The 57671-nt window shown below is 67.7% G+C and carries 49 protein-coding genes (2 of these 49 running past the window's edge); 24 read left to right on the top strand and 25 right to left on the bottom strand.

What is annotated here, in order from left to right; genetic code table 11:
- The 11 genes from WFK98_RS02205 to WFK98_RS02155 form a co-directional block, all read right to left on the bottom strand.
- Positions 1-719, bottom strand: partial view of an ABC transporter substrate-binding protein gene (locus WFK98_RS02205; protein WP_336799132.1) — the 5' portion only. Its footprint begins 496 nt before the window's first position; only the first 719 of its 1215 coding nucleotides appear in the window; the start codon lies at positions 717-719; its stop codon lies off the left edge, out of view.
- 393 nt (positions 720-1112) lie between these two features.
- Positions 1113-2075 (bottom strand): dihydrodipicolinate synthase family protein, encoded by a 963-nt coding sequence (locus WFK98_RS02200; protein WP_266339195.1) that lies wholly within the window; start codon positions 2073-2075, stop codon positions 1113-1115.
- A 365-nt stretch (positions 2076-2440) separates the two neighbouring features.
- Positions 2441-4126: a hydantoinase B/oxoprolinase family protein gene (locus tag WFK98_RS02195; protein WP_266339194.1), complete on the bottom strand. Its 1686-nt coding sequence runs from the start codon at positions 4124-4126 to the stop codon at positions 2441-2443.
- A 2-nt stretch (positions 4127-4128) separates the two neighbouring features.
- Positions 4129-6198 carry a hydantoinase/oxoprolinase family protein gene (locus tag WFK98_RS02190; RefSeq protein WP_336799131.1) on the bottom strand — a complete coding sequence of 690 codons (2070 nt, stop codon included), beginning with the start codon at positions 6196-6198 and terminating at the stop codon, positions 4129-4131.
- Positions 6199-6292: 94 nt separating this feature from the next.
- On the bottom strand, positions 6293-7267 hold the full coding sequence (locus WFK98_RS02185) for an ABC transporter permease (RefSeq protein WP_336799130.1): 975 nt from the start codon (positions 7265-7267) through the stop codon (positions 6293-6295).
- Positions 7264-8799: a sugar ABC transporter ATP-binding protein gene (locus WFK98_RS02180; protein ID WP_336799129.1), complete on the bottom strand. Its 1536-nt coding sequence runs from the start codon at positions 8797-8799 to the stop codon at positions 7264-7266. Before WFK98_RS02180 ends, WFK98_RS02185 begins: the two co-directional genes overlap by 4 nt.
- Before the next feature lie 79 nt (positions 8800-8878).
- Entirely contained in the window at positions 8879-9883 is a 1005-nt protein-coding gene (locus WFK98_RS02175) for a sugar ABC transporter substrate-binding protein (RefSeq protein ID WP_266339190.1), read from the bottom strand.
- Positions 9884-9982: 99 nt separating this feature from the next.
- Positions 9983-10549, bottom strand: a complete 567-nt coding sequence (locus WFK98_RS02170; protein ID WP_336799128.1) for a hypothetical protein — start codon at positions 10547-10549, stop codon at positions 9983-9985.
- A complete protein-coding gene (locus tag WFK98_RS02165) occupies positions 10549-11784 on the bottom strand; it encodes a metal-dependent hydrolase family protein (protein WP_336799127.1) in 1236 nt (411 codons plus the stop codon). Before WFK98_RS02165 ends, WFK98_RS02170 begins: the two co-directional genes overlap by 1 nt.
- 52 nt (positions 11785-11836) lie before the next feature.
- The gene (locus WFK98_RS02160) at positions 11837-12838 is read right to left on the bottom strand and encodes a 4-hydroxyproline epimerase (protein ID WP_336799126.1); all 1002 of its coding nucleotides are present in this window, start codon (positions 12836-12838) and stop codon (positions 11837-11839) included.
- A complete protein-coding gene (locus WFK98_RS02155; protein ID WP_336799591.1) occupies positions 12835-14082 on the bottom strand; it encodes an NAD(P)/FAD-dependent oxidoreductase in 1248 nt (415 codons plus the stop codon). Before WFK98_RS02155 ends, WFK98_RS02160 begins: the two co-directional genes overlap by 4 nt.
- A gap of 151 nt (positions 14083-14233) precedes the next feature.
- Between WFK98_RS02155 and WFK98_RS02150 the strand changes: the two genes are divergently transcribed.
- Positions 14234-14956: a GntR family transcriptional regulator gene (locus tag WFK98_RS02150; protein WP_336799125.1), complete on the top strand. Its 723-nt coding sequence runs from the start codon at positions 14234-14236 to the stop codon at positions 14954-14956.
- 40 nt (positions 14957-14996) lie between these two features.
- Here the strand turns inward: WFK98_RS02150 and WFK98_RS02145 are convergent, their stop codons facing one another.
- Both WFK98_RS02145 and WFK98_RS02140 read right to left on the bottom strand, forming a co-directional pair.
- Complete coding sequence (locus tag WFK98_RS02145) at positions 14997-16298, bottom strand: ArgE/DapE family deacylase (protein WP_336799124.1); 1302 nt, start codon at positions 16296-16298, stop codon at positions 14997-14999.
- 606 nt (positions 16299-16904) lie between these two features.
- Positions 16905-17816, bottom strand: coding sequence for a LysR family transcriptional regulator (locus WFK98_RS02140; RefSeq protein WP_336799123.1), 912 nt, complete (start codon positions 17814-17816; stop codon positions 16905-16907).
- A 117-nt stretch (positions 17817-17933) separates the two neighbouring features.
- Between WFK98_RS02140 and atzF the strand changes: the two genes are divergently transcribed.
- From atzF to hpxZ, 8 genes are all read left to right on the top strand, one after another.
- Complete coding sequence (atzF, locus tag WFK98_RS02135; protein ID WP_336799122.1) at positions 17934-19748, top strand: allophanate hydrolase; 1815 nt, start codon at positions 17934-17936, stop codon at positions 19746-19748.
- Positions 19749-19980: 232 nt separating this feature from the next.
- The gene (locus tag WFK98_RS02130; protein ID WP_266339181.1) at positions 19981-21084 is read left to right on the top strand and encodes a BMP family ABC transporter substrate-binding protein; all 1104 of its coding nucleotides are present in this window, start codon (positions 19981-19983) and stop codon (positions 21082-21084) included.
- A 123-nt stretch (positions 21085-21207) separates the two neighbouring features.
- The gene (locus tag WFK98_RS02125) at positions 21208-22317 is read left to right on the top strand and encodes an ABC transporter permease (protein ID WP_336799590.1); all 1110 of its coding nucleotides are present in this window, start codon (positions 21208-21210) and stop codon (positions 22315-22317) included.
- Entirely contained in the window at positions 22314-23234 is a 921-nt protein-coding gene (locus WFK98_RS02120; RefSeq protein WP_266339180.1) for an ABC transporter permease, read from the top strand. Before WFK98_RS02125 ends, WFK98_RS02120 begins: the two co-directional genes overlap by 4 nt.
- Positions 23235-23270: 36 nt before the next feature.
- Positions 23271-23993, top strand: coding sequence for a biuret amidohydrolase (gene biuH / locus WFK98_RS02115; RefSeq protein WP_336799121.1), 723 nt, complete (start codon positions 23271-23273; stop codon positions 23991-23993).
- A 65-nt stretch (positions 23994-24058) separates the two neighbouring features.
- On the top strand, positions 24059-25537 hold the full coding sequence (locus WFK98_RS02110) for an ABC transporter ATP-binding protein (RefSeq protein ID WP_336799589.1): 1479 nt from the start codon (positions 24059-24061) through the stop codon (positions 25535-25537).
- 2 nt (positions 25538-25539) lie between these two features.
- Positions 25540-26223 carry a cysteine hydrolase family protein gene (locus tag WFK98_RS02105; protein ID WP_336799120.1) on the top strand — a complete coding sequence of 228 codons (684 nt, stop codon included), beginning with the start codon at positions 25540-25542 and terminating at the stop codon, positions 26221-26223.
- Positions 26216-26599 carry an oxalurate catabolism protein HpxZ gene (hpxZ, locus tag WFK98_RS02100; protein ID WP_266339177.1) on the top strand — a complete coding sequence of 128 codons (384 nt, stop codon included), beginning with the start codon at positions 26216-26218 and terminating at the stop codon, positions 26597-26599. Before WFK98_RS02105 ends, hpxZ begins: the two co-directional genes overlap by 8 nt.
- Before the next feature lie 19 nt (positions 26600-26618).
- On the opposite strand, the gene WFK98_RS02095 is transcribed toward hpxZ, so the two are convergent.
- The 9 genes from WFK98_RS02095 to WFK98_RS02055 form a co-directional block, all read right to left on the bottom strand.
- Positions 26619-29297, bottom strand: coding sequence for a LuxR C-terminal-related transcriptional regulator (locus WFK98_RS02095; protein WP_336799119.1), 2679 nt, complete (start codon positions 29295-29297; stop codon positions 26619-26621).
- Between the two features lie 94 nt (positions 29298-29391).
- Positions 29392-30483 carry a DUF917 domain-containing protein gene (locus WFK98_RS02090; protein WP_266339175.1) on the bottom strand — a complete coding sequence of 364 codons (1092 nt, stop codon included), beginning with the start codon at positions 30481-30483 and terminating at the stop codon, positions 29392-29394.
- Position 30484: 1 nt separating this feature from the next.
- Positions 30485-31573, bottom strand: a complete 1089-nt coding sequence (locus WFK98_RS02085) for a DUF917 domain-containing protein (protein WP_336799118.1) — start codon at positions 31571-31573, stop codon at positions 30485-30487.
- Positions 31574-31580: 7 nt separating this feature from the next.
- Positions 31581-33122, bottom strand: coding sequence for a hydantoinase/oxoprolinase family protein (locus WFK98_RS02080; RefSeq protein ID WP_336799117.1), 1542 nt, complete (start codon positions 33120-33122; stop codon positions 31581-31583).
- A 42-nt stretch (positions 33123-33164) separates the two neighbouring features.
- Positions 33165-34232 carry an ABC transporter ATP-binding protein gene (locus WFK98_RS02075; RefSeq protein ID WP_266339172.1) on the bottom strand — a complete coding sequence of 356 codons (1068 nt, stop codon included), beginning with the start codon at positions 34230-34232 and terminating at the stop codon, positions 33165-33167.
- A gap of 50 nt (positions 34233-34282) precedes the next feature.
- Positions 34283-35407 carry an ABC transporter substrate-binding protein gene (locus tag WFK98_RS02070; protein ID WP_266339171.1) on the bottom strand — a complete coding sequence of 375 codons (1125 nt, stop codon included), beginning with the start codon at positions 35405-35407 and terminating at the stop codon, positions 34283-34285.
- Positions 35408-35487: 80 nt separating this feature from the next.
- On the bottom strand, positions 35488-36294 hold the full coding sequence (locus tag WFK98_RS02065) for an ABC transporter permease (protein ID WP_336799116.1): 807 nt from the start codon (positions 36292-36294) through the stop codon (positions 35488-35490).
- Positions 36291-37208 (bottom strand): ABC transporter permease, encoded by a 918-nt coding sequence (locus WFK98_RS02060; protein WP_336799115.1) that lies wholly within the window; start codon positions 37206-37208, stop codon positions 36291-36293. Before WFK98_RS02060 ends, WFK98_RS02065 begins: the two co-directional genes overlap by 4 nt.
- A gap of 32 nt (positions 37209-37240) precedes the next feature.
- Positions 37241-38005 carry an aspartate/glutamate racemase family protein gene (locus tag WFK98_RS02055; protein WP_336799114.1) on the bottom strand — a complete coding sequence of 255 codons (765 nt, stop codon included), beginning with the start codon at positions 38003-38005 and terminating at the stop codon, positions 37241-37243.
- Between the two features lie 344 nt (positions 38006-38349).
- Here WFK98_RS02055 and WFK98_RS02050 point away from each other — a divergent pair, with 344 nt between their 5' ends.
- The 10 genes from WFK98_RS02050 (at position 38350) to WFK98_RS02005 (ending at position 49939) form a co-directional block, all read left to right on the top strand.
- Positions 38350-39360 carry a nitroreductase family protein gene (locus WFK98_RS02050; protein WP_336799113.1) on the top strand — a complete coding sequence of 337 codons (1011 nt, stop codon included), beginning with the start codon at positions 38350-38352 and terminating at the stop codon, positions 39358-39360.
- A 43-nt stretch (positions 39361-39403) separates the two neighbouring features.
- Positions 39404-40474, top strand: a complete 1071-nt coding sequence (locus WFK98_RS02045) for a dipeptidase (RefSeq protein WP_336799112.1) — start codon at positions 39404-39406, stop codon at positions 40472-40474.
- A 335-nt stretch (positions 40475-40809) separates the two neighbouring features.
- A complete protein-coding gene (locus tag WFK98_RS02040; RefSeq protein ID WP_336799588.1) occupies positions 40810-41499 on the top strand; it encodes a substrate-binding domain-containing protein in 690 nt (229 codons plus the stop codon).
- A complete protein-coding gene (locus WFK98_RS02035) occupies positions 41496-43070 on the top strand; it encodes a sugar ABC transporter ATP-binding protein (RefSeq protein ID WP_336799111.1) in 1575 nt (524 codons plus the stop codon). The genes WFK98_RS02040 and WFK98_RS02035 overlap by 4 nt, the downstream gene beginning before the upstream one ends.
- Positions 43071-43089: 19 nt before the next feature.
- Positions 43090-44124: an ABC transporter permease gene (locus WFK98_RS02030; RefSeq protein WP_336799110.1), complete on the top strand. Its 1035-nt coding sequence runs from the start codon at positions 43090-43092 to the stop codon at positions 44122-44124.
- A complete protein-coding gene (locus WFK98_RS02025; protein ID WP_336799109.1) occupies positions 44121-46094 on the top strand; it encodes a hypothetical protein in 1974 nt (657 codons plus the stop codon). The genes WFK98_RS02030 and WFK98_RS02025 overlap by 4 nt, the downstream gene beginning before the upstream one ends.
- Positions 46091-47137 carry a Gfo/Idh/MocA family protein gene (locus tag WFK98_RS02020; protein ID WP_336799108.1) on the top strand — a complete coding sequence of 349 codons (1047 nt, stop codon included), beginning with the start codon at positions 46091-46093 and terminating at the stop codon, positions 47135-47137. Before WFK98_RS02025 ends, WFK98_RS02020 begins: the two co-directional genes overlap by 4 nt.
- Positions 47134-48180: an aldo/keto reductase gene (locus WFK98_RS02015; protein WP_336799107.1), complete on the top strand. Its 1047-nt coding sequence runs from the start codon at positions 47134-47136 to the stop codon at positions 48178-48180. The genes WFK98_RS02020 and WFK98_RS02015 overlap by 4 nt, the downstream gene beginning before the upstream one ends.
- 29 nt (positions 48181-48209) lie before the next feature.
- Entirely contained in the window at positions 48210-49058 is an 849-nt protein-coding gene (locus tag WFK98_RS02010; RefSeq protein WP_336799106.1) for a sulfurtransferase, read from the top strand.
- Between the two features lie 86 nt (positions 49059-49144).
- Positions 49145-49939: an SDR family NAD(P)-dependent oxidoreductase gene (locus WFK98_RS02005; protein ID WP_336799105.1), complete on the top strand. Its 795-nt coding sequence runs from the start codon at positions 49145-49147 to the stop codon at positions 49937-49939.
- 100 nt (positions 49940-50039) lie between these two features.
- Here WFK98_RS02005 and WFK98_RS02000 read toward each other — a convergent pair whose 3' ends face one another.
- The 3 genes from WFK98_RS02000 to WFK98_RS01990 all read right to left on the bottom strand — a co-directional run bounded on the left by WFK98_RS02000 (position 50040) and on the right by WFK98_RS01990 (position 51836).
- Complete coding sequence (locus WFK98_RS02000; RefSeq protein ID WP_336799104.1) at positions 50040-50804, bottom strand: SDR family NAD(P)-dependent oxidoreductase; 765 nt, start codon at positions 50802-50804, stop codon at positions 50040-50042.
- A 137-nt stretch (positions 50805-50941) separates the two neighbouring features.
- Entirely contained in the window at positions 50942-51529 is a 588-nt protein-coding gene (locus WFK98_RS01995; protein WP_336799103.1) for a TetR/AcrR family transcriptional regulator, read from the bottom strand.
- Positions 51530-51656: 127 nt separating this feature from the next.
- Complete coding sequence (locus tag WFK98_RS01990) at positions 51657-51836, bottom strand: hypothetical protein (RefSeq protein WP_336799102.1); 180 nt, start codon at positions 51834-51836, stop codon at positions 51657-51659.
- Between the two features lie 175 nt (positions 51837-52011).
- On the opposite strand from WFK98_RS01990, the gene WFK98_RS01985 reads away from it, so the two are divergent.
- From WFK98_RS01985 to WFK98_RS01965, 5 genes are all read left to right on the top strand, one after another.
- Positions 52012-53607, top strand: a complete 1596-nt coding sequence (locus tag WFK98_RS01985) for a gamma-glutamyltransferase family protein (protein ID WP_336799101.1) — start codon at positions 52012-52014, stop codon at positions 53605-53607.
- Between the two features lie 273 nt (positions 53608-53880).
- On the top strand, positions 53881-54687 hold the full coding sequence (locus WFK98_RS01980; protein WP_336799100.1) for an ATP-binding cassette domain-containing protein: 807 nt from the start codon (positions 53881-53883) through the stop codon (positions 54685-54687).
- Positions 54688-54747: 60 nt separating this feature from the next.
- Positions 54748-55800, top strand: coding sequence for a sugar ABC transporter substrate-binding protein (locus tag WFK98_RS01975; protein WP_336799099.1), 1053 nt, complete (start codon positions 54748-54750; stop codon positions 55798-55800).
- 15 nt (positions 55801-55815) lie between these two features.
- Positions 55816-56805 (top strand): ABC transporter permease, encoded by a 990-nt coding sequence (locus WFK98_RS01970; RefSeq protein WP_336799098.1) that lies wholly within the window; start codon positions 55816-55818, stop codon positions 56803-56805.
- Positions 56802-57671, top strand: the 5' portion of a protein-coding gene (locus WFK98_RS01965; protein WP_336799097.1) for an ABC transporter permease. The gene runs 144 nt beyond the window's last position; only the first 870 of its 1014 coding nucleotides appear in the window; its start codon is at positions 56802-56804; the stop codon falls past the right edge of the window. Before WFK98_RS01970 ends, WFK98_RS01965 begins: the two co-directional genes overlap by 4 nt.

The following is a 57671-nucleotide window of genomic DNA, read 5'->3' as shown; positions in this document are numbered from 1 at the left end:
AGCATGTTGGCTTCCTGGTCGCTCATGCCGTTGAAGCCGATCGGGAAATAGCCCTTCTGGGCGAGATCGGCGACGCGGGCGAAGGCGTCACTGGCCTCGGGGAGCAGCGTCGCGTCGGCGTCCTTGTTGACGAAGGCGGCGACGGCGCCCGAGCCCTTCAGGCGCATCTCGAGATACTGGAACCAGAAGGTGGCCGGCCAGGAATCCTTGTTTCCGAGCGCGAACGGGATCAGGCCCTCGCCCTTGACCTTCTCGGCGAGTGCGACGAGCTCGTCATAGGTCTTGGGGACTTCCCAGCCATGCTCGGCGAACAGCGCCTTGTTGTACCAGAACACGGCGGCGTCGACGTCGACCGGCACGGCATAGGCCTTGCCGTTCTTGGTGGTCTGGGCGAGCGCGCTCTCGAGGAAGGTGGCGCCCCAGCCATCCTTGGCCAGGTCCTGGTCCAGAGCGTACATCTGGCCGCCATCGACGAAGGCGCCGAGGAAGCCGCCCGGGAGCGTGTAGAACACGTCGGGCGGATTGCCGGAGGCCATCGCCGTGTTGAGCTTGGTCTTGTAGGCGGACTGCTCGGCCGGAACGACATCGAGCTTGATGTCGGGATGCGCCTTGGCAAAGGCGTCGAGCGCGAAATTGATGAAGTCGGTCTTGTCCTGCTGGCCGGCATAAGCATGCCAGAAGCTGAGTTCGCCGGCGGACGCCGACGCGGTTCCCAGCATGACGGCCACTCCCATGGCCAGTAGCCCCTTCAGTCGCATTGCGCTTCTCCCGACGGTTTCAAAGGGTGATGTCTTAGTCGTGTCACACTACGCCGGGCGTTTCCAGATCGCCCAGGATCTGGGCACAGGGCGCGAAAACAGGCTGTCGCGACGGAATTGTGCGCGCAGGTTGTGCGACCACGCATGAAACTTAGGCAGACGCTACGGCATGGAGGGAAAAGCCGCCGTCAGCGGGTGATCCGGCTGCCGTTGCGGTCTCGGCGACCGGCCGCGCGGATTCCTGGGGATGTCGCGTTCCGGCAGGTGGAATCAGCACGTCCATCGCTTGCGGAGCGGAAAAGAAAAGGCCCTCCCGCCGGGAGGGCCTCGTCATCTTCCAGGCCGCGTTCTGGATCAGGCCGCGTTCTTCTTGGCGTTGCCGAACTGCTTGCTCCATTCGGCGTACCAGGTTTCGAACAGCGCCAGCTGCGAGCCGGCATAGTTGCGCTGGCTGTCGCTCAGCACGTCGCTCTCGTTGAAGTGCAGCGTGTATTCCGCGTCGCCCTTCAGCACCATCAAGTGCTTGTAGTAGAGGACCAGATCGACGCCCTCGTCGAAGGACGACAGCACCTTGAGCGCACTCTCCAGCTCCAGGGCGCGGGCGCGGGCCTCGACGTCGCCCTTCGCCGCTGCCTTGCAGAGCGTGAAGAGGTGCAGCACTTCCTTCGGCAGGGCATTGCCGATACCGGTGATCGCGCCGGTGGCGCCGCAATAGATGAAGCCATGGAACACGGCGGTGTCGACACCGACCATCAGCGTGACGGTGTCGTCGCGGCTGGTGATGTGTTCGGCCGCGTAGGTCATGTCGGCCGGACCGCCGAACTCCTTGAAGCCGATCAGGTTCGGATGCTCGGCGCGCAGCGCGAAGAACAGGTCCGCGCGGGTGGCGAAGCCGTAATGGGGGCTGTTGTAGATCACCGCCGGCAGGTCGGGCGCGGCGGCGAGGATCGCCTTGAAGTGATTGCGCTGCGCCGCCACCGACGAACCGCGCGACAGGACGCGCGGAATGACCATCAGGCCCTGGGCGCCGACCTTCTGCGCGTGTGCCGAGATCGCAACAGCGCTCGCGGTATTGACCGCGCCGGTGCCGACGATAACGGGAACGCCGGCCTTCACCAGGCGCTCCACGCCTTCCATGCGCTGCGCATCGCTCAGGAGCGGCCAGTCGCCCATCGAGCCGCAATAGACGACAGCCGACATGCCGTGGGCGATCAGTTCCTTGCCCTTGCGCACCAGCGCGTCGAAATCGGGCGTGCGATCAGCCTTGCACGGCGTCATCAGCGCCGGAATGCAGCCGGAAAAAATGGCGGACTTCATTTGGTTCTCCTTCAGAGCCTGTCTTCTCGGCTTCGCGGCGCAGGGCGCGAACCGCCTTGATCCTGACTCACCATATCATTTGTATTTTACTTGTCGACAAAAATTGCACGACCGAGAGCAACTTTAGGCTGCCCGCTCCGGCATCCGTTCGGCAAGCCCTTCCGCGTGGCCAGCCGCGCCCGAAAGCGCGGAAAACGGCAAACTCGGAAAGCGTTCGGCATGACGAAACGGACAGGCACCGACAATGCCTGGTGCCCTCGCCGGACGGCGGGCTCACGCCAGCCTGCCCGTCCTGATTGCAGGATGCCGGATCATCAGCTGCGATCCGGCATCCGCCCGTCTAGCCGCGCAACGAAGCGCGGATCTCAGCCTTCGTAGCCATAGATCTCGGTGGCGCGCGCCGGGGTCAGGTAGCCGTTCAGGATGTCGCGCTCGATCGCCTCGCGGCTGCGCCGGGCGGGATCGCCGAAGCCGCCGCCATTGCCGGTGACGACGCGGATGACGTCACCCGTGTTGACCTCGACATTGGTGGCGAAGGAGAGGCGCTCCTTGCTGCCGTCCGTGCGGCGCAGCTCGATATAGTTGGTCGAGCCGTCCAGGCCGCCGGCGACGCCCCATGGCGGAATGCGCGAACGGGTGTAGCCGAGCGACAGGAAGTTGTTGTCGGCGCGGACGCGGTAATGCACGTCGATGCCCTTGCCGCCGCGCCACTGGCCCTCGCCGCCCGGCTCGGCATTGAGCGCGACCTGGTCGACCGCGAGGCCGTAGCGGGCTTCGGCGACCTCGGCCGGGCAGTTGAAGGTTTCGCCGTGGAAGCCGGAGAACTGGCCGCTCGGGCCGTCCGACCCTTCCCATGCGCCCCAGCCGCCGATCTGCGGCTCGACGATGGTGTAGTGGCGGCCATGCTCGGGATGCGGGCCGCCGACGGTGGTGCCGCAGATCGAGGCGAAATTGCCGGCCGGCACGACGCCCGGGAAATGCGAGGCGAGCGCGCGCAGGATCATGTCGAACACGCGGATCTCGACTTCCGAATAGTAGCCGAGCGCGCCGGGCGCCTCGACGTGGAAGATCGTGCCGGGCTTGGTCACCACCTTCAACGGCCGGAAGAAGCCGCCATTGCCGGGCGCGTCCGGGTCGGTGAACGCCTTGAAAGCGAGCTGGACGGCGATCTCCGTGCCCTCGCGGCTCGAATTGGACGAGCCCTTCTGCTTCGGATTGTCGGTGAGATCGACGACGAACTCGTCGGCATTGATCGTCAGCGTGACGCGGTGGATGGCGCCGGTGTCCTGCTCTTCCTCGAAGGTGTAGGTCCCTTCGGGGATGTTGCGCAGCGCCGCGCGGGCCCGGCGCTCGCCGAGCTGCATGTAGTCGTCGACCGCCGCCTCGAAGGTGTCGGCGCCGTATTTCTCGACCAGTTCCAGCACGCGCCGCTCGCCGATCCGGAGACCGGCGATGCCGGCCCAGAGGTCGCCGCGCAGATAGTCCGGCAGGCGCGTGTTGACGTAGAGGATGTCGAACACGGCCTTGTTCTCGCGGCCTTCCTCGAACAGCTTCACCGCGGGGATGCGGACGCCTTCCTGGAAGATCTCGGTCGCGTCGGTCGACATCGAGCCCGGCACGTTGCCGCCGACATCGTTCCAGTGGGCGATGTTGGAGACCCAGGCGATCAGGCGCCCCTCATGAAAGACGGGGGCCGCCAGCACCATGTCGTTCAGGTGGGTGACGCCGCCGAAATAGGGATCGTTCGAGGCGAACACGTCGCCCGGCTTGATCTCGTCCAGCGAGTACTTCTTGAAGATGCCCTTGATCGCCTTGTCGAGCACGCCGATGAAGGCGGGAATGCCGGCGCCCGACGCCGCGATCTCGCCATGGCGGTCGAGCACCGAGGTGGAGAGGTCGAGCACCTCGTAGATGATCGCGCTCATCGAGGTCTTCACCTGCGCGACGAACATCTCGTCGGCGATGGCCTCCAGCGCGCTCTGGATGATGTCGAAGGTGACGGGATCGAAGTCCTTGGTCGTCGTGGCCTTCACGGTCGTCATGTCGTTCATGATCAGCCCCGGATCTCGATGTGGGTGTTGCCGAAGGTGTCGATCTCGACGCGGTTGCCGGGATGGACGACGATGGTGGTGCCGGGATCCTCGATGATCGCCGGGCCGTTGAAGCGCATGCCGGGCTCGAACTTCGTGGCGTCGTAGATCGTCGCCTCGTGCACGCCTTCGGTGGCGTAGTCGACCATGCGGCGGCCCTTGACGGCGTCCTCCAGCTTGGCGCCGGTGACCGGCATCGGCACCAGCTCGAGCTTGCCGACCTCGCTCGCCGCGATCAGGTGCAGGCCGATGATCTCGACCTCCGCCTGCAGGCGATAGGTGTATTCGCGCTCATAGACCTCGTGGAACGACGTCACCATCGCCTGGATCTCGGCCGGGCCGATGCGGCCGGCCTCGATCGGCACCTCGACGGCGAATTCCTGGTTCTGGTAGCGGCAGCGCACCTGCGGCCGCATGGTGATCTTCTCGCTCGCGACGCCCTCGCGGGCGAACTCTTCACGGGCGAGGTCCATCATGCCGGCGAGCAGGTCGTCGAGGCCGGCATGGTCGGTGGCGTCGAGCAGGCGGGTGACGAAATAGTCGCGCCGCAGGTCCGACATCATCATGCCCCAGGCCGAGAAGACCGGTGCGCCGCGCGGCACCACCACCTTCTTGACGCCGAGCTCCTGGCCGAGCGCCACGCCGTGCATCGGGCCGCCGCCGCCGAACACCACCAGGGTGAAGTCGCGCGGGTCATAGCCGCGATTGACCGAGACCAGCTTGAGCGCGTTGACCATGTTCGAATTGGCGATGCGGACGATGCCGCGCGCCACGTCGACCGGCGCCGTGCCGAGCTTGTCGGCGAGCTCCGCCAGCGCGCCGTTCAGCGCGCCGATATCGGCCTTGACCGTGCCGCCGCAGAAATAGTCCGGATTGATGCGGCCGAGCGCCAGGTTGGCGTCGGTCGTCGTCGCCTTGGTGCCGCCGCGGCCATAGGCGGCCGGTCCGGGGGTGGAGCCGGCCGATTGCGGGCCGACATGCAGCTTGTCGAAATCGTCGACCCAGGCGATCGAACCGCCGCCATTGCCGATCTCGACGAGATCGACCACCGGCACCATGATCGGATAGCCGGCCGAGCGGCGGTTGCGCTCGATCCAGTAGTCCGTCTTGATCGTCACCTGGCCGCCCTCGATCAGCGAGCACTTCGCCGTCGTGCCGCCGATGTCGAGCGCCAGCACGTTGGGCTCGCCGATGATGCGGCCGAGTTCCGCCGCGCCCCAGAAGCCCGAGGCCGGGCCGCTCTCGACCATGGTGATCGGCACGGCCTTGACCGCCTCGACGGAGTCGACGCCGCAGTTCGACTGCATGATGAAGAGATTGCCGCGATAGCCCCTGCCCTTCAGGCCGCTCTCGAGCTTCTCCAGATAGCGCTCCGCCTTCGGCTGCACATAGGCCGAGAACACCGTGGTGTTGGTGCGCTCATATTCGCGCCATTCGCGGGTTATCTGGTGCGAGGCGACGGCGGTGACGCCCGGCCACCGGGCGCGCACGCCGTCGAGGATCGCCTTCTCATGCGCCGGGTTGGCGTAGGAGTGCAGCAGGCAGATCGCCACCGCCTCGACGCCATCAGCCCGGAAATCGGCGACGATCGCGTCGAGCTCCGAGAGATCGAGCGCCGTCACCTCGGTGCCGCGATAATCCATGCGGCCCGTCACCTCGCGGCGCAGGTAGCGCTCGACGAAGGGTTCCGGCTTCACATATTTCAGATTGAAGAAATCGGGGCGGTTGCCGCGGCCGATCTCGATCGCGTCGCGAAAGCCCCGGGTGACGATCAGGCCGACCTTGGCGCCCTTGCGCTCGGTCAGCGCGTTGATCACCACGGTGGTGCCGTGGGCGAAGAAGTCGACCGCCTCGACGTCGACGCCGGCCTTGTCGAAGACGTTCAGAACGCCCTTCTCGAAATCCGGCGGCGTGGTGTCGGACTTTTCCGTCCGCACGGTCTGCACGCCGGTGGCCATGTCCATCTCGAAATAGACGAGATCGGTGAAGGTGCCGCCAACGTCGGTGGAGACACGCGTAATCTTCTCAGTCATGAACGACCTCTCGGGCAAATGAGTGCCGATGCCTGCGACGACCGTCGGGCCGTCGCGGGAGCCGGAAGCGAATGGGGGCGCGCCCGCTAAAGGATCAGCGGCGCGGTTTCGACGCCGCGAGCGCCACCGCGACGACGATGATCACGCCGGTGGTCAGATCCTTGAAGAACGGGTTCACGTTCAGGATGTTGAAACCGTTGCCGATCAGCGCCATCAGCAGCACGCCGGAGACGGAACGCCAGATCGCGCCGGCGCCGCCCATGATCGAGGTGCCGCCGAGGATGACCGCCGCGATCGCCTCGAGCTCCATGCCGGCGCCCGCCTGGGGCGAGGCCATGGAGAGGCGCGACACGGTGATGACGCCGGCAAGGCCCGCCGCGCCGCCAGAGATCGCGAAGGTGGCGATCTTGATCAGCTTGGTGCGGATGCCGGAGAGGATCGCCGCTTCCTCGTTGCCGCCGACCGCGAACACGCGCCGGCCGAAGGTGGTGCGGTTCAGCAGCAGCATCATGACCAGCATGAACAGGACGAAGACGATCACGGCGATGTTGACCATGCCGACCTTCTCGCGGCCGAGCCAGGCGAACTCCGGAATGCGCACGGGGATCAGCGCACCGCCGGTGATCAGGATGGCGATGCCGCGATAGACGAGGCTGGTGGCGAGCGTCACCAGGAAGGAATGCACGTTGAAGGCGGTGATGATCACGCCGTTGACGAGACCCAGCGCCACGCCGATCAGCGGTCCGGCGATCATTGCCGTCACCGGATCGACATTGACGGCGATCCAGCCGGCCGAGACCGAGGCGACGCCGAAGATGGCGCCGGTCGAAAGGTCGAAGCCGCCGGCGATGATCACTAGGGTCAGCGCGCAGGCGATGATCGCGAGCGGAGCGCTCTGGTTGACGATGTTGAGCAGGTTGCGGGGCGTCAGGAAGCTGTCGGAGGCAAAGGTCAGGCCGATCAGAAGCGCGGCGATGATGACGAGAACGCCATATTCGCGCGCGAAGGACGCGACCGAGAACCGGGGGGCCTGCCGTCCGCCTGCCAGGATTGCACGCGTATCGGTCATTGCAGGGGTGTCTCCTGGATGTCGTGGTTGCGGCTCTGCTCCCGGAAGATGCGGTTGAGCGCGGCGTCCACGGTGAGATCGCGGCAGGACACCTCGTCGAAGATCCGGCCTTCGCTCATGAGGTAGCCGCGGTGGGAGAGGTTGATGACTTCTTCCAGCTCGGAGGAAATGAGCAGGACGCCAGTTCCGGCGGCGGCCATCTCGACGATGAATTCATGGATGCGCTGGCGGGCGCCGATGTCGACGCCGCGGCTCGGCTCGTCAAGGATGAGCAGACGCGGCTTGGCGACGGCCCATTTCGACAGCAGCACCTTCTGCTGGTTGCCGCCCGAATAGAACGCGACCTCGCCATCGACCTTGCCCGGCACGATGCCGAAATGCTTGATCATCGCGCGGACACGGTCCATCTCCTCGTTGCGATTGAGGAGGCCGAAGCGGCTGAGGCCGCCCAGCGTCGCGAGGCTGATGTTCGGCCGCGTCGTCTGCGTCAGCACGAGGCCCTGCTTGCGCCGGTCCTCTGGAACGAGCGCGACGCCCTGGGCGACGGCGCGGGTGACGTCGAGCCGGCGCTGCTCGATGCCGTCGATCGCGTAGCTGCCCGCCTCGATCGGATCGGCGCCGAACATGGCACGGCCGATTTCGGTGCGGCCGGAGCCGACCAGCCCGATCAGGCCGACAATCTCGCCCGGCCGGACGAGCAGCGAAACGTCGCGCAGGCCCGTATCGGTCGAGACATTGCGCATCTCGGCGATCGGCTTCACCGTCTCCGCCGGCGCCGGGGGAAGGCTCGGCCAGATGATGTTCGAGGCCTGGCCCAGCATGCTGTCGACGAGGCTCTGCTTGGTCTCTCCCTCGACCGAGGCGGTGCGCACCACGCGGCCGTCGCGCATGACGGTGATGCGGTCGCAGTTCGCCAGGATGTGATCGAGGAAATGGCTGACATAGATGACGGTGACGCCGTTCGACTTCAGCCGCCGGATCAGCTGGTGCAGCCGCTCCGCCTCGTCCTCGGTCAGCGACGAGGTCGGCTCGTCCATGATGATGACGCGGGCGTTGCGGGCAATCGCCCGCATGATCTCGACCTTCTGCCGCTCGGCGATGCGAAGGTTCGCCACCTTGGCCCTGGGATCGAGGCCGAAGTCGCAGGTCGCCTCGATCACGGCGAAGCGTTCGAGATCGCCGCCGACCAGCAGGCCGGCGCGGTGGCTTTCGAGGCCCAGGAAGACGTTCTGGGCCACGGTGAGCTCGGGGACGAGCTGCAGCTCCTGGTGGATCATCGCGATGCCGCGCAAAAGCGCCTCGCGCGGGGAGAAACGGCCGATCTTCTCGCCGAAGACCGTGATCTCGCCGCCATCGGCGGAATAGTAGCCACCGACGATCTTGCCGACGCTGGACTTGCCGGCGCCATTCTCGCCGACGAGGGCATGGACCTCGCCGGCCTTGAAATCGATGTTGATGTCGTCGAGGACCCGTGTCCCTCCGAAGCTCTTGACGACACCACGAATGCTGACGGCATGGCCTTCCGCAGTCATGGTTTTCCTTTCTTCGTATCGTCCGGGCAGAGGAGGCGGCGCGGCCGAAGCGGCGCCGCCGAAACGTGACGCCGAGGCGTCAGCCCTGCCACTCGGCAACGAAGTCCGGATTCGCATCCAGCCACTTCTTGTCGACGATCTGCGGGATCTCGCGCAGCTTCGACTCGTCGATCCAGGTCGGGACTTCTTCGCCGCGCTTGGCCTTGACGATGGCGGTCAGCGCCGCGGCGCCCATCGACGCCGGCACCTGCATCAGCGTGGCGTTCCACTTGCCGGCGCGGATCGCGTCGACCGCGATCTGGTTCAGGCCACCGCCGATCGTGTAGACCTTCGAAAGGTCGATGCCGGCATCGGTCAGGGCGATCTCGGCGCCCATCAGGTGCTGGTCGGCGCTGCCGAGGACGGCGTTGACGTCGGGATGCGCCTGCAGGATGTCCTGCATCGACTTCATCGCGGTGTTCGGGTCGTAGTTGCCCTCGCCCGTCGCGACGATCTGGATGTTGCTGTGCTCGCCGAGCACCTTCTTGTAGGTCTCGTTGCGCAGGTTATCGAACGGATAGATCAGCTGGCCGATGATGACGGCCACCTTGCACGGGTTCTTGTCGGCGCAGTACTCGACGATCTTCTCGGCCTGGGCGCGCGCGCCGATCGACGGATCGGTAGCGACGGTCGTGGTCAGGCCCTTCACCTGCGGCTGCATGTTGCTGAGTTCCGGGCCGACCGGGAACAGCGTGGTCGCGACCTTGAGGCCGGCGCCGGTGGCGTCCTCGAGCGCGGTGGCGATGCCGACCGTGTCGTTCGGGGCGATGATGATCGCGTCGAAGCGGCCGCCTGCGACCAGATCCTCGACCTGGCTGAACTGCTTGGTTGCCGAGAATTCGCCGTCGAAGATCTCGGTGGTGACGCTGCCGCCGAAGTCCTTGGCCGCCTTCTGGATGCCGGCATAGATCGCCTGGTTGAAGCCGTTCTGGCTCGAAGCCGCGAGGAAGGCGACGCGAACCGGGGCGTCTTCCGCATTGGCCGCCAGCGGCGACATCAGCGTCAGGGCCGACAGGGCGGCGGCGGTCATGAGGGTCTTCTTCATTTCCATGTCTCCGTCAGGTGTTTGTCATTGGCAGGGGTCGTTTTCGATCCGCCGCCCAGGCCTTTTCGGCTCGTTCTTGTTGTGGTGGCAGGCGACGGCTCACGCCGTGGCGGCGCCCCCTTCCATTCCGGCATTCCGCGCGACCGAAAGGCCGGGCTGGAAATTCGCCTCGTCGCTGCCCTCGTTGGCGAGCAGCAGGAAAGCCAGCGTCACGATCGGCTGCCAGGCGAGCGCCTTTTCGACGCGCTCGGCCGTGTAGTGGCCCTTCTTCTCAAGAAGGTTGATCGTGCCGATCACCGTGTCGTTGGCGATGGCGGGCAGGTTCATGTTGGATTCGAAGCCGAGCGCCTGGATCTTCTCCCAGTCGAAGAACACCCCGGCGATCTCCTCGATGGTGGTCGAGGAGAAGTGGCGCCGGCCGGCCAGCACCGTCTCGAAGTAGAGGTTCTTGTCGAGGCGCTTGAAATTGCCGAGCGGATAGGCCTCGACATCCTCGGAGAAGACCCGGCGCGAGCGAAGGTTCGGGATGTCGTAGACCGAAGCGGTCAGGAGGCCGCAGCCGACGTCGCGATTGATGCCGGCATGCAGGTAGGCGAACAGGTTCGCGGCGGCGTTGGGGCCGGCGACGATGCGGGCGACGTGCTCGATGTCGAACGGGACGGCCATCACGCCGCCTCCGCCAGGGCGCCGCGCACGACGCGGCCGTCCTTGACGACGGCGCGCAGCGTCTCGGCCGGGCGGCCGAGCAGCGTGACGTCGGCGAGCGGATCGCCGTCGACGACGACGAAGTTGGCGCGGGCGCCCTTCGCGATCACGCCGACCTCGCCTTCCATCCGGCACAGCTTCGCGCCGATCTCGGTGGCCGAGCGCAGGATCTCGGCCGGGCTCAGAACCTTGGCGAGCAGGTCGAATTCGAGGCCGCCATACTTGCGCAGCTGGCCGAGCAAATCGGTGCCGAAGGCCATCGGCAGGCCGGCGTCGCGCATGATCTGCAGCGATTCCAGGCCCTTGTCGCGAACGATGTCGACCTTGGCCTGTTCGGCCGGACCGAGGCCCAGGGCGGCGCCTTCGAGCTTCAGGCCCTCATAGGCGGCGAGCGTCGGCACGGCGGTGCAGCCGGCCTCGGCCGCCATCGCCGCCGTCTCGGCGCCGATCAGGTTGCAGTGCTCGAGCGACTTGACGCCGAGCTTGACGCAGCGGCGGATCGAGGCATCGCTGTAGGTATGGGCCGAGACATAGGTGCCGGCATTGCCGGCCTCCTCGACCATGGCGCGGATCTCGTCGTCCGAATATTGCAGCGAGTCGATCGGGTCGTTCGGCGAGGCGACGCCGCCATTCGCCATCACCTTGATGAAGCGGGCGCCTTCCTTCAGCATCTTGCGACAGGCGCGGCGGACGTCGTCGACGCCATCGACCAGCACGCCCATGTTGGCGAGCCGCCAGCCCATCGCGTCCGGGCGGATGTCGGTGCGGGCGCGCAGGTCGCAATGGCCGCCGGTCATCGACAGGCCCTTGCCGCAGATGACGAGGTCGGGACCGTCGATCAGCCCTTCCTCGACGCCGCGGACCAGGCCGATATCGGCGCCGCCGAGGTCGCGCACCGTGGTGAAGCCGGCGTCGAGCAGGCCCTGCATGATCTTCGCGGCGCGGAGCGCTGCGAGCGAATCCGGCGCGATGACGTTGGACCAGAGATCAAGCGAATGGGCGACGACATGGAAGTGGCAGTCGATCAGGCCCGCCATCAGCGTGCGGCCAGCGAGATCGTGGCGCGGCATGCCCTCGGGCGCGGCGCCGCCGATCTCGGCGATGCGGCCATTGCGGACGACCACGGTCGTCGGCGCGCCGAGGCTCTCCGCATCGAGATCGGGAAGCCGGGCATTGATGAATGCGATATCAGTCATGGAAGTCCTCGTGAAGGGTGCGCGCCGGATGCGGCGGGTTGATCCCGCCTTGTCAGATCACCGTGAAGCCGTGCGCATAGGGGTCGCGATCGTCGATGAAGATCGTGCTGAAGCCGGTCTGGCGGGCCCAGCCGCCGATCGACGGGATGATGGCGTCGCGATCGCCGACCTTCACCGCCGCCTCGACGCGGCCCTTGAACAGGCTGCCGATGATGCTCTCGTGGATGAAGTCGTCGCCGACCTTGAGGCGGCCCTTGGCGGCCCAGTGCGCCATGCGCGCCGAGGTGCCGGTGCCGCAGGGAGAACGATCGATCGCCTTCTCGCCGTAGAAGACGGCGTTGCGGGCCGTCGCCTCGGGATTGAGCGGCGCGCCGGTCCACAGGATATGGCTCAGGCCGCGGATCGCCGGGTTCTCCGGATGCACGAACTCGTACTTGGCGTTCAACGCCGCGCGCAGCTTCGGGCTGAAGCCGACCAGTTCCCCGGCCGAGAAATCGGCCATGTCGCGGAAATTCGCCTGCGGTTCGACGATCGCGTAGAAATTGCCGCCATAGGCGACGTCGACCGTCACCTCGCCGAGACCCTCGACCTCGGCCGTCAGCCCCTCGGCATAGAGGAAGGCCGGCACGTTGGTGAGGCGGACCTCCTCGACGAAGCGGCCCTCCTGGCGGTACTCGACCGTGACGAGGCCCGCCGGCGTGTCGAGGCGCAGCCTGCCCGGCTCCTTCGGCGTGACGAGGCCGTTCTCGATCGCCATGGTCACCGTGCCGATGGTGCCGTGGCCGCACATGGGCAGGCAGCCCGAGGTCTCGATGAACAGCACCGCGACGTCGCAATCGGGGCGCGTCGGCGGATAGAGGATCGAGCCCGACATCATGTCGTGGCCGCGCGGCTCGAACATCAGCCCGGTACGGATCCAGTCATATTCGGCGAGAAAATGCGCCCGCTTCTCGATCATGTTCGCGCCTTCGAGGCGCGGACCGCCGCCGGCGACGAGGCGCACGGGATTGCCGCAGGTATGGCCGTCGATGCAGGAGAAGGTGTGATTGGTCATGCTGAAACGCTCGAAAAGCGGGAAGCCCTGTAGGGCGTGATGTCGATGGCGGAAGGCTTGCGCTCGACCAGATCGGCGACGAGTTCCGCCGTGCCTGCCGATTGGGTGAGGCCGAGATGGCCGTGGCCGAAGGCGAGCACCAGGGCGGGATGGCCCGGCGCCGCGTCGATCACCGGCAGGCTGTCGGCCATGGAGGGGCGGAAGCCCATCCACTGGGTGCCGCCCGACGTGTCCAGGCCCGGCAGGAAGGTCGCCGCCTTGCGCAACAGCGCGTCGGCCCGCGCCATGCGCGGCGGCAGGTCGAGCCCGCCGAGTTCGACGCCGCCGCCGACGCGGATGCCGTCGCCGATGCGGGTGACGACGAAGCCGTGGCCACCGAAGGTCACCTGCGTGCGGAGGTCGAAGCGGCCGGCCGGCAGCGTTGTGTTGTAGCCACGCTCGGTCTCGAGCGGCAGGCGGATGCCGAGCGGGCGGAGCAGCCGGCCGGAAAAGGCGCCGGCCGCGAGCACGACGCGATCGAACTGCCGATCCTGCCCGGCGGCGACCAGACGGACGCTGCCCTCGACAGGCGCGATCGCGCGGATGTCGCAGCGCTCGATCCGGCCGCCGCGGGCCCGGAAGAGATCGGCGAGATGGCGCGTCCACACCACCGGGTCGACGACGTTGATCCAGTCCGGCGTGAAGCCGGCATGGGTGAAGCGCTGGGCGAGGCCCGGCTGGATCTCGGCAATCGCCGCCGAGCCCTCCAGAAACTCGAAGCGGACGCCGGCGGCGCGGCGCTCCTCCCAGGATCCGAGGCTGCTGCGGAAATCGCGCTCGCCTTCATAGAGCTGCAGCTGGCCCTCGCGGCGCAGCAATCCTTCCAGCGCATGGCCGGCGACGAGGCGCTCCAGCGCCGCCTGCGAATGCGCCATCATCGCCGCCTGCGCGGCCACGGCGGCGCGGTAGCGATCCGGCAGGCTGGCGCGCCAGAACGACAGCAGCCAGGGCACGATCTTCGGGAGATAGGCGGGCGGGATCGACAGCGGACCGTCGGGATCGAACAGCCATTTCGGGGCGCGACGCATGATGCCGGGTGTCGCCAGCGGGATCACGTCGGCGAAAGCGAAGGCGCCGGCGTTGCCGCGCGAGGCGCCCGCCGCGACATCGGCCCGCTCGAGGATGGTGACGTCGTGACCGCGTTCCACCAGCGCCAGCGCCGACGAAACTCCCACGATACCCGCCCCGATCACGCCGATCTTCATGAAGCGCTCGACCTCATATTCGATGAATGCATCATGTGTAACGGGCTGCATTCCTGTTGTCGACAAACAAAATAAAAGGCATCGACACTTTTCACACAACCGGATTGTTGGCTAAGAAGGCCGCACCGGAACGCGAGGGGCGGACGCCATCATGAGCAAGCAGAACGACGCGCAGACCGTCGAAACCTCGATCGCCCACCGGCGCGGATCCGGCGTCGGCCATGTCTACGAGGCGCTCAGGAACGACATCATCGAGCTGGAGCTGCCGCCTGGCAGCCCGATCGACGAAGTTCAGTTGGCGCAGCGCTTTTCGCTGTCGCGCACGCCGATCCGCGAGGCGCTCGTCCGCCTCGCCGCCGAGGGCCTGATCACCACGCTGCCGAACCGCGCCACCATCGTCGCGAACATCGACTTCCTCGGCCTGCCGCAGTTCTTCGATGCGCTGACGCTGATGTACCGGGTGACGACCCGCCTCGCCGCCGTGCATCACCGAGAGGACGACATCCGCCGCATCGGCGAATTGCAGGCGACCTTCGCGCAGGCGGTCGAGGCGCGCGACGCGCTGGCGATGATTGCGGCCAACCGCGACTTCCACATCGAGATCGCGCGGGCCGGCCGCAACCGCTACTACACCGACCTCTTCACCCAGCTCCTGGACGAGGGCCGGCGCATCCTGCGGCTCTACTATTCGTCGTTCCACGACATGCTGCCGCGTGAATATGTCAACGAGCACGAGGACATGATCGCGGCGATCGTCGCCCGCGACGTCGAGCGCGCCGATGCGCTGGCGAGCGCCCATGCCGACCAGATCGTCCGCCATATCCAGGCGTCGATCACGGCCGACGGCCGCACCAACGCCCGCATCGCGATCTGAGGGATAGCGGCCCGATCTCTCGGGCCGCCCTCCCGCCGGGTCAGGCGCGGACCGGGCGGACACCGCACCACTCCGCCACGAACAGCGCGATCGCCTTGGTGATCTGCTTCATCGAGGCGAGGTCGGTCTTCTCCTTCGGCGAATGGCTGCCGCTGCCGCAGCCGCCATAGCAGAGCGCCGGAATGCCGTAGTAGAGATCATACTGGCGGGCGTCGCTGGTCGCCGTCTGGCTGAAGGTCTCGAGCCTGGCGCCGAACACCGTCTCGTGCACCCGCGAGAGAACCGCCTCGGCGTCGCTGCCGGGCTCCAGCACATGGCCGTCAGCCTGGAAGCCGATCCAGGTAAGCTCCGGCACCCGCGCCGAACCGAGCCGAGCGGCGCTGGCCGCGATCGCGTCGAGAACGCGCTGGCGCACCTCCGGCAGCGAATGGCCAGGCAGAACCGAAAGCCGGCACTCGAACTCGCACCAGGACGGCACCGAACCGAGCCAGTCGCCGCCGCGGATCTTGCCGAGGCTGAACTTCACCGGGTTTTCGATATGGCCGAACCAGGGGTGGTCCTTCGCCTCCTCGTTGATGCGCGCCGTCAGCGCCATCAGGTCGCCGACATATTCATAGGCCGAGAGGATGGCGCTGGCGCCGGTCTGGGCCTGAAGCACATGCACCGGCTGGCCGAGGACGCGCACGCGGAACCAGACCGAGCCGAGCTCGGCCCGGAGCAGGCGGTTTTCCATCGATTCCGGGATCAGGCAGGCATCGGCGACGTAGCCGCGCACCAGCGTCGACAGCGCGCCGTTGCCGGTGCACTCCTCCTCGCTGACCGTCTCGACGAAGACGTTCGAGGCCGGCTCCAGCCCAAGGCCGCGCAGCGCGTCGAGCGCGAACACCATCTCGGCGACGCCAACCTTCATGTCGTTGGCGCCGCGCCCGCTCATCATGCCGTCCTTCACCTGCGGCTCGAAGGGCGGGTGCTCCCAGAGTTCGGCCGCGCCGGGCGGCACGACGTCGATATGGCCCTGCAGGATCAGGCTGCGCCCGGCCGGCTGATCCACCTTGTGGCTCGCCACCACCTGCACCGCCTTGGAATAGTCGGCATCGACGACCGGCGAGTAGCCGGGCTTGCCGGCGATATCGACCTCATCGATCGTGAAGCTGTCGACCGACCAGCCGCGCTTGGCGAATTCCGACGCCAGCCAGGCCTGGCACGGCGCCTCGTTGCCGCGCGTGCTGTCGAAGCGGACGAGATTCGCCAGCCAGTCGATCTGGCGCTGCCAGTTCGCCTCGATCACGGCGTCCAAGGCGTCCGGATCGACCGAAGCGTGCGTCACTGTCTCTGTCGGCATGTGGAATTCCCTGTCTTCCTGAATGGGAGCGACGCGCAGCCGGCGTCGCCCGCGGCAGCGCTTTCGCCCTGTCCTCCTCGAACGGCGCCGCGGGCCTTGCGGCGCCCTGCCGGGATGCCGGAACGACGGCATCCGGACCTGCCCTGGGCGGCGAACCGCGCTCTTCGGCGACGGACCGACCGGCCTTTGCGCATCAGCATAAGCGGGAGGGAATTTCGGTATAGGCTAAATTTTCCGCAGGGATGCCCACCAGGCGGCCCCTTCCGGCTTCCCGGGCCGGCCCTGCGGCGGCCTGCGATCCCGCGCCCGACGGGCGCAAACGGCGGTACGATTTCGGCCGGCAAATCGACGCTGAAAATACTTGTTGTATAACAATAGCCTACAAGAGTCCTTTCAGCTTGGTCCAGGATGGCCGCCCGGCAGGCGACCGGCCGCGCCCGGTCGACGACGGCTTCCGTTTCCTGCCTGCAAGCTGATCAACGCAACAGTGGAAAAATAGGCTCGACAGGGCGCGCGAACCGCTCGGCGCCCCCGCCGGCAGATCTTGCGGCATCGCACCACGGCGACTCGACCGATCGTCCCCCTCAGCCCCGGGGTCGCCGGAAGCTAGCCGAGGCCGCCGGCGGCATAGTCCTTCAGGCTCGCGGCAAGCTGGACGGCGAACCGGGCCGAGGCGACCGGCAGGGCGCGGCCGCGCATCTGGCCGAGGATCAGATTGCCGGCCGGCAGGTCGCGCTCGGAGATCGGCCGGAACACCAGCGAGCCGTCGCCGGGATCGCGCAGGCCAATGCCAATCTGGAAGCCGATGACGTTCTCGTGCCGGACATAGTGGCGGATCATGTCGAAGCTCTCCGTCTCGACCACGGGCGAAACGCGCCGCGAACCTCGACGGGCGGCGAAATCGAGCAGGTGACGGACGCCGAACTGCGTGCTCGGCGCGATATGCGGCAGGTCGAGGCAATCGCGCAGCCGGATCTCGCTCTTCGCCGCCAGCGGATGATCGGCGCGCATGACGACATGCACCGGCTGCGGGATGACGTGCAGCACCTCGAAATCGACCAGGTAGATCGGCTCGTACACCAGCGCCAGGTCGCTCGAATAGGAGGCGAGGTCCTGCTCGGCCTGGGCACGGTCGCGCACATGCACGGAGAAGGTGACGCCGGGATGGTCGGCCCGATAGCGGGCGATCTCCTGCGGCAGGAAATAGGGCAGGAGCGCCTGCGAGCAGGCAATCGAGACATGGCCGCGCCGCTCGCCGGAGAGATCGGCCACCTGCCCCTGCACGCGCAGCAGGTCCGACCGCGTCGCGCGGAAATGGTGCAGCAGCAATTCGCCGGCCGAATTGAGCCGGACGCCGTTCGGCAGGCGCTCGAACAACTCGGCGCCGAACTCGTCCTCGAAGCGGTTGATGCGGCGGACCAGCGCCGAGGCGGTGATGTTCATGTCCTCGGCCGCCTTGCGCATCGAGCCGGCGCGGGCCACCGCCTCGATCATCTGGAATGTCTGCAGGTGCCGCATCCGGACCTCCTCCTGCGAGGCGGTGCATTTTCTGCACCGCGTTGCTGAAAACATAGCAATTCTAGACAACAGGAAAAGCTGCAAGCTGCAGAGGCTGATCTCTGCGGCGAGCGAACCATGAATCTCACGAAACTGCCCTTCACCATCGACGCGTTGCGGGAGGCCTATCGGGCCGGGCTGCGGCCGGAACAGGTGATCGCCGAAGCTTTCCGCCGGCTGGACGCCGTTGGCGATGCGGGCATTTTTATTCATGCGGCGCGCGAGCAGGCCTTGGCCGAAGCGCTTGCGCTCGGCGAACCGGACGGCCGGCCGCTCTGGGGTATCCCCTTCGCGGCGAAGGACAATATCGACGTCGCCGGCATGCCGACCACCGCCGCCTGCCCCGACTTCGCCCATACGCCTGACGCCGACGCCTTCGTCGTGGCGCGGCTGCGCGCGGCCGGCGCCATCTGCCTCGGCAAGACCAATCTCGACCAGTTCGCCACCGGCCTCGTCGGCGTGCGCACGCCCTATCCGGTGCCGAAGAACGCCATCGATCCCGCGATCGTGCCGGGAGGCTCGTCCTCGGGCTCAGCCGTTGCGGTGGCGCATGGCATCGCCAGTTTCGCACTCGGCACAGACACGGCCGGCTCCGGCCGCGTGCCGGCGGCCCTGAATTCGATCGTCGGCCTGAAGCCGACCCTAGGTGCTCTGTCGGCGACCGGCGTCGTTCCAGCCTGCCGCACGCTCGACACCGTCTCGATCTTCGCGCTGACGGTCGCCGACGCCTGGACGGTGTTCGAGGCCGCCGCCGCGCCGGATGGTGCGGATGCCTATTCGCGGCCGATCGCCGTTCCCGCCCTTGCCGCGCCGCCGCCTTCACTTCGCATTGGTGTGCCCGATGCGGCGAGCCTCGTCACATTCGGTGACGCCATCCAGGCCGCGAGCTTCCGCGCCACGATCGCGGATCTCGCGAAGAGCGGCGCCGTCATCGTCGAAATGGACCTCGAACCCTTCTTCGCCGTGGCGCGCATGCTCTATGAGGGCGCCTGGCTGGCGGAGCGGGTCGCGGCCGTCGGCGACCGGCTGACCGAAAAGCCCGAGACGCTGCACCCGACGACCCGCGCCATCCTCGAGCCCGGCCTGGCGCTGACGGCCGCCGATGCGTTCCGCGGCTTCTACCAGTTGAAGGATCGCGCAGCCGTCTGCCGCAAGGCTCTCGCCGGCATCGACGCGCTCTGCGTGCCGTCGATCCCCGCCTTCGTGACGCTCGACGAGATCGCGGCCGATCCGATCGGCCCGAACTCGCGCCTCGGCACCTACACGAATTTCGCCAACCTGCTCGATCTCTGCGGCATCGCCGTTCCGACCGGCCCGCGCGCCGACGGCCGTCCCGGCGGCGTGACGCTGCTCGCCGCCAAGGGGCGCGACGCGCTCTGCGCGGCGATCGCCGCCGGTCTCGAGACCGGCCCGTTGGGCGCGACGGGCTGGTCCCGTCCGGACGCTTCGCTTCCGGACGCCGAGCGGCCGACCGGCGACGAGATCGCCATCGCCGTCTGCGGCGCGCACATGTCCGGCCTGCCGCTCAATCATCAGCTCACCGATCTCGGCGGCCGCTTCCTGCGCGCGACCCAAACGGCGCCCGAATACGGCCTCTACGCGCTTGCCGGCGGTCCGCCCGCCCGCCCCGGGATGGTCCGCCACGCCGCGACCGGCCAGGCGATCGCGCTCGAGGTCTGGGCGCTGCCAAAGATCGCCGCCGGCGCCTTCCTCGCCGGCATCCCCTCGCCGCTCGGCCTTGGCACGGTCAAGCTTGAGGATGGCAGCTCGGTGAAGGGTTTCCTTTGCGAAACGCAGGGGCTGGCCGGCGCCACCGACATCACCAGCCATGGTGGCTGGCGCGCCTGGCTCGCCGCCGGCGCCGTGCGAACGCCGCCGGAGGTCGTCGCATGAGCCGCGATCCGCGCCCCGACGCCAATCGACTGCCTAATTACGAGGCACGCATCGTTGACAAGCAGAATGCCGGCGACAGGCCTGCAAAGCGCCGGGTTCGCAGGGTTCGCAATGGCTTGCCCGACGCACCCCACCGAATACGGGAATGGCACGCGCCTTGCGTCTTCCCGGTAGACCGACCGGCTGCCGCTGGGGGCGCGCCGGAAACGCAACCTGAGCCACGGAGCCTCGCATGTTCACATCGTCGCTGACGAGACGTTCGCTTCTCAAGGCCGGCGCCGCCGGTGTCGCTGCCGCCGCCCTGCCCTTCGGCGTGGCCCGCGCGGCCAACCCGATCGTGATCGGCGCGGTCTATGTCGGCCCGCGCGACGATTTCGGCTGGAACCAGGCCCATGCCGTCGCCATGGACGTGCTGAAGCAGGTGCCGGGCGTGACCGTCATCGAGGAAGAGAAGGTGCCGGAAACCGACGCCGTCACCCAGTCGATGGAATCGATGATCAACCTCGACCAGGCCAACCTCATCCTCGCCACCTCGTTCGGCTACTACACGCCCTTCATGGTCGAGGCGGCCAAGAAATACCCGAACGTGCAGTTCCGCCATGCCGCGCCGCTCTGGAAGGAAGGCGATCCGAAGAACGCCGGCAGCTATTTCTGCTACCTGAACCAGGCGCATTTCGTGAACGGCGTCGCCGCCGGCCTGTCGTCGAAGTCGGGCAAGATCGGTTTCGTCGCCGCCAAGCCGATCCCGTCGGTGCTCTCTAACATCAACTCCGTCCTGCTCGGCGCCCGCAGCGTCAATCCGAACGCCACCGTGCAGGTGATCTTCACCGGCGAGTGGTCGCTGCCGGTGCGCGAGGCGGAAGCCTCCAACGCGCTGATCGACGCCGGCTGCGACGTCATCACCTGCCATGTCGACGGCCCGAAGGTGGTGGTCGAGACGGCGGAATCGCGCGGGGTGAAGAGCTGCGGCCACAATGCCAGCCAGGCGCCGCTGGCGCCCAAGGGCTTCATCACAGGCGCCGAATACAAGTGGGAGACGATTTACAAGATCTACGCCGACGCCCTGGCGGCCGGCACAGAGCTGCCGAACTTCATCGCCGGCGGCTACCACAACGACATGCTGCGCAACACCGCCTATGGCGCCGGCGCGACGCCCGAGGCGATCAAGGCCGCCGACGCCGCGATCGAGGGCCTGAAGGCCAAGAAGCCGATCTATGTCGGTCCGCTCAAGGACAATACCGGCAAGCTCGTCATCGAAGGCACCAAGGACAATTACGACCCCGTGCTCGACGGCATGAACTTCCTGCTCGAGGGCGTCCAGGGCTCGATCACCTGACCTCTCTCCGGCGGCGGCCCCGGCCGCCGCCGACCCCAGCGCAGCGCGCGACCGCGCAGTCAGGAAGGAACAAGGGATGCCAACCGCAAGAGCCTCGGGAACTCCCGACCAAGGAGGCGCATGATGACGGCGGTGCTCGCCACTTCCGCGGCCGAACGCGGCGGCCTCAGCCCGCGCGCGGTCCGCATGATCGAAGCCGTGCTCATTCCGGTCGGCGCCCTCCTGGCATCGGCGGTGCTCTTCTCGATCTTCCTGCTCGTTCTCGGCAAGTCGCCCGTCACCTTCTTCAACCTGATCTGGACCGGCGGCTTCGGCTCCGCCTTCTCGATCCAGAACACGCTGCAGCGGGCCGCGCCGCTGATCCTGACCGGCCTCGCCTTCGCGGTTCCGGCGCGCATCGGCCTCACCCTGATCGGCGCAGAAGGCGCGCTCGTGCTCGGCGGCTTCTCCGCCGCGGCTGTCGCCATCCCGCTCGTCCGCGGCGGCTGGACGCCCTGGATCGGCCTGCCGATCATGGCGGTGGCGGCGATGCTGGTCGGCGCGATCTGGATCGGCCTCGCCGGCTGGCTGCGCCATTATCGCGGCGTCAACGAGACGATCTCGTCGCTGCTGCTCTCCTACATCGCCATCGCGATCATGAACTTCTTCGTCGAGGGCGCGCTGCGCGATCCGTCCTCCGCCAACAAGCCCTCGACCATGCCGATCGGCGACGCCTATCGCATCGGCCCGATGCCGGGAACCTCGGTGCATTGGGGCCTTGCCGCCGGCGTCGTCCTCGCCGTCGCGCTCTGGCTGCTGATGTCGCGCACCACCTTCGGCTTCGCCGCGCGCATGACCGGCGGCAATGTCCGCGCCGCGCAGGCGCAGGGCCTGCCGGTCGGCCTGCTGATGGTCGCCTGCTGCGCCATCGCCGGCGCCTGCGCCGGGCTCGCCGGCTTCTTCGAAGTCGCCGCCATCCACGGCCAGGCCAATGCCTCGCTGGTGGCGGGCTACGGCTTCACCGGCATCCTCGTCGCCTTCCTCGCCCGGCAGAACCCGCTCGCCGTCGTGCCGGTCGCCATCCTGTTCGGCGCGCTGGCCGCCGCCGGCGGCCTGGTCCAGCGCCGCATGGCGATGCCGGACGCGACCGTGCTGGTGCTGCAGGGAATGATCTTCGTCGTGCTGCTGGTCAGCGAGACCTTCTACGGCCGCATCCCCTTCCTGCAGCCGAAGCGTTCGGGAGAGAGAGCATGAGCCAGGCCGATCTCTTCATCGTGCTGATCGCCATGATCGGCGGCGCCATCCGCGTCTCGACGCCCTTCATGTTCGTGGCGCTCGGCGAATGCCTGACCGAGAAGTCCGGCCGCATCAATCTCGGGCTCGAGGGCAATCTCGTCCTCGGCGCCATGGTCGCCTATGCCGGCTCCTACACCACCGGCAGCCCGTGGCTCGGCGTGCTCCTGGCCGGCTGCTCCGGCCTCGTGCTCGGCGCTATGCATGGCTACATCTGCAAGCTGCCCAAGGTGAACGACATCGCCATCGGCATCGCCTTCATGAGCTTCGGCACCGGCCTCGCCTTCTTCTTCGGAAAGCCGTTCATCCAGCCGACCGCGCCGCGCCTGGAGGCTATACCGCTCGGCGGCTGGTCGTCCGATCCGCTGGTGGCGCAGGCGCTGCAGGTTAATCCGCTGTTCTTCGTCGGCATCGCGCTGGCGCTGTTCCTGCGCTGGGCGCTCGCCAATACGCGCTGGGGCCTGATCCTGCGCATGACCGGCGACAGCGCCGCCTCGGCGCGCGCCATGGGCGTCTCGGTCGATCTGGTGCGCCTGCTCGCGACGGCGGCCGGCGGCTTCCTCGCCGGCGTCGGCGGCGCCTTCCTGTCGCTGTTCTATCCCGGCAGCTGGAACGAGGGCCTCTCTTCCGGCCAGGGCCTGATGGCGGTGGCGCTGGTGATCTTCGCCCGCTGGGATCCGATCCGCTGCGTTCTGGCGGCGCTGCTGTTCGGGGCGGCCGGCGCGCTCGGCCCCTCGCTGCAATCGATCGGCATCAGCCAGGGCTACTACTTCTTCAACGCCGCGCCCTACATCCTGACCCTCTTCATCATGATCGCCTCGGCGCGATCCAAGAGCGCAGCGCGCGAAGCGCCCGGCGAACTCTCCATCGTCAAGTGATCGTCTCCCATAGCCCGGTCGTCCCCAGAGGTTGCCATGACACTCGTCGATGAACGCATAGACGCCGCCCTGAAGCCCAATGCCGTCACGGTCGCCTCCGACCCGTATCCCTGGCCGTTCGACGGCGATCTCGGGCCGCACAACACCTGTCTGGTCGTCATCGACATGCAGACCGATTTCTGCGCGCCGGGCGGCTACGTCGACTCGATGGGCTACGACATCTCGCTGACCCGGGCGCCGATCGGGCCGATCCAGTCGGTGCTGGCCGCCATGCGCGCCAAGGGCTATCCGGTCATCCACACCCGCGAGGGCCACAAACCGGACCTCTCCGACCTCCCGGCCAACAAGCGGTGGCGCTCGCAGCGGATCGGCGCCGGCATCGGCGACCAGGGGCCGTGCGGCCGCATCCTGGTGCGCGGCGAGCCGGGCTGGGAGATCATCTCCGAGCTCAGGCCGGAGCCCGGCGAGGCGATCATCGACAAGCCCGGCAAGGGCACGTTCATCGCCACGGATTTCGACCTGGTGCTCAGGATGAAGAACATCCGCAACATCATCTTCACCGGCGTCACCACCGATGTCTGCGTCCACACCACCATGCGCGACGCCAACGACCGCGGTTATGAATGCCTGCTGCTGTCGGATTGCTGCGCCGCGACCAAGGTCGAGAATCATCTCGCCGCCATCGACATGATCAAGATGCAGGGCGGCGTCTTCGGCGCGGTGGCGACATCGGCCGAGCTGCTGGAGGCGCTGCCGTGAACATCGCCGCCCAGCCCGCCAACGCCGTCCTGCCGCTGCGCGCGCCGGCGCTGCAGACGATCGGCATGACCAAGACCTTCGGCGCCTTCACCGCGCTCGACGACGTGTCGATCGACGTCAAGCCGGGCTCGTTCCATGCCCTGCTCGGCGAGAACGGCGCCGGCAAGTCGACGCTCGTCAAATGCATCATGGGCTTCTACACGCCCGAGCGCGGGTCGGTGCTGCTCGACGACAAGGAGGTGGAGATCCGCAGCCCGCGCGACGCGCGCGACCTCGGCATCGGCATGGTCTACCAGCATTTCACGCTGGTGCCGTGCCTGACGGTCGCGGAAAACCTCGTCATCTCGCGCGCCGATACGCCGGCCGTCATCGACTGGCGGGCAGAGAAGCCGCGGCTCGAAGCCTTCATGGACCGCATGCCGTTCCGCGTGCCGCTCAACGAACAGGTCTCGTCGCTCTCGGCCGGCGAAAAGCAGAAGCTCGAGATCCTCAAGCTGCTCTATCTGGAACAGCGCTTCGTCATCCTCGACGAACCGACCTCGGTGCTGACGCCGGGCGAGGCGGACGAAGTGCTCGGCCTGCTCGGCGAGATGGCGCGGCGCGGCGAAGTCACCGTGCTGATGATCAGCCACAAGTTCCGCGAGGTGAAGGCGTTCTGCGACAGCTTCACCGTGCTCCGGCGCGGCAAGCTCACCGGCTCGGGCGACGCCCAGACGGCGACCGTCGCCGAGATGAGCCGAATGATGATCGGCGACACCGAGATCCGCGAGCGCGCCGAGCGGCTGAAGCACAATGACAAGGCCGCCGTGCTCGAACTGGCCGGCCTCGTCGCCGAGGACGGCGAAGGCCGTCCGGTGCTCGATGCGATCAATTTGAAGGTCAAGGCCGGCGAGATCGTCGGCATCGCCGGCGTCTCCGGCAACGGCCAGAGCGCGCTGGTCGAGGCGCTGGCCGGGCAGCGGCAGCTGAAGGACGGCGCCATCTTCATCCATGGCAAGCCGTTCGAGCCCAAGCGCGGCGACTTCGACCGCTTCAAGGTGTTCGGCCTGCCGGAAGAGCCGCTGAAGAACGCCACGGTGCCGCGCATGAGCGTGGCCGAGAACATGGCGTTCCGCGCCTTCGACAAGGCGCCGATGGCAAGCCTCGGCTGGTGGCTGTCGCCCGGGCCGATGCGGCGCCGCGCCGGCGAACTGATCGAGCGCTACCGGGTCAAGACGACCTCGGCCGACGCGCCGATCGAGACGCTCTCCGGCGGCAACGTCCAGCGCGCCGTGCTGGCGCGCGAGCTCTCCGGCGATGTCGACGTGCTGATCGTCGCCAACCCGTGCTTCGGCCTCGACTTCGCCTCGGTCTCCGAGATCCGCAGCCAGATCATGGAGCAGCGCAACCGTGGCGCGGCGGTGCTGCTGGTCAGCGAGGACCTCGACGAGATCCTCGAACTCTCCGACCGGGTGGCGGTGATGTCGGGCGGCGCGATCGGCTATGTCGCGGCGATCGAGGACACCGACCGCAACACCATCGGCCAGCACATGGCGGGGCATTGAGCATGGCGCTTTCCGTCCCCGCCCGCCCCTATGATTTCTCGATCGAGCCGGACAAGGCGGCGCTCGTCGTCATCGACATGCAGCGCGACTTCATCGAGCCGGGCGGCTTCGGCGCCGTGCTCGGCAACGACGTGTCGCGGCTGACGGCGATCGTGCCGACCGTCGCCCGCCTGATCGGCTTCTTCCGGACGCACGGCATGCTCGTCGTGCACACCCGCGAGGCGCACAAGCCCGACCTTTCCGATTGCCCGCCGGCCAAGCGCATGCGCGGCAAGCCGGGCCTTCGGATCGGCGACGAGGGCGCGATGGGGCGGATTCTGATCGCCGGCGAGCCCGGCAACCAGATCCTGCCCGACCTGGCGCCCGTCGCCGGCGAGATCGTCATCGACAAGCCGGGCAAGGGCATGTTCTGGGCGACCGGCCTGCACCAGACCCTGCTGGAACGCGGCATCACGCAGCTCGTCTTCGCCGGCGTCACCACCGAAGTCTGCGTCCAGACCTCGATGCGCGAGGCGAACGATCGCGGCTATGAATGCTTGCTGATCGAGGATGCGACCGAGAGCTATTTCCCGGAATTCAAGGCGACCGCGATCGAGATGATCGTCGCGCAGGGCGGCATCGTCGGCTGGGCGACGCCACTCGCAGCACTGGAGACTGCCTTTGCAGGAGCCATGGCCGATGGCTGAGACCCTTGTTGTCGACGATCCCAACCTCGTGGCCGAGGTGACGGCGATCTTCCAGGCCTATGAGAAGGCGCTGCTGGAGAACGACGGGGCGACGCTCGACGCGATGTTCCTGCATTCGGAACGCACCATCCGCTACGGCGTCGCCGAGGTGCAACACGGCATCGACGAGGTTCGGCAGTTCCGCGCCGTGCAGAAACCTTTCGAGCGCACACTGTCGAATACCGTCATCACCACCTATGGCAACGACGTCGCCATCGCCTCAACGCTTTTCCACCGTCCCGATTTCCCCGGCCAGGTCGGCCGCCAGATGCAGACCTGGATCCGGACCGAGGACGGCTGGAAGGTCGCGGCGGCGCATGTCAGCATGATGGGCTGACGGCACCGGCCCCCCTTCCTCAATCCACCCCGAGCAGGCTGACCTTGCGGGCGACCGAGACGGCGAGGCTGCGGCGCCCGACGCCGAGCTTGGCGTAAAGGTTCTTCAGGTGGAACTTCACCGTGGCCTCGGTCAGGCCGAGGTCGCGGGCTATCTCCTTGTTGGTGGCGTCCCGGGCCAGGAATTCCAGCATCTCGGATTCGCGCGCCGTCAGAAGGTCGGTGCCGACGCGCGGCTGGTTCGGATTGACCTGATGCAGCGCCCCGGCGATGCGGCTGACGAACTCGGCCGTCTTCGGGCTGAAGGTCGAGAGGCCGAAGCGGCGCACGATACCCCGCACGGCCTGCGAAAGCGGCTGGCCCTCGTCGAGGAAGATCTGCAGGCTGTCCTGCGGTTGCGCCATGGCGATCGAGCGCTGCAAGGCAGCCAGCGCATCCTCCATCCGGCCCGCCGCCCAGTAGGCCTCGATGGAGACGACGGACGCGGCCAACTGGTGGCTTCCGTGATCGCGCCCCGCCGCCCGCTCGACCAGCATTTCCAGCCGGCCGATGGCCGCGTCGGGTTGGCCAGTGCGGGCCAGCAGCCGCGCCTGCACGATCGAGGCGTCGCCCCATTCGCGCCAGGTCGGCCAGAGCACGGTCTCGTCCAAAGCCGGCATGTCGGAAATGACCTGCGCTGCCGCTTCGAGCAGTCCGGCGCGGGTGAGCAGTTCGACGCGAAGAATGCGCACGGCAAGGCGCAGCCGCGACAGATCGCGCTCGATTGCCACTTCCTCGGCGCGGTCTATGACGCCGAGCGCCGCCTCGATGCCCATCAGCCCCATCTGCGCCCGGGCGAGGATGCCATAGCCGCGCACGAACAGGTCGACCCAGCCCTCGCCGCGGGCGACGAAGGGCATGCCCTCGCGCAGCATCCTCTCGGCCTCACGCACCTCCGACTGCTGGTAGAGCGCCTCCGCCATCGGGATATGGGCGATGGCGAGCAGGTTGCGGTCGCTCCATTGCGTGCGCTGCGCCAGTTCCTCCGCCTCGCGCGCCAGCATCAGCGCCGCCGACGGCCGCCCGGTCAGCAGCGTGACCAGGCTCAGATGGATCAGCATGAAGATCTGCGGATAGGCTGCCCGCTCCTCCCGATAGCAGGCGAGCGAGCGCAGCGCGTTGGTGCGGGCGCGGTCGAGATCGCCCCGGCGCGTATAGGCGATGCAGAGGTGATTGTAGAGCCAGCCGCGATCCCAGGTATCCTTCGGCCCGAGCCGGCCGAGCAGGCGTTCCAGCGCCTCGATCTGCTCGTCCTCGAAGTGGCAATCCTCGTAGATGTCGATCATCCCCTCGATATGGCCGAACTCCAGTTCGCCATCGGGAGGAACCAGGCCCAGCTCGTCGATCTCGCCGGAATCGCGCAGATCGTCGACGATCTCGCGGGCCGAGCGGATACGGCCGCGCTTGCCGAGCACGAGGGCGTAGATCAGCTTCAGGCTCGGCGAGCGGTAGATGTCGCCGGCCGGGATGTTCTCGATCAGCCGCTCCAGCACGGAATGGCCGGCGCGCAGGAAGATGTTGACGCCGCCAGCCCGGCGGATCGTCTCGGCGGCAAGCGCGAAATCGCCGGCGAGCGACGCGTGCGTCACGGCCTTTTCGAGATGATCGCGGGCGGCGAACCAGCTCGCGGCCTTCGAATGCAGGGCCAGCACGCGCTCGGAAGGATGCAGTTGCAGCTGTGACGAGAAGGCCGCGCGCAGCACCGGATGCAGGCGGAACCATCCGGGACGCTGGTCGACCGGCACGATGATCGGCGCGAAATCCTCGAGATCGCGCACCGAACGCTGCTCGACGGCGACGCCGGCCAGATGCGAGGCGAGATCGAGCGGAAAATCGGCGAGGATCGAGCAGACTGTCAGCGCCTCGCGCATGTCGCGCGGAATGCGCGGAACGATCTCTTCCGACATGAAATCGCGAAACGTGCGGTGCGTGCCGTCCAGCAGCTCGGCGCGGTCGCGCGCATCATCGGTCGTGCCGAGAAGCGGTACGGCGAGTTGCACCAGCGCCGGCCAGCCGCCGGTCAGTTCGGCGAAGGCATCGAGCTCGTTGGCCGCCATGCGCTTGCCGAGCAGGCGGCGCATTTCGGTACGCGTGAAGGCGAGATCGCCGGAAAGCAGCTCGGTCAGGAAGCCGCGCAGGCGAAAGCGCGAGAGCGGAATATCGGGACGGCTGTTCGAGGCGATGACGAGGCGGACATTGTCGGGCAGATGGCGGAACAGCACCGAGCAGCACGCAAAGAAGGCCTCGCCGGCGGCGGACTGGAACTCGTCGAGGAAGAGGACGAAGCGCTCGCCGCTTTCGGCAAGGCGCGCCAGAAGGCGCTGCGCCGAAGCCTCGATGTCGCGATCGATGGCGGGACGCGGCTGGAGCCCGAAGGCGGCGGCGATTCCGTCGAGAAACATGGCCGGGTTGGCATCGACCGCCGACACCGTCAGCCAACCGAAGCGGTCGCCCGGCTCGGGCAGGATCTCGTAGGCGGCGGCGAGCAGTTCCGTCTTGCCGAAGCCGGACGGCGCCTGCAGCACGACGACCTGCCCGGCAATGCCGTTGCGGATGCAGTCGATCAGGAACGGGCGTTCGATCGCGTCGGCGAAACGGCGCGGCACAGTGGTGCGGCGCCGCGCCTCGGCGGGATGGTTGACGACAGATGCAACCGTCATTGGATCCGGATCGGCGTATCGATCATGCCTCTGGAACAGAGGCACGCCCTATGTGGATCCGAGTATAACGGCCGATCCCGATTTCACCAGAGGTTCAAGCTTCCAGCCCCAGACCCGTGTATTCGTGCTTGAGGCCAAACGCCTTCGGGCCGAAGACGGCAAGCGCCTCGGGCGTCCGCATGATCGGCGGCACGCGCACGGCGAGGATATTGACGCGCTGGCCGTAGCGCAGCCGCTCGGTCAGGATCGGCTCGGCGGTATCGACGTCGAGCAGACAGATCAGGTCCGGAACGATCGCCAGCACGTCCTCGCCCTGCTCCACCACCAGATTCTCGTTCTGGATGCGGATCTGCATCGGCGTGCCGCCGCCGAAGGGCTCGATCGTCGCGATGCCGACCGACCAGCCATTCTCCATCCGCCGCGACACGTCGGTGATCTTGCCGGAGCCGACGATGCGCGCCTCCTCGTAATGCGTGGTGGCGAAGAAATCGATCAGCGCCTGGATCATGTCCTGATGGTTCTCGCGCGCCTCGCGCAGCGTGCGGCCGATGCCGATCGCGAGCGACACGGTGCCGGGAACCGAGACACGCCGGGCGGTGGCGCCGTCCATGCCGTAATTGGCGATATAGGCCTGGCCGCCCATGCGGATGGTGATGCCGCGGGCGATCCACTCGGCCTTGGCGGCCGAGCTCGTCTGGATGATGCCGGTATTGCCCTGTTCGTCGGCGATCGCGACCGGCGAGGCCGGCACGCCATAGACGTTGAAGGTTTCCATCTCGAGCTGCGGGAAGGCGCGGCCCATGCCGTCGGCATCGACCAGCGGCAGGCCGCGCTTGGCGGCGATCATGACGGGAATGGTCGAATTGACGCCGCCGGCCTCGAACGGCATCACCGCCTCGACCTTGCTGCCGGTGTGGGCCTCGTAGGTGTCGAAGGCGAGGCCCATCTCGTCGCCGCTGGCGATCTTCTCGATCAGGATGGTCGGCGCGCCCATGGCGCCGCAGGTCAGCACGCGGACCGCGTCCGGCACCTCGTCAAGCGACAGCAGCCGCACAGGCCCGTGCTCCTCGATCGCCGCGCGGGCGAACAGCTTGCCGATATAGGGGTCGCCACCGCCACCCGTGCCGAGCACGGCGGCACCGAGCGCCAGGTCTTCCAGGTCGTCGAGCGTGATGTGGGTGATCATCTCAGGCCATTGTCTCGATGGGGGTGAAGGGGTGATCGAGGCCGAAGCAGCGGGGACCGAAGACGTCGAGCGCTTCCGGCGTGCGCATGATCGCGGGCACGGCGACGGCGACCACGGTGACGCGCTGGCCGTAGCGCAGCTGCTCGGTCGTGATCGGCTCGGCGCTTTCGCTATCCATGATGCAGATCAGGTCCGGCACGATCGCCCTGACCTCGCCATTGACGCGGGCGATCAGGTTCTCGTTCTGGATCTCGATCTCCATCGTGCCGACCCAGGGGCCGAGGCCGTCGATGCGGGCCCGACCCATCGAGAAGCCGTTGCGGGTCTCTCGCTGCACGTCGACCAGCTTGCCGGTGAAGATGATGCGCGCATGGTTGTAGAGCGTCTGCGGCATCAGGTTCAGCAGAGCGTCGAACGGGCTCTGGTGGCTGGCCTTGGCCTCGCGCAGGCAGCGACCGATGCGCATGGCGAGCGTCATCGTGTTGGGCACGGCCGTGCGCTTCACGTCGGCGCCCGACATCGAATATTCCGCAATATAGGCGCAGCCGCCCATGCGGATCGCCACCATGCGCGACAGCCACTCCATGCTCTTGTTGTCGGTCGCCATCAGCAGGGTGGAGTCGTTGTCCTCGTCCGTCACATACATCGGGCTGCCCGAGACGCCGTAGACGCCGAAGGTTTCCATCTGCAGTTCCGGGAAGGCGCGGCCCATGCCGTCGGCATCGACGATCGGGATGCCGAGGCGCGCGCCGACGACAAGCGGGATGGTCGAGTTGATGCCCCCGATCTCGATCGGCATCGTGGCGAACGCCTTGCGGCCGAGATGCTTCTCGAGCTGCCGGAAGGAGGTGATCGCCTCCTCGCCGCTCGGCAGCTTCTCGATCAGCACGGTGGGCGCGCCCATCATGGCGGTCGGGATGACCAGCGCCTCGTCCGGGACGTCGGTCGGGTCGATCAGGTCGACCGTCAGCCCCTCGTCCAGGCAGCGCTGCACCATGAGGCGGCCGACATAGGGATTGCCACCGCCGCCGGTGCCGAGGAAGGCGGCGCCGACCGCGAGGTCGTGGAGGTCTTCGGAGGTGAGCTTCATGGCGGGCTCAATCCATCACCAGGTCGCCGACCGCCTTGACGCGGATGCGCGTGGCGCTTCCCGGCAGGTAGGCGAGCGGGACTTCCTCGATGTCGACGATCTTGACCGAGTCCGGATCGGCGCCGGCCTTGGTCGAGCGCTCCGTCGCCTCGGCCTTAGCGCCGGCGAGCACGATGTCGCGCGAGGTGCCTTCGAGCGAGAAGATGCGGTCGATCTCGCCGCCGACCTGGGCGATCGCCGCGCCGATGGCGTTGGCGACGGAGGCGTTCTCCGGCCGGATCACCTTCGAAGCCGAGGGCAGGTCGCGCGAGACGAGAATGGAGCCGCCGCCGACGAGGATGACCGGCAGCGGATCGGCGCTGGTCTTCATGCGGTCGACCGCCTCATCGACCATGCGGTGCATGGTGTCGAGCGCGTTGTTGATGGTCTTGGCCGGGATGTGGGCGACGCGCGAACGGTCGCCGATATCCTCGAGACCGGCCGCGACCACGATGTCGGTCGTGGTCAGCGTGTCGCCGCCGAAGACGAGCGCCTTCGAGGTGATCTCGTAACCGACCGAATCCGGGCCGATGCGCGTGCCCTCGTCGCGGATGATCGAGCCGCCGCCGAGGCCGATCGCCAGCACGTCCGGCATGCGGAAATTGGTGCGCACGCCACCGATGTCGACCGCCACCGCGGATTCGCGCGGAAAACCCTGCATCAGCATGCCGACGTCGGAGGTCGTGCCGCCGATATCGACGACCATGGCTTCCTTCTCGCCGGCGAGCAGCGCGGCGCCGCGCATCGAATTGGTCGGGCCGGATGCGAAGGTGAGGACGGGATAGCGCGCGACATAATCGGGCGTCATCAGCGTGCCGTCGTTCTGGCTGATGAAGAACGGCGCCTCGATCGACAGGTCCTTCAGCGCCTGGCGGAACGAGTTCACCACCCGCGTCGACAGGTCGGCGAGGCAGGCGTTCATGATCGTCGCGTTCTCGCGCTCCAGGAAGCCGACGCGACCGATCTCATGTGACAGCGAGATCGAGAGATCGGGCACCTCGTTGCGCAGGATCTCGGCGGCGCGCTGCTCCATGATCGGCGTGACCGGCGAGAACACCGAGGTGACCGACGCGGTCTTCAGGCCGCGCGACTTGATCTCGCCGGCAATACGCAGGATTTCCTTCTCGTCGAGCGGCGAGATCTCGCGGCCGTCGAACTCGTGTCCGCCGCGCACCATGAAGGTGTGGCGGCCGAGCGTGCTGGCGAGGTCGTTCGGCCAGTCCGTCATCGGCGGCAGGCCCTTGGTCGCCGGCAGGCCGAGGCGGATGGCGGCAACTTCGAGCAGACGCTTGCGCTCGACCACGGCATTGGTGAAATGCGTGGTGCCGATCATCACGGCCTTGATCTCGGAGACGGCGACGCCCGTCAGGCTCAACACGTCGCGCAGTACCTTGGAGATGCCGGAGCTCACATCCGAGGTCGTCGGAGTCTTGCAGGCGCCCCGGACGGTCAGGCCGTCCATCAGGGCGGCATCCGTGTTGGTGCCGCCGACGTCAATGCCGATACGCATTATCGAACCTCGATCTGGTGGAATTCTGGGTGCTGGAGGGGATCAGGCGACGAGCGCCTCTGACCATTCGGGATCCCAGCCGATCGTCACGACCGTGCCGGGGGAGAAGCGCTCGACATGCGCCTGGTTCTGACGTTCGGCGACGATCTCCTGCTCGCCGACCTTGAGCCGGTAGCGGACGATCGGGCCCTGGTAGGTTTCGCTCAGCACGGTGGCGCTCAGGCGGGCATCGCCGTCGCCGATCGCTCCGCCGATGAGGACGTTTTCCGGCCGCACCACCAGCTTGGCGGCGCCGCCCGGCGTGACGGCGGAGGAAGCGCGGGTCTTCAGTTCATGGCCGCCGAGATCGACGGTGACGCCGGTCGCATCCTGGCCGCGGATGGTGACGTCGAGCATGTTGGAATGGCCGATGAAGCTGGTGACGAACAGCGTCTTTGGCCGCTCGTAAATCTCCTGCGGCGTACCGACCTGAACGATCTTCGACTTTGACATCACGCCGATGCGGTCGGACATGGTCAGCGCCTCGTCCTGGTCGTGCGTGACATAGACCGTGGTAATGCCGAGATTCTTCTGCAGGTCCTTGATCCAGAACTTCATCTCCTCGCGCAGGCCCTTGTCGAGGGCCGAGAGCGGCTCGTCGAGCAACAGGATGCGCGGCTCGGTCACCAGCACGCGGGCGAGCGCCACGCGCTGCTGCTCGCCGCCGGAGAGCTGGCGCTGGTAGCGTTCGCCATAGCCGGCGAGGCCGACCTGCTTCAGCGCCTCGGTGACGCGCCAGGTGATCTCGTTCTTGTTGCGCTTCCGAAGCTTCAGGCCGAAGGCGATGTTCTCCGCGACGTTCATGTGCGGGAAGATCGCGTAGTTCTGGAACACGATGCCGATGTCGCGCTTTTCCGGCGGCAGGCCGGTGACGTCGTCGGAACCGATCAGGATCTGGCCGGAGGACGGCTTGATGAAGCCGGCGATCATGCGCAGCGTCGTCGACTTGCCGCAGCCGGAGGGACCGAGGAGGGAGAAGAACTCCCCCTCCCCGATGTTCAGGTTGATCTCGGAGACGGCGTTGCCTTCGCCATAGGTCTTGGTGAGGTTCACAAGGCGGATATCGGACATGGGTATCGAGGCTTCCGTTCCCGGGATCGTTCGTGGCGGATGCTGAGGGGTCAGCCGGCGAAGATGCCGTTGACCGTCTCGACGATGTCCTCTTCGTTCTCGTTGTAGCTCTTCCAGTCCGGCGTCCAGTAACCGGCGATCGCATCTGCCGTGTTGGTGACGCCCTTCGAGGCGAGGTTCTCGGTGATGACCACGTCCTTGTTGACCGGGCGCTGGTAGAAGGTGCTGCCCATGACCGACTGCAGCTTGGTCTCCAGCGTGCGGTTCAGAAGCGCGTAGGCGAGCTTCTTTTCCGTCGGCTCGATGTAGCGGCTGACGGTCTTGGTCTGGGTCAGGATCGGCTTGACCTCTTCCCACAGCATCGGCGCGACCTTCACGCCCTTGTCCATCTGCTGGTAGACCTCGGCGTCGTGTTGGACGGCGAGCTCGACTTCGCCGCGCTCGAGCAGGGTCTGCATGTTGCCGGTGAAGTCGGAGATCTTCATCGGCATGGCCTTGCGCATGGCCTCGTAGCCGGCCTCGAGGTCATACTGGTCCTTGCCGAACAGCTTGCAGGCGGCGATGAAGAAATCCATCTGCAGGCCGTTCGAGGTGATGTAGGTGCCGCGTTTGCCGGCGAACTTCTCTTCCCAGAAGGTCTTGAAATCGGCCGGCTTCGGATCGACCAGATCGGTGCGGTAGGCGTAGCAGTAGCGCGAATAGCTCCACGTCACGCCGACGCCGTTCTCGGTCGCGAACGGCCAGATAAGCTTGGCGTTCGGCAGGTTGGCGACGACCTCGTCGAGCGGCGTGAAGAAATCGCCGGCCGCGGCCGTCTTGAACATCTCGCCATAGTTCCAGTTCACCAGCGCGAAGGGCGGCTTCTGCGGGCCGCCGGCGACGAATTTCGGGAACCAGGGGAACGAACTCTCGTAGGCGATCTTGCAGTTGAAGTCCTTCTCGAACTGGTCGAGCAGTTCCTTGCGGACGATCTCCTCCCAGAAGCCGCCCCATTCGGCGATCCGCAGCGTCGCGCCGCCGGCGTCGAAGACGGAGCCGTCATAGGTCACGTCCTGCGACCAGGCGTGGTTGATGTTGAAGAGATTGACGCCCGTGCCGAGGGCGAGCGCGCCGGCGGCCGAGCCCTTCAGGAAGCCGCGCCGGGTCGAGATGATTCCCTTGGAAGTAGACTTCATTGCATTCCCCTTTGTTGTTTTCGCGAACCCCGGCCTCATTGGGCGGGGCGTAGACATCTGCGTGGAAGCATGGCCGTGCCTCAGGCCTTGAAGACCCTCCGCAAGCTGACGAGACGGGATGTGACGATGGTGGAGATGACGACGAGGGCGATGGCGAAGATGCCGGCCGCGGCCGCCGTGGGCTCGAACTTGTAGCGAAGCGAAATATACATCGCCATCGGCAGCGGCTCGTGGTTCGGCACCGACAGGAACAGCGTGGTCTCGAACTGGCCGAAGGAGACGATGAAGGCGAAGATGCAGCCGGCCGAGATGCCCGGCGCGATGATCCGGAGCGTGATCTTGCGGAAGGCGGTCCAGGGCGAGGCGCCAAGGCTGCGCGCCGCCTCCTCCAGCGAGACGTCGAAGCCGACCAGCGACGCTGTCACCGTGGCGATGACGAACGGGCATGTCACCAGCACGTGGCAGATCAGGAGACCCGGGAAGGTGCGGGCGAGACCGATGTCAGTGGTCGAGAAGAACACGTAGAGCGCCAGTCCCAGCACCACGCCGGGCAGCACGATCGGCAGCATGAAGAAGCCCCGCAGCGCGCCGGAGGCCTTGCTCGACGAGCGGGCGAGGTAGAGCGCCGCCAGCGTGCCGACGACGGTGGAGATCAGCGTGGAGCAAAGCGCCAGCGCGAAGCTGTAGAAATAGGCCGTCAGGAACACCGGCGAGGTCAGGAACGCCTTCACCCAGCGAAGCGACAGGCCCTGCGGCGGGAAGGTCAGGTAGTCGCCGGCATTGAGGCCGGCCAGCACGACGATGACCAGCGGCAGCAGCAGGACGAGCAGCGCGAAGCCGGCGATGACCTTGAAGACGAGCGGGATTGCGGATTCGTCGCGCATCATGTCCGCCCTCCGGCCGAGCGCACCGCGGCCCTGTGATAGATGAAGACGGCCATCAGGCTGGTGGCGAAGAGGACGACGGCGACGGCGGAGCCGAACTGCCAGCGGCCGGTCTCGGCGATCTGCTGGTAGATGTGGATCGGCAGGACCATCACCTTCCAGCCGCCCATCAGCGCCGGCACGACATAGGACGAGACCGACAGCGCGAAGACGAGCAGCGACCCGGCCAGGATGCCCGGCATGGAGAGCGGCAGCGTCACCCGCCAGAACGCTTCGGCGCGGGTGGCGCCGAGGCTGCGGGCGGCCTCCTCGAGCGAGGGGTGGATCGCCTTGATGATGCCGATCAGCGACAGGATCATGAAGGGCAAGGCGATCTGGACGAGGCCGACGACGACGCCGAAGGTGTTGTACATCAAGGGCAGCGGCTTCTCGATCAGGCCGATCGACATCAGCGCGCCATTGATCAGGCCCTGGTCGCCCATCAGCACCATCAGCCCGTACATGCGGATGACGGTATCGAGCTGCATCGACGAGAGCACGAGGATCATCAGCAGCGTGTTGCGGCCGGGATGCTCGGTCTTGGCGATGACATAGGCGAGCGGATAGCCGATCGCCAAGGCCAGGACGGCGACGACCGCGGCGATCCAGATCGAACGCAGGATCGCCAGATAATAGAGCGGCCGCGTGAAGATACGGACGAAATTGTCGAAGGTCAGATTGCCCGCGAAGTTGACGACGCCGGCAACCGGCTTGTCGAAGGCGAGCGCGAAGAGAGACGCCACCGGCGCGATGAAGAAGAGCAGGAAGAACAGGAAAGCCGGCAGCACCAGCCACCAGAGCTTGAAGCCGCCGAGCGCCCCGGCAATCGATCCGCCCGAGCGGATGCGCGTCGTTGTTCGCCCTTCGGCCAATGCCATCGGTGCCATCTCCTTCGTTTCGCCGCCGGTCGTCACTCAGCCGCGATCGCGGTCGGCAGCGTGAAGCCGTAGCCGATCAGTTCCTTCTTCGGCGGCATCGGGTAGGTGAGCTTGCTCTGGCTGAGGCCGACGCGGGCGAGCGCCGCGGCCACGGACACCGCCGTCGGGATCGGGTCCACCACCGGGATGTCGATCCCCTTGGCAAGCAGGCCCTGGCGCACGGCGGCGGCGCAGCCGAGAAGACCGGTGCAGCCGAAGATCACCGCCTCGGCGCCATCCTGCTCGACGGCGATCACCGCCTGCTCGACGAGGCGAGCCTGGGTGTGCGGAAGGTCGTCCTCCAGCTCCAGGACCGGGATGTCGACATGGCGGACCGAGGCCATCTTGGTGCTGAGGCCGTAGACGGCAGCCTCGTTCTCGAACTGGGCGCGCAGGCGGCGCAGCACGGTGATGACGCTGAAGCGGTGGCCGAGCATGGCGGCGACGTGCATGGCGGTCTCGGCCGGGCCGAGGACGGGAATCGAGACGACCTCGCGCACGGCCCGCAGGCCCGGATCGCCCATGCAGTCGATGATGATCGCGTGGGCGCCTTCCTTCTCCGCCTCGATCGCCTTCTCGATCGTGCCGGGAACCGACATCGCGATCTCGAACTCGCTCTCGATCGAGCCGGGACCGCTGTCGATCTGGCTGTGACTGACGGTCAGGCCGGCATAGCCCAGCGCGGCGAGGTCGGCCGGCTTGCGAAAGCCCTTGGTGGTGATGGGGGACAACACTCGGACATCGATCAGATCGCTCATGACGGTCTCACTGTTCCTGCTGCGTTGCGGAAAGGCTCGCACCGACAGGGCCCGGGGACCAAGGCTGAAGAGAGATAGGCCGGCATGTGATTGGGAGGGTAGGTTTACGCAACAAATATTCGTAAACCTATCCGTATGGGTAGCAATGCGGATCGCGTTTCGCTGATTTTGCTGCGCTTTTGGGCGGCATGGGCCGGCTTCCGAGGGCCGAAACCCCGGTCGCGACGCCGATTTCGAGCGTCCGCGCTTGTTTGACAGGGGCCGCCTCGCGGTCGAACCTCCCCGCATCGCGGCAATCCTGACGGGTTGCCCTACCCTATTTCCGTTTCAAGACGAGGCCGTGAATGAGCTGGCTATCGGTGACGAACCCGCTTGGCGCGCGAGCCGAGCGCGCGCGGCAGAGCCTCTGGCTGGTCCGCAACTTCCTCTATGATTATCGCCGCTATTCGCGGGAATCCTTCCTGCACGGGCCGAAGAGCCGCGAAAGCCGCAAGGCGCATATCCACCTGCTGGCCCATACCGTCGAACATGGCCTGTCGCTGGCCAATCCCCGCCCGGCCTTCGGCCTGGAAAAGATCCGCAAGCTGGTCGGCGAGACCCGCTCCTACATTGCCGACTACGGCATCGACGCCAGCGCCGAGATCGCGATCCGGGCGCTCGAGGCCTATGTCGCGTTCAACCGCGCCGCCGGGGCCGAGATCGGCGACGTGCCGGCCGCCGTCGAAACGCTGAGGCAGGCGATCGTCTCTGCGCGGGCCGAGCTTCTCGGCGGCACCGAGGACGTCACGGCGGAGGGCATCCGCCAGCGCGCCTCGATGGATTTCCTCGGCTTCATGGAAGCGCGCCACAGCGTGCGCCAATATGCGGACCGGCCGGTCGATCCCGCGCTGATCGAGCAGGCCGTTCGCGCGGCGCAGCAATCGCCCTCGAGCAGCAACCGCCAGACCTGCCGCGTCTACGCCTTCACCGAACGCAAGGCGATCGCCAGCGTACTCGGCTTCCAGTCCGGCAATCGCGGCTTCGGAGAGCAGCTCGGCGGCATCCTGATCGTCACCACCGACATCCGCCACTGGGGCTCGGTCGGCGAGCGCTACCAGGGCTGGATCGACGGCGGCATGTTCGCCATGACGCTGGCGCTCGGCCTACATGCCGAAGGGCTCGGCGCCTGCATGCTGAACTGGAGTGAGACCAAGGACGTCGACGCGGCGATGCGGGCGCATGTCGGCATTCCCGACAACGAGTTGGTCATCACCATGATCGGCTTCGGCCACATGCCCGACAGCTTCAAGGTGCCCCGTTCGCAACGAAAGCCCCTCGACGAGATCCTGCGCCTCGATCCCGCCCTGCCCGCCTGACACCCTCCGCCTTCCCGCCGCCCCGCCTACCGAAAGCCCTTTCATGACGACCGCCCCGATCCCCGTCTTCGACGGGCACAACGACGTCCTGCTGCGCCTCTACAACAATGGCGGCGACGACGCCGCGATCCAGTCCTTCCTGACCGGCGGCGCGGGCGGCCATCTCGACCTGCCGCGGGCGCGCGAAGGCGGCTTTGCCGGCGGTATGTTCGCGATCTTCCCGCCCTCGCCCGCCATGGAAAACTTCATGGACCTGATGCAGGGTGAAGGCTACGACCTGCCGCTGCCCGACGCGCTGGAGCTCTCGGACGGACAGAAATCAACCCTCGCCATGGCGTCGATCCTGTTCCGCCTCGAACGCGCCTCGGAAGGCGCCGTCGCCGTCTGCCGCAGCGTCGCCGACATCCGCGCCGCGATGGCGCGCGGCGCGCTCGCTACCGTCCTGCATATCGAGGGCGCCGAGGCGATCGACGCCGATCTCGTCATGCTCGACGTACTGCACGCCGCCGGCCTGCGCTCGATCGGCCCGGTGTGGAGCCGGCCCAACATCTTTGGCCATGGCGTACCGATGCGCTTCCCGAGTTCGCCCGATACCGGCCCCGGCCTGACGCACGCCGGCTTCGACCTGGTCCGCGCCTGCAACCGGCTCGGCATCCTGATCGACCTCTCGCACCTGAACGAGAAGGGCTTCTGGGAGGTCGCCAAAACCAGCAACGCGCCGCTGGTCGCGACCCATTCCAACGTCCATGCAATCTGCCCCGTCTCGCGCAACCTGACCGATGCGCAGTATGAGGCAATCCGCGCCAGCGGCGGCGTGGTCGGGCTCAACTACGCCACCGCCTTCCTGCGCCCGGACGGCCACATGGACGCGGCGACCGGCCTCGACGTGATGATCCGCCATCTCGACGCCATGCTGGAGCGGCTCGGCGAGACCGGCGTGGCGCTCGGCTCGGACTATGACGGCGCCGTGGTGCCGGAGGGCGTCGCCGACGTCTCGCTGCTGCCCCGGCTGATCGAGGCGATGCAGGCGCATGGCTATGGCGACGCGCTGATCCGCCGGATCGCCTCGGAAAACTGGCTCGACGTGCTCGACCGCACCTGGTCGCCGCGCTGACACCCTTCCGGCGCACCACATCGTGAAGTCCCCGGGGGCGCCACGTGGCGCCCTCCCCGCCTCGCCGTCTCCGCCGCGCGCGACCGGCGTCACCGGATGTGTCGCCAGCCCCCGGCCTTGCCTGACGCCGGCCCCGCGTGCCCTCGCGCCCTTGCCGGGTTGCCCCTCTGCAACTCCCGCGCGACCCGTCCATCACCCGTTTCTGCCGATCCCGGGATCGATCCCTTTTTGGAATTTCGTTTCCAACCTTCCGATTCCAACGGAAATTCCTGCCTTCTGAAAAAGACGACAAATTCAATATACATTAAAGAGTATCAGACGGAGCCGCCAGGACGATCGCCCCGGCCGATGCCGACGCGCTCGCCCCCGCCGTCAAGGCGGCGATCGACGCCGGCGTGCCGGTCGTGACCATCGACCGCCCCGTCAATGGCGTGCCGGAAGTGCTCGCCAATGTCGCCGCCGACAACCTCAAGGGCGCCGAGCGCCAGGGCGAGGCGATCGCCGCGCAGTTCCCGAAGGGCGCGACGATCATCAACCTGCAGGGCATCCCCGGCGACAAGACCGCCAATGACCGCAACCAGGGCGTCCACAACGTCCTCGACAAGCAGCCCGACCTATACAAGTTCGTTTCGGAGCAGACCGCCCGCTTCAGCCGCGACCAGGGCCTCTCGGTCACCGAGAACATCCTGACCGGCCAGGCCGAGCTGCCGCAGGTCATCGTCGCCGCCAATGACGACAGCGCGCTCGGCGCCGCCCAGGCGGTCGAAGCTCGCAAGCTCAACGGCAAGATCGCCATCTATGGCTATGACGGCTCGACCGACGCGCTGAAGGCCGTCAGCGACGGCTCGCTCGCCGCCACCGTCGACCAGTTCCCGGGCAAGCAGGGCCGCGTCGCGGTCAAGACGCTGGTCGACTTCATCCGCGAAGGCGTGAAGCCCGCCAATTCCAACATCCTCGTCGAGCCGGTCGCCATCACCAAGGCCAACCTCGCCGACGCCGAACGCATCGGCACGATCACGCAATGACCGCGATCGGCAGCGATGCCGGGACGGTTTCCTCGGGTGGCGTCACGCCACCCGAGGCTTCGTTTCTGAGCCTCGAAACCCTCTCCAAGCACTTCTTCGGTGTGACGGTGCTCGACCGCGTCTCGCTGGCGCTCACCGCCGGCAAGGTTCATGCGCTGCTCGGCGAGAACGGCGCCGGCAAGTCGACGCTGATCAACCTCCTGAGCGGCATCCGCAAGCCGGATGGCGGATCGCTCCGGCTCGACGGCGAGACGGTCGAGCTGACCGGACCGAATGACGCGCAGAAGCGCGGCATCTCGACGATCCACCAGGAATTCAGCCTGTTTCCCGACCTGACCGTGGCCGAGACGATCTTTGCCGGTCGCCTGCCCGTCAATCGCTTCGGCCTGGTCGACTGGCGCCGCATCGCCCGTCAGACCACAGAGGTGATGCAGCAGCTCGGCGCCGAGATCGCGCCCGGACGGCGCGTCGCGGATCTGAGCATCGCCGAGCAGCAGCTGGTCGAGGTCGGCCGCGCGCTCACGCTGAAGTCCCGCCTGATCATCATGGACGAACCGACGGCATCGTTGACGCCGCGCGAAGTGGATCGCCTGAAGGCGGTCGTCCGCGCGCTCACCGCCGAAGGCGTCGCCATCCTCTTCGTCAGCCACCGGCTGGAAGAGGTAAAGGAACTCGCCGACAGCTTCACCGTGCTGCGCGACGGCGTCGTCGTCGCGAGCGGTGACATCGCCGACGCGACGATCGACGATCTCGTCCGCTGGATGGTCGGCCGCGAACTGCTCGAGGAAGACCGCCATCACGCAGGCTCGAAGCCCGGCGCCGTGGTGCTCGAGGTCGAGGGGCTGAAAAGCCGGCCGCGCTCCGCCCGTTCGGCTTCGGTCGAGGGCGTCAGCTTCTCCGTCCGCGCCGGCGAGATCGTCGGCCTGGCCGGGCTGGTCGGCGCCGGCCGCACCGAGATCGCGCGCATGATCTTCGGCGCCGATCCGATCGGCGGCGGCTCGATCCGACTGAACGGCGAGGCCTATCGCCCCAAGGGTCCGGGAGACGCGATCGCCGCCGGCGTCGCCCTCGTGCCCGAGGACCGCAAGCAGCAGTCGCTGTTCCCGACCCTTGCCGTCAGCGAGAATTTCGCAGCCGCGGGCGGCGTGCCCGCCGGCCCGTTCGGCATCCTGCGCCGCAAGGCCGAGAAAGGCGCGTTCCAGCATTTTCGCGATCGGCTGAAGCTGCGCTCGGCCGGCGCCGACGCGCCGATCGCCACGCTTTCCGGCGGCAACCAGCAGAAGGTCGTGCTCGCCCGCTGGCTGGAGCTGAAGCCGCGCCTCTTGATCGTCGACGAGCCGACGCGCGGCGTCGACATCGGCGCCAAGGCCGACCTGCACCGCCTGCTGCGCGAACTCGCCGCCGATGGCGTCGCCATCCTGCTGATCTCCTCCGACCTGCCGGAAGTGCTGGCGCTCAGCGACCGCATCCTGACGCTGCGGGCCGGCCGCCTGACCGGCGAACTCGCCGGCCGCGATGCCGACGAGGAAAGCCTGATGCGGCTGATGACGCTCCCCAAGGCGGCAGCCTGATCCCAACCCGGTTGAAACCATGTCCCTCGTTCCGTCGCCCTCCGTGGCCCCCTCGCCCTCCCTCGCCCGCCCGCGGTCGACGAATGCGCTTGCGCTTCTCGCCCGCTTCGCGCCGCTGATCTTCCTGCTGCTGCTGATGGCGCTTTTCACCTTCCTGGCGCCGCGCTTCCTGTCGTCGCTGAACCTGTTCAACATCCTGCGCCAGGTCTCGATCTTCGGCATCGTCGCCGTCGGCATGACCTTCGTCATCCTGACGCGCGGCATCGACCTCTCGATCGGCGCGCTGATCGCGCTGACCGGCCTCGTCGCCGCCGTCGTCGCCAAGGGCGGCATTCCCGGCCGGCTGGAGCTGACCGCCGGCGGCGCGCCCTTCGCCTGGTATTGGGCGGCGCTCGCCGCGATCGTCGTCGGCGGCGTCGCCGGCGCGCTGCAGGGCGTCTTCGTCGCGAGGCTCAGCGTGCCCGCCTTCGTCGTGACGCTGGGCGGCATGACCATCTTCCGCGGCCTAGCGCTGATCATCGGCAATGGCGGCCCGATCAGCGGCTTCGACGAAAGCTTCGGCTGGTGGGGACGCGGCATGGTCGGCGCCGTGCCGGTGCCGGTCATCGTCTTCCTCGTCGTCGTTGTGATCGCCGGCTTCGTGCTGCATTCGACCCGCTATGGCCGCTCGGTCTACGCCATCGGCTCCAACCCGGAGGCGGCGCGGCTCTGCGACCTCAACGTCAACCGCACGCTGGTCAGCGTCTATGCGCTGACCGGGCTCTGCGCCGGGCTCGGCGGCTTCCTGCTCGCCTCGCGGCTCAATTCGGCGGAGGCGGTCGCCGGCAACCAGTACGAGCTCAATGTCATCGCCGCCGTCGTGATCGGCGGCACCAGCCTCTATGGCGGCACCGGCAGCATCGCCGGAACGGTGATCGGCACACTGCTGATCGGCGTGCTGCTGAACGGTCTCGTGATCCTCAACGTGTCGCCCTATGTGCAGCAATTGCTGATCGGCGCGATCATCGTCGGCGCGGTGACCTTCGACATCTTCATCAAGAAGTACAAGCGATGAGCCGTCCCCTCTTCCTTACCGGCACGGCGAGCCTCGAGCCGCCGGTCCGCAATCTCGCCGCCGGCGCGCTGTCGGCCAGCTATGATCGCGGCGCGCTGCGCTGGGTCCGCTGGCATGGCCGGGAGATCCTGCGCGGCCTCTCCTTCCTCGTCCGCACGCCGGGCTGGGGAACGCCGGATGCCGAGATCAGCGAACTGGAAATCGCCGAGGACACGGCCCAGTTCTCGGTCGGCTACACGGCGCGCTACCGCAATGGCGCGGCGATCGTCTCGGCCCGGATCCGCTTCACCGGCACCGCAGTCGGCACGCTCGACGCCACCGCGACGATCCTGCCGGAGACGGATTTCGAGACCAACCGCACCGGCTTCGTCGTGCTGCATCCCCTCGATGGCGTCGTCGGCCGGGAGCTCGCGGTCGAGCATGCCTCAGGCGGCACCAAAGCCTTCGTCATGCCGGAGGCGATAAGCCCCGGCCAGCCGCTGTTCGACATCCGCGCCATCACCCATTCGCCCGAGCCCGGCCTCACGGTCGCGGTCCGCTTCGAGGGCGACGTGTTCGAGATGGAGGACCACCGCAACTGGTCCGACGCCTCGTTCAAGACCTATAGCAGGCCGATCGGCCTGCCCTATCCCTACCGGCTCGAAGCCGGCACGCCGACGCGGCAATCGGTGACCGTCACGGTCCGGGACGACCTCGAGCGGAAACAGCCGGCGGCTGCCGCCTCGGGCGCGAGCGACCCCACGACCGTCACGATCGGCAAGGCGACGGATGTCCGCCTGCCCCGCATCGGCATCGGCCTGCCGGCCGCGCTCGCCGATGCGGCGCTGGCGGTGGCGCCGCAGCTTTCAACGCTTGTCGGCGCGCATCTTCTGCTCCGCTACGATCCCTCGGCCGGCGACACGCCGGAAGACATCGGCGCGGCGGCGGAACTCTCGCGCCGCACCGGCCTCGCCATCGCCTTCGAGCTTCTGCTCGCCGCCCCGGCCGATCCCCGCCCGGAAATCGCCGAGGCGGCGCGGCTGCTCGCCGATGCCGGAATCGCGCCGCTTTCGGTCGCCGCCTTCCCCAAGGTCGACGAGGCGTCGTTCCAGCCGGGCGAGGCGCGTCCGCCTGCCCCCGCCGAGGCGGCCATCCATGCCGCGCTCCGCGAAAGCTTCCCCGGCATCCCGGCCGGCAGCGGCTCGCCGGCCTTCTTCACCGAGCTGAACCGCAAGCGGCCGCCGGCCGGCAGCTTCGATTTCATCACCCACGCCACCGCGCCGACGGTGCACGCCGCCGACGATCTCTCTGTGATCGAAACGCTGCAATCGCTGCCGCATATCCTGCGCTCGGCACGGGCGATCGCAGGCAGCGCGCCGCATCACATCGGCCCGATCGGCATCGGCGCGCGGCTCAACCCCTATGGGCCGGGACCGGCGCCCAATCCCGACAATGGCCGCGTCGGCCTCGCCGCCGCCGATCCGCGCCAGCGCGCGCTGCTCGGCGCCGCCTGGCATGTCGGCTATGCCGCAACGATCGCGCCCTTCGGCATCGATGCGCTCGTCCTCGGCGCGCCGGTCGGCCCGTTCGGGCTCGTCTCGACGCCGCAGGCCTATGCCCGGCCGTGGTGGGACGACGTCGCCGAAGGCAGCGCCTATCCGCTGTTCCATGTCGCGGCCGATCTCGTAGACGCTTCCGGCAAGCCCCGGCTCGCGATCGACATCGCGAATCCCGCCATCGGGGCGCTCGGCTGGATCGCGAACGGGCGGCGTCATGTCGTCCTTGCCAATCTCTCCGATCGGCCCGTGGCGCTCCACCTCACCGGCCTCGGCGCCGCGACGCTCCGCCGGCTCGATGCCGAAAGCTTCGAGGCCGCCGCCCTCAACCCGTCCGCGTTCCGCGAAGCGACCGTCAGCCTGCCCGCCGAGGGGACTTTGACGCTCGACGCCTATGCGGTCGCGACCCTCTCCGAAACGGGAGCGGCCGCATGACCGCACGCTTGAAGGGCGCGGTCATCGGCTGCGGTTTCTTTGCCAAGAACCACCTGCATGGCTGGGCCGACCTTGACGACGTCGAGATCGTCGCCGTCTGCGATCTCGATGAAGCCAAGGCCAGGCTTGCTGCGGAAAGGTTCGGCATCGCCCGCGTCTACACCAGCGCCGAAGCCCTGTTTGCCACCGAGGCGCTCGACTTCGTCGACATCCCGACGACGATGGAGACGCATGAGGCGCTGACGGCGCTTGCCTTCGCCCATGGCGTGCCGGTGATCCTGCAGAAGCCGTTCGCGCCCGATCTCGACGGCTGCCGGCGGATCGTCGCCGCCGCCGACGCGGCCAACGTGCCGCTGATGATCCATGAGGATTTCCGCTTCCAGAACGTGTTCCGGACGGTGCGGGGTATCCTCGACAGCGGCGAGCTCGGCCGGCTGACCTTCGGCCGCCTCTCCTGGCGCACCGGCATCGACGTCTATTCGAACCAGCCCTATCTGGTGCACGTCAAACGCTTCATGATCATGGATGTCGGCATCCACCTGCTCGACCTCGCCCGCTTCCTGTTCGGCGAGGCGAATGGCGTCTTCTGCCGCACGCAGCAGATCAGGGAAGGCATCGCGGGCGAGGATGCCGCGACCATCCTGCTCAGCCATGCGCAGGGCGCGACGTCGATCCTCGACTTCAGCTACGCCACCAGGCGCGATCCCGATCCGTTCCCGCAGACGCTGGGCGAGATCGAGGGGACCGATGGCACGCTGGTGATCGGCGCAGACCAGGTGCTGACCGTGCATGGCAAGAGCGGCACGCGACAGATCACCGTGCCGCAGGACGGCCGCGCCTGGACCAGCGCCCCCTGGACGCAGATCCAGGACAGCGTCGTCCACACCCAGCGCCACTTCATCGACAGCCTGCGCCAGGGCACCGAGCCGGCAACGTCCGGCCGCGACAGCCTCGCCACCTATGCCCTGCTCGAAGCGGCGTATCTCTCCGCCGCCAGCGGCAGGCTCATCCATCCCGACCGACTTGTGGGAGACCCCGCATGACCCTGTTCCCGACCCGCCGGCTCGGCAGGACCGATCTCCAGCTTCCCGTCTTCGGCGTCGGCACGTGCCCGCTCGGCGATCTCTTCGAGGCGATCCCGGAGGCGGAAGCCAGCGCCACGCTGGAGGCCGCCTGGGATGGCGGCGTCCGGCTCTATGACACCGCGCCCTGGTACGGTCTCGGCCAGGGCGAGCACCGCACCGGCCGCGCGCTCTACCGCCGGCCGCGCGAGGCATTCGTGCTCTCGACCAAGGTCGGGCGCCGGCTGTTCCGCCCGCGCGACCGCGCCCGTTTCGACGGCTCGAAATGGAAGGGCGGCCTCGCCTTCGAGCATGTGCACGATTACTCCTATGACGGCATCCTGCGCTCCTATGAAGACAGCCTGCAGCGGCTCGGGATCAACAAGGTCGAGATCCTCTACATCCACGATCTCGACAGCGGCTATTTCCCCGACGAGGCCGACCTTCTGGCGCGGCTGCGCGAACTGGAGACCGGCGGATTCCGAGCGCTGGAAGAGCTGAAATCAGCCGGCGAGATCGGCGCCATCGGCGCCGGCATCAACGAACGCGGCATGATCGACCGCTTCCTCGACCGTTACCCGCTGGACGCCTTCCTCGTCGCCTCGCGCTACACACTGCTGGAACAGACGATCTTCGCCGACGAGTTGCTGCGTGCCGAGCGCGAGGGCGCCGGCATCGTCATCGGCGGCGCGTTCAATTCCGGCATCCTGGCGACGGGCACCTCGGGCGCCGGCCGCTACGAATATGGCGCCGTGCCGGCGGCCGTCCTCGAGCGCGTGCGCCGGCTGGAAGCGGTGGCGGCGCGCCATGGCGTGCCGCTGGCCGCCGCCGCGCTGCAGTTCCCGCTCGGCTTCGACGCGGTCGCGAGCGTGCTGAACGGCCCGTCGCGCGTCGGCGAGATCGAGCAGAACCTCCGGCATTTCCGCCATCCGATCCCGGCTGATTTCTGGCTCGAACTCCGCGCCGAAGCCCTGCTCGGCGACGACATCCCGATCCCGGCAGCCGCCCTGCCCGAGATTGCCTAGCTACGGCGCCGACCCACAGAGGAACGATCATGGCCTTTACCACCATCCTTCCCGCCCAGACGTTGGCGGAGCACCTCGACGACCCGAACTGGCTCGTCATCGACGCCCGATTCACGCTCGACGACGAGCAGTGGGGCCGCAACGAATATGAGCGCGCCCACATCCCCGGCGCGATCTACGCCGACCTCGGCACCGACCTCTCCGGACCGATCATCCCCGGCAAGACCGGCCGCCGACCGCTGCCCGATATCGCCACCTTCGCGAAGACGCTGTCCGCCTGGGGCGTCGGCGCCGACACGCAGGTCGTCGTCTATGACGCCAGCGGCGGACTGATGGCGGCGTCGCGGGTCTGGTGGATGCTGCGCTGGGCCGGGCATGACGCGGTCGCCGTGCTCGATGGCGGCTGGACCTCGTGGACCAAGGAAGGTCGCCCCGTCTCGTCGGATGCCGTGCAGCGCCAGCCGGCCGAATTCCCGCTCAACGAACGGCCGCAACTCTTCGCCTCGCTGGAAGACGTCGACCGCGTGCGCCTCGATCCCGCCTGGGCCGTGTTCGATTCCCGCTCCAAGGAAGGCTTCCATGGGGGCGGCGTCTATCACGACCCCGTCCGTGGTCACATTCCCGGCGCCCGGCTCGCCAACCGCGCCGACACGCTCGACGCCAACGGCCATTTCCGTACGCCCGAGGAACTGCGCGCCCATTATCTCGGCCTGCTCGGCGACGTGCCCTCCTCGCAGACGATCTTCTATTGCGGCTCCGGCGTCACGGCGGCGCAGAACCTGGTGGCGCTGGCCCATGCCGAGCTCGGCGACGCCAAGCACTACATCGGCTCGTGGAGCGAGTGGATCCTCGATCCGGCGCGCCCCGTCGAGCTCTGACGCCCCTTACCCGACCTGAATCCCCGTTCTCAGCCGGCCGGCCGACCCGCCGCCCGGAACCCAAAGCATCCTGCTGGAGCAATGAAATGGCTCGTATCACCGAGAAACTCTTTTCGCTGGAAGGCAAGACGGCGCTCGTCACCGGCGCCGGCGGCGCCATCGGCCGCGTGCTGGCCCGGGCGCTGGCCGAAAGCGGCGCCACCATCGCCATTCACGATTTCGACGATGACCGCCTCGCCTCGGCCAAGGCTTTCATCGAAGAGGCCGGCGGCAAGGTCCTGACCTTCAAGGCCGACCTCACCGACGCCAAGGCCTGCCGCTCGCTGGTCGACGACGCGCAGGCCGCCCTCGGCCGCCTCGACATCCTGCTGAACAGCGCTGGCACCAACCGCCGCAAGCCGATCCTCGAGGTGACGCCGGAGGACTTCGACGCCATCATCGACGTCAACCTGCGCAGCATCTATTTCCTGTCGCAGGCGGCGCAGCCGCACATGGTGGCGCAGGGCGGCGGCAAGATCGTCAACATCTCGTCCTTGAGCGCCAAGCACGCCTTCAACACCATCTCGGTCTATGCCGCCTCCAAGGCCGGCGTCAGCCAGTTGACCAAGGCGATGGCGCGCGAATGGGTCGGCGACAACATCCAGGTCAACGCCATCGAGCCCGGCTTCGTGAAGACGGAATTCACCCGCCCGCTCTGGGACGACGAATACCGCTCGGAGTGGTTCCGCCGCTTCATCCCGACCGGCCGGCTCGCCAATCCGGAAGAGCTGATCGGCGCGACGCTGCTGCTCGCCTCGCCGGCCTCGTCCTACATCACCGGCCAGGCGATCGTCGTCGACGGCGGCGTGCTGACGGGCGCGACCTGGGTCAAGCCGGAATAAGTCCGGCCGGCCCTTCGGTCCTTCGGTTCGACCGCCTCTGGCGCGAACCCTCGCAGCCGGCCCTGGGGGGCTTGGCCGGCTGCGAAAACCACCGGCGCGGTCAGCTGGCGCTCTGGCCGCCGTCGACGACCAGCGCCTGCCCGTTCACGTAGGAAGCGAGATCGGACAGCATGAAGAGCGCCGCCTTGGCGATCTCCTCCGGCTCCGCCAGCCGGCGGAGCGGATTGCCGGCCGCATAGGGGTGGGTATCGACGCCGTCGGCGCCGGCGACGATCAGGCTCGACGTCATCGGCGTGCGGGTGATCGACGGATTGACCGAATTGACGCGGATGCCGAGCGGCCCGAGCTCCACCGCCGCGGCGCGCGCCAAAGACACCACGCCGCCCTTGCTGGCGCTGTAGATATTCGTGCCCGGCGCGGCGATGTTGGCCAGCACCGAGCCGTTGAAGACGATCGAGCCGCCGCCGCCCTGCTTCTTCATCTGCGCGGCCTCCGCCTTCAGCGAGAAGAACGCCGCCTTCAGGTTGGTGTCGATCATCCGGTCCCATTCGGCCTCGTCGATCTCGGTGATCGGGCCGCCGCCGGCAACGCCGGCATTGTTGAAGGCGCCGTCCAGCCGGCCGAAGCGGGCGACGACCTGCTCGACGATCGCCGGAATCCCGTCGACCTCGGCCAGGTCGGCCTGCACGAACAAGGCGCTGCCGCCTTCCGCCTCGATCGCCGACACGACCGCATTTCCCTCGGCGGCCCGCCGGCCGGTCAGCGCAACCCTGGCGCCTTCCCTGGCGAACAGCCTGGCGCTCGCCTCGCCGATTCCCGACGTGCCGCCGGTCACCAGCACTACCTTGCCTTCCAACAGTCCCATGATCGTTTCCGAGTGTGAGAGGAATTCCAACCCGTTTTAAATTATGATCATAATCTAAAAGATCAAGGGCGCGCCCTCCGCATCGAACGGCGGCACCGATCGACCGGGCATGGCGAGGCGCGTGGAAAGGCCGCCGCTCAGGCGGCGGGGCGGCCCTTGGCCGGCAGGAGATGCGCGAGGGTCGCTTCGAGGATCTCGTCGGAAAGGGCGGGATCGTCGGCGGCGCGAGCCAGGATCACGGCGCCGACCATCTCCGAAAGCGTGGCGAGGGCGCGCTTGCGCCGGGCTGCGGCCGTGCGGCCGGGCACCAGCCCCGAAAGCATGGCGAGATAGGAGCGGATGGCCCTGCCGAAGACGGCCCGGACGCCGTCGTTCTGGCGCGCGGCGTCGGGCGCCAGCGCCGTCAGGGCACAGCCGGATTGCGGATTGTCGCGATGCCTGGCCGAGACATAGGTCCCGATGATCGCGGCGAGCGCTTCGTCCGGCTTCCTTCCGTCAAAGCTGTGCCAGAGCTCGCGCGACGTATCGAAGGCGTGCTCGCTGGCGCGGGCGGCGAGATCTTCCTTGGATTTGAAGTTGCCGTAGAAGCCGCCATGCGTCAGGCCGGCCTGCTTCATGACATCGACGATGCCGATGCCATCGAAACCATGCTGGCGGAAGAGCTGGCTGGCGACGTCGATGATGCGGGCCTTGTTCTCGTCCGCCTGAGCTCTCGTAACCTTCATCATCCGAACTCCCGATCGATCCCCTGCGGATATATGTCTTTCGACATCTATCATCAATGCGATCGCGGGCCGGAGGACCACGCCGCCCGCCTGCCGGCTCATGACGGGGGAACGGGAAACGCCAGCATCAGCCGGGGCCGATATCGACGCCTTTGGTGTCGGGATCCGGCAACGAGCCGGTGCCCGGCGTCTTGTCGTAGTCGGTCAGGTCCGGCCGCGCGTGCGGGCCTTCCGGCGGCATCGGTACGGTCTTCTTCGGCGCTTCCTGGTTCGGGGCATCCTTGCGGGCAGTCTTCTCGTCCGGCATCCAACCCTCCTGATTTCATTCAACAAAGTCCAACGCCCGGCGGGCCGCATCGTTGCCATCTGGCCAACCGGCCCTGGCCACCTCCGCCCTTGGCCATCGTCGATCCGACCGGCTAGAACTTTGACGGCACGCGGATTGCAGGGGCGAGGCTCCCCGGCAAAGAGAAGAAGAGACGATGGTCGATTTCGCACAGCCCTACCCGTCGCAGCGCTCCCCCGTGCTCGGCGACAACGTCGTCTCGACCTCGCAGCCGCTCGCGGCTCAGGCCGGCCTCGCCATGCTGGCGAAGGGCGGCAACGCCGTCGACGCGGCGCTTGCCGCCGCCATGACGCTGACCGTGGTCGAGCCGACCGGCTGCGGCCTCGGCAGTGACGCCTTCGCCATCCTCTGGGACGGCAAGGAACTGCACGGGCTGAACGCCTCCGGCCGGGCGCCCGCCGCCTGGACGCCGGCGCGTTTCGCCGGAAGCGGCGCCATGCCGGCGCGCGGCTGGGACAGCGTCACCGTGCCGGGCGCCGTATCCGGCTGGATCGCGCTCTGGCGCCGCTTCGGCAGCCTGCCGCTCGCGACGCTGGCCGCGCCGGCCATCCGCTATGCCCGCGACGGTTTCCCCGTCTCGCCGATCATCGCCCGCCTCTGGCAGATGGGCGGCAGGCTGCTCGGCGAGCAGCCGGGCTTCGCCGACGCCTTCCTGCCGGAAGGCCGCGCGCCCCGGGCCGGCGAGCGCTTCCGCAATCCGGCTCTGGCAATGACGCTCGAAGCGATCGTCGAAACCGAAGGCGAGAGCTTCTATCGCGGCGCGATTGCCGAAAAGATCGCCGCCGACGCCGCCCGGCATGGCGCGGTTCTGTCACTCGACGATCTTGGCTCGCACGAGGCCGACTGGGTCGGCACGCTGTCGCAGCAATTCGCCGGCGGAACCGTGCACGAGATCCCGCCGAACGGCCAGGGCATCGTCACCCTGATCACCCTCGGCATTCTTGGAAATCTCGGCATCGGCGCCGATCCGGTCGACGATGTCGAGACGGTGCATCTCGCCATCGAAGCGACCAAGCTGGCGCTCGCCGATGCCGACCAGCATGTCGCCGAGACCAGCCACATGGCGTTCGATCCGACCGCGCTGCTGGCGCCGGATTACCTGGCCGGGCGGGCGAGCCTGGTCGACCGGCGCAGGGCCGGCCTCCCCGCCTATGGCGCGCCGAAGCCGGGCGGCACGGTCTACCTCGCCGCCGCGGATGCGAACGGCATGATGGTGTCGTTCATCCAGTCGAATTTCATGGGCTTCGGCTCCGGCGTCGTCGTGCCCGGCACCGGCATCAGCCTGCAGAACCGCGGCGCCGGCTTCACGCTGGCGCCCGGCCATGTCAACGAGGTCGCGCCCGGAAAGCGGCCGTTCCACACCATCATCCCCGGCTTCGCCATGCAGGCGGACGGCACCCCGCTCTCCGCCTTCGGCGTCATGGGCGGCCCGATGCAGGCGCAGGGGCATGCGCAGATGATGCTGCGCCGGCTCGCCTATGGCCAGAACCCGCAGGCGGCGGCCGATGCGCCGCGCTGGCGCGTCATCGGCGGCAACAAGGTCGCGGTCGAAACCAGCTTCCCGCCGGCCCTGGCCGAAGCGCTCCGGGCGCGCGGCCACGACATCGTCATCGAGCCGCCGGACGCCGTCTTCGCCTTTGGCGGCGCGCAGATCATCGAACGCCTGCCGGATGGCGCCGGCTATGTCGCCGGCTCCGACCCGCGCAAGGACGGTCAGGCCGTCGCCTTCTGACCCCGGACATGGCGGCGGCGGCCTGCCGCCACCGCTGCCCGACGTGCTGGACCCGCCTCTTCGAAAAGCCAGCCGAACCGCGTCTTTCGGCGCGTCTTTCTGCATTGCAGCACGGCAATTCGCTGCACCGCCAAGTCAAAATCACGAAGCCATAAGGCGGAACGAAGATCACGACGATCTTCGAAACCGCGTTGACAAGCATTCGTCGGCTTCGTACCGTTCATTATCTGGTACGGCCGTTCCAATATTGGAACAGCATGGAGGCGTACTTGAATGTCGGAAATATCCACCACGCCTGTGCTTGAGGCGCGGCACATCACGCGCCATTTCGGCGCCGTCATCGCCCTGGCCGACGCGTCGCTGACGCTCGGGCGCGGCGAAGTCCTCGGGCTCGTCGGCGACAATGGCGCCGGCAAGTCGACGTTCCTGAAGATCCTTTCCGGCGTCATCAGCGCATCGAGCGGCGAAATCTTCGCCGATGGCCGTCCCGTGCAGTTGAAGCGGGCGCAGGATGCCATGGATGCCGGAATCGAGACGGTCTACCAGGACCTGGCGCTCGTCGATACGATGAGCGCGTTCCAGAACGTCTATCTCGGACGCGAGGAACTCTCGTCCAATCCGCTGGCGCGACTGTTCAATCTTGTCGACGATCGCAAGATGCGCAGCCGGGCCCGCGAGGTCCTCGACATGCTGGCGGTGAAGATCCCGTCGATCGACGTCAGCGTGAAGGGCATGTCCGGCGGCCAGCGCCAATGCCTCGCCATCGCGCGGGCCCTGCTCTGGGGCCGGCGCATCGTCATCCTGGACGAGCCGACCGCGGCGCTCGGTGTGCGCGAGACCGGCCAGGTCCTCGATGTCATCCGCGACCTGCGCAACCACGACGTCAGCGTCATCGTCGTCAGCCACAACATGCAGCAGCTGATGAGCGTTGCCGACCGCATCACCGTGATGCGGCTCGGCCGTTCGATCGCCACGCGCAAGGTCCGGGACACGCAGGTTTCCGAAATCGTCGGCCTCATCACCGGGGCGATCCCCGGCGACGCCGAACCGGAGGCCGCGAAGCTCGCCATCCCCGCCTGAGACCGGATCAACCGGCCCATGGCGGACCATCCAGACTGAGCATTTCCTTAGGGAGGAAGCATGTTGCGCATTTCGAAACGCGCCATCGCAACGATGGCGCTCGCCGTTCCGCTCGCCTTCGGTGTCGCCTGGGGCGCCAACGCCGCCGAGAAGTTCAAGCTCGGCATGGCCGTCGGCGGCAATACCTGCTGCGACTGGATGAAGGCCCAGGGCGACGTCGCCCGCGCCCTCGCCGAAAAGAACGGCTGGGACTACATCGAGCTCTCCAACAACAACGACCCCGCCGTCGCGCTGAAGAACGCCAAGATCTTCGCGCAGGAGGGCGTCAACGCGATGATCCAGTTCAACGGCCAGCCGGCTTCCAACCCGGCGATCAGCCAGGCCATGAACGCCGCCAAGATCCCGGTCGTCACCTATGACATCGCCGATCCCGGCATGTACTTCGTCGGCATCGACAATCTCGCGGCCGGCATCGCCGGCGGCGAACAGCTCGGCAAGGTCATCAAGGAAAAGTGGGCCTGCAACCCCGACCTCGTCGTCTCGGCCGAAGGCGCCGCCGCCGGCATCGTCAACGAGTGGCGCACCGGCGGCATGCGCACCGGCCTGAAGAAGGTCTGCCCGGACATCCCGGCCGAGAAGTGGGTCAGCTTCGAAAGCCAGGGCGACGCGGCCGTCGGCCTGCCGGCGGCGCGCGACCTGCTCGCCGCCCATCCCGACGCCAAGAAGATGGCGGTCGTCGGCCTCAATGACGGCGGCGTGCTGTCGCTGATCAACGCCGCCGAGCAGCTCGGCCGCGCCGACGAGGTCATCGGCTGGGGCCAGGACGGCGCCTTCATCACCGGCGACAACGTCAACCCGCATCTCGCCGGCTCGGTGTTCTACTTCCTCGAGGGCTACGCCGTTTACGCTATCCGCGACGTGATCGCGCCGATCGCCGCCGGCCAGATCCCGCCGCTCAAGGCCGCAGCCGACAATCCGGCCTCGCGCGTCGAGCCCTGCCCGGTCAGCGCCGAACAGGCCAAGGCCGTGCCGGCGATGGCCGAGCGGGTCGCCAAGCTGCTGGAAGCCCCGGCAGGCACGACCGCCTACTCGCTCTTCTGCCCGAACAAGTAAGCCCCGGGTTCGCCGATGTCCCTTGACCAACGCCTCGAAAGCCCGGCCCGGGCGCTATCGCCCGGGATGCGTTTGCAGGGCTGGGGCACCGGCCTCACGCTTCTGGCCGTGTGGCTGCTGCTGATCGCAGCCACCGGCCTCTACCGGCCCGATTTCCTGTCGCACCAGACCGTGCTCGCCATCAGCTTCACCATGTCGATCGTCGGCGTGATGGCGATCGGCCAGGGCCTGGTCGCGATCTCGGGCGGCTTCCTCGACCTGAGCCAGCCGGCGGCGCTGATCGCGTCCAGCCTCGTCGCCGTCCGCCTGTCGGAAGCCGGCCTCCCCTTCGCCTTCGTCATCCTCGGCGCGGTGCTGACGGGCATGGCCTGGGGCTTCGCCAACGCCGTCATCATCGTCGGCGCCAAGCTGAACCCGGTCATCGTCACGCTCGCCACCAACTTCATCGGCCTCGCCGCGCTCTATTTCGCCTTCCAGCTGGCCGAGGTCCCGCTCGGCTCGGCGATCCACCAGTTTGGCCGCGCCAAGCTGCTCGGCCTGCCGGCGATCTGGTGGCCGATGCTGGCGCTCGTGCTGATCGTCGGCTTCCTGATCCCGCGCACCCGCTATGGCCGCCGCGCCATCGCCGTCGGCGGCAACCGGATGGCGGCGCGCGCCCGCGGCATCTCGCTGAAGGCGACCCGCTTCGCCATCTTCACGGCGGCGGGCGGCTTCGTCGGCTTCGCCGGCGTGCTGTTCTGCGCCACCAGCGGCCCGTTCAATCCGAGCTCGGCCAATGCGCTGCAGCTGAACGTCATCGCTGGCGTCATCCTGGCCGGCATCTCGCTGGCGGGCGGACGCGGCAGCTTCTGGATGCTGCTGCTCAGCGTCGGCTTCCTGTCGACCATTCCGACGGCGCTCGTCTTCTTCGGCCTGAGCTCCGACACCCAATCGATCTTCCAGGGCCTGATCCTGATCTCGGCGGTCGCCTTCGACGGCTACCGGGCGCGGAGGGGAATTCCATGACCGACGCCACCGCCAGCCGTACCGCGCCGGCACCCGCACCCTACATCGTGCCGCATCACCCGCTGCGCGACCTGCTGACCGGCCCGGTCGCCAGCATCGCCTTCACGGTGATCGCCGTCGTCGCGGTCGGCCTGATCTGGGTCGGCCCGCGCTTCCTCGCCTTCGGCAATATCGGCATCATGGGCGCATTCCTGATCGTGCCGCTTGTTGTCGGCGCCTGCGCCGGCTTCGCCCTGCTCTCCGGCGTCGTCGATCTCTCGATCGGCTCGATGGTCGGCTTCTCGTCGGCGCTGTTCGCGCTGCTGCTGACGCTCTCGTGGAACCCGTGGGCGGCCGCCGCAGTAACGCTCGCCGCCTGCCTCGGCTTCGGCGCCATCAACGCCATCGCCATCGTCGGCTTCGGTGCCGAGGCGATCGCCGCGACGCTCGGCATGCTGGTGGCGCTGCGCGGCATCACCTGGGTGCTGCTCGGGCCGCAGGGCGCGATCTTCTCCTTCAACCCCGGCCTTTCCGACCTGGTCAACCAGACCCTGTTCGGCCTGCCGCTGTTCTTCCTGATCGCGATCGTCCTCACCGTGATCGCCGCCGCCGTCGTCACCAAGACGCGCTTCGGCCGGCATGTGCAGGCGGTCGGCGGCGACGACAAGGCGGCTTCGCGCGCCGGCATCCCGGTCAAACGCATCCGCGTCGCGGCGCTGCTGCTCTCGGCGTTCGGCGCCGGGCTCGGCGGCATCTTCTTCACCGCCCAGCTCGGCAGCGCCGCCCGCGCCACCGGCTTCGGCCTCGAGTTCCAGGTCTATGCCGCGCTGATGATCGGCGGCTACTCGATCCTGCGCGGCGGCGTCGGCAACCCGATCGGCGGCGCG

This window comes from Kaistia sp. MMO-174 (genome assembly GCF_037147815.1).
GTDB classification, from domain to species: Bacteria; Pseudomonadota; Alphaproteobacteria; order Rhizobiales; family Kaistiaceae; genus Kaistia; species Kaistia nematophila.
Note: the sequence above shows the minus strand (reverse complement) of the source record. Positions and strands in the feature narration are given on the sequence as shown.

Coding starts and splice junctions, on each gene's coding strand:
- WFK98_RS02200 (WP_266339195.1), bottom strand. CDS start 2,075: ATGAAGTCCGCCATTTTTTCCGGCTGCATTCCGGCGCTGATGACGCCG.
- WFK98_RS02195 (WP_266339194.1), bottom strand. CDS start 4,126: ATGAACGACATGACGACCGTGAAGGCCACGACGACCAAGGACTTCGAT.
- WFK98_RS02190 (WP_336799131.1), bottom strand. CDS start 6,198: ATGACTGAGAAGATTACGCGTGTCTCCACCGACGTTGGCGGCACCTTC.
- WFK98_RS02185 (WP_336799130.1), bottom strand. CDS start 7,267: ATGACCGATACGCGTGCAATCCTGGCAGGCGGACGGCAGGCCCCCCGG.
- WFK98_RS02180 (WP_336799129.1), bottom strand. CDS start 8,799: ATGACTGCGGAAGGCCATGCCGTCAGCATTCGTGGTGTCGTCAAGAGC.
- WFK98_RS02175 (WP_266339190.1), bottom strand. CDS start 9,883: ATGAAGAAGACCCTCATGACCGCCGCCGCCCTGTCGGCCCTGACGCTG.
- WFK98_RS02170 (WP_336799128.1), bottom strand. CDS start 10,549: ATGGCCGTCCCGTTCGACATCGAGCACGTCGCCCGCATCGTCGCCGGC.
- WFK98_RS02165 (WP_336799127.1), bottom strand. CDS start 11,784: ATGACTGATATCGCATTCATCAATGCCCGGCTTCCCGATCTCGATGCG.
- WFK98_RS02160 (WP_336799126.1), bottom strand. CDS start 12,838: ATGACCAATCACACCTTCTCCTGCATCGACGGCCATACCTGCGGCAAT.
- WFK98_RS02155 (WP_336799591.1), bottom strand. CDS start 14,082: ATGAAGATCGGCGTGATCGGGGCGGGTATCGTGGGAGTTTCGTCGGCG.
- WFK98_RS02150 (WP_336799125.1), top strand. CDS start 14,234: ATGAGCAAGCAGAACGACGCGCAGACCGTCGAAACCTCGATCGCCCAC.
- WFK98_RS02145 (WP_336799124.1), bottom strand. CDS start 16,298: ATGCCGACAGAGACAGTGACGCACGCTTCGGTCGATCCGGACGCCTTG.
- WFK98_RS02140 (WP_336799123.1), bottom strand. CDS start 17,816: ATGCGGCACCTGCAGACATTCCAGATGATCGAGGCGGTGGCCCGCGCC.
- atzF (WP_336799122.1), top strand. CDS start 17,934: ATGAATCTCACGAAACTGCCCTTCACCATCGACGCGTTGCGGGAGGCC.
- WFK98_RS02130 (WP_266339181.1), top strand. CDS start 19,981: ATGTTCACATCGTCGCTGACGAGACGTTCGCTTCTCAAGGCCGGCGCC.
- WFK98_RS02125 (WP_336799590.1), top strand. CDS start 21,208: ATGACGGCGGTGCTCGCCACTTCCGCGGCCGAACGCGGCGGCCTCAGC.
- WFK98_RS02120 (WP_266339180.1), top strand. CDS start 22,314: ATGAGCCAGGCCGATCTCTTCATCGTGCTGATCGCCATGATCGGCGGC.
- biuH (WP_336799121.1), top strand. CDS start 23,271: ATGACACTCGTCGATGAACGCATAGACGCCGCCCTGAAGCCCAATGCC.
- WFK98_RS02110 (WP_336799589.1), top strand. CDS start 24,059: ATGACCAAGACCTTCGGCGCCTTCACCGCGCTCGACGACGTGTCGATC.
- WFK98_RS02105 (WP_336799120.1), top strand. CDS start 25,540: ATGGCGCTTTCCGTCCCCGCCCGCCCCTATGATTTCTCGATCGAGCCG.
- hpxZ (WP_266339177.1), top strand. CDS start 26,216: ATGGCTGAGACCCTTGTTGTCGACGATCCCAACCTCGTGGCCGAGGTG.
- WFK98_RS02095 (WP_336799119.1), bottom strand. CDS start 29,297: ATGACGGTTGCATCTGTCGTCAACCATCCCGCCGAGGCGCGGCGCCGC.
- WFK98_RS02090 (WP_266339175.1), bottom strand. CDS start 30,483: ATGATCACCCACATCACGCTCGACGACCTGGAAGACCTGGCGCTCGGT.
- WFK98_RS02085 (WP_336799118.1), bottom strand. CDS start 31,573: ATGAAGCTCACCTCCGAAGACCTCCACGACCTCGCGGTCGGCGCCGCC.
- WFK98_RS02080 (WP_336799117.1), bottom strand. CDS start 33,122: ATGCGTATCGGCATTGACGTCGGCGGCACCAACACGGATGCCGCCCTG.
- WFK98_RS02075 (WP_266339172.1), bottom strand. CDS start 34,232: ATGTCCGATATCCGCCTTGTGAACCTCACCAAGACCTATGGCGAAGGC.
- WFK98_RS02070 (WP_266339171.1), bottom strand. CDS start 35,407: ATGAAGTCTACTTCCAAGGGAATCATCTCGACCCGGCGCGGCTTCCTG.
- WFK98_RS02065 (WP_336799116.1), bottom strand. CDS start 36,294: ATGATGCGCGACGAATCCGCAATCCCGCTCGTCTTCAAGGTCATCGCC.
- WFK98_RS02060 (WP_336799115.1), bottom strand. CDS start 37,208: ATGGCATTGGCCGAAGGGCGAACAACGACGCGCATCCGCTCGGGCGGA.
- WFK98_RS02055 (WP_336799114.1), bottom strand. CDS start 38,005: ATGAGCGATCTGATCGATGTCCGAGTGTTGTCCCCCATCACCACCAAG.
- WFK98_RS02050 (WP_336799113.1), top strand. CDS start 38,350: ATGAGCTGGCTATCGGTGACGAACCCGCTTGGCGCGCGAGCCGAGCGC.
- WFK98_RS02045 (WP_336799112.1), top strand. CDS start 39,404: ATGACGACCGCCCCGATCCCCGTCTTCGACGGGCACAACGACGTCCTG.
- WFK98_RS02035 (WP_336799111.1), top strand. CDS start 41,496: ATGACCGCGATCGGCAGCGATGCCGGGACGGTTTCCTCGGGTGGCGTC.
- WFK98_RS02030 (WP_336799110.1), top strand. CDS start 43,090: ATGTCCCTCGTTCCGTCGCCCTCCGTGGCCCCCTCGCCCTCCCTCGCC.
- WFK98_RS02025 (WP_336799109.1), top strand. CDS start 44,121: ATGAGCCGTCCCCTCTTCCTTACCGGCACGGCGAGCCTCGAGCCGCCG.
- WFK98_RS02020 (WP_336799108.1), top strand. CDS start 46,091: ATGACCGCACGCTTGAAGGGCGCGGTCATCGGCTGCGGTTTCTTTGCC.
- WFK98_RS02015 (WP_336799107.1), top strand. CDS start 47,134: ATGACCCTGTTCCCGACCCGCCGGCTCGGCAGGACCGATCTCCAGCTT.
- WFK98_RS02010 (WP_336799106.1), top strand. CDS start 48,210: ATGGCCTTTACCACCATCCTTCCCGCCCAGACGTTGGCGGAGCACCTC.
- WFK98_RS02005 (WP_336799105.1), top strand. CDS start 49,145: ATGGCTCGTATCACCGAGAAACTCTTTTCGCTGGAAGGCAAGACGGCG.
- WFK98_RS02000 (WP_336799104.1), bottom strand. CDS start 50,804: ATGGGACTGTTGGAAGGCAAGGTAGTGCTGGTGACCGGCGGCACGTCG.
- WFK98_RS01995 (WP_336799103.1), bottom strand. CDS start 51,529: ATGAAGGTTACGAGAGCTCAGGCGGACGAGAACAAGGCCCGCATCATC.
- WFK98_RS01990 (WP_336799102.1), bottom strand. CDS start 51,836: ATGCCGGACGAGAAGACTGCCCGCAAGGATGCCCCGAACCAGGAAGCG.
- WFK98_RS01985 (WP_336799101.1), top strand. CDS start 52,012: ATGGTCGATTTCGCACAGCCCTACCCGTCGCAGCGCTCCCCCGTGCTC.
- WFK98_RS01980 (WP_336799100.1), top strand. CDS start 53,881: ATGTCGGAAATATCCACCACGCCTGTGCTTGAGGCGCGGCACATCACG.
- WFK98_RS01975 (WP_336799099.1), top strand. CDS start 54,748: ATGTTGCGCATTTCGAAACGCGCCATCGCAACGATGGCGCTCGCCGTT.
- WFK98_RS01970 (WP_336799098.1), top strand. CDS start 55,816: ATGTCCCTTGACCAACGCCTCGAAAGCCCGGCCCGGGCGCTATCGCCC.